The sequence below is a fragment of the Mesorhizobium sp. CA15 genome, assembly GCF_020165215.1.
Classification (GTDB): domain Bacteria; phylum Pseudomonadota; class Alphaproteobacteria; order Rhizobiales; family Rhizobiaceae; genus Mesorhizobium.
The window spans coordinates 57,128-112,937 of record NZ_JAIUHQ010000011.1 but is presented as its reverse complement, the minus strand read 5'-3'; the positions used below and the strand labels follow the sequence as shown (position 1 = coordinate 112,937).

Annotated in this window: 52 protein-coding genes, 1 other RNA gene and 1 pseudogene (1 of these 54 only partly in view); 22 read left to right on the top strand and 32 right to left on the bottom strand. The window is 64.3% G+C overall.

Features of this window, described 5'->3' with window-relative positions:
- Window positions 1-188, bottom strand: the start of a protein-coding gene (locus tag LB515_RS18530; RefSeq protein WP_224708563.1) for a helix-turn-helix domain-containing protein. The gene continues 379 nt to the left of window position 1, outside the view; 188 of the gene's 567 nt are visible here — the first part of the coding sequence; its start codon is at window positions 186-188; its stop codon lies beyond the left edge, outside the window.
- A 152-nt stretch (window positions 189-340) separates the two neighbouring features.
- Between LB515_RS18530 and LB515_RS18525 the strand changes: the two genes are divergently transcribed.
- The gene (locus LB515_RS18525; RefSeq protein WP_140839838.1) at window positions 341-2,173 is read left to right on the top strand and encodes an ATP-binding protein; all 1,833 of its coding nucleotides are present in this window, start codon (window positions 341-343) and stop codon (window positions 2,171-2,173) included.
- A 170-nt stretch (window positions 2,174-2,343) separates the two neighbouring features.
- On the opposite strand, the gene LB515_RS18520 is transcribed toward LB515_RS18525, so the two are convergent.
- Together LB515_RS18520 and miaA are read right to left on the bottom strand one after the other, a co-directional pair.
- The gene (locus LB515_RS18520; protein ID WP_224708562.1) at window positions 2,344-3,135 is read right to left on the bottom strand and encodes a GGDEF domain-containing protein; all 792 of its coding nucleotides are present in this window, start codon (window positions 3,133-3,135) and stop codon (window positions 2,344-2,346) included.
- Window positions 3,136-3,259: 124 nt separating this feature from the next.
- Window positions 3,260-4,204 carry a tRNA (adenosine(37)-N6)-dimethylallyltransferase MiaA gene (gene miaA, locus LB515_RS18515; RefSeq protein ID WP_224708604.1) on the bottom strand — a complete coding sequence of 315 codons (945 nt, stop codon included), beginning with the start codon at window positions 4,202-4,204 and terminating at the stop codon, window positions 3,260-3,262.
- Between miaA and serB the strand changes: the two genes are divergently transcribed.
- On the top strand, window positions 4,194-5,081 hold the full coding sequence (gene serB / locus LB515_RS18510) for a phosphoserine phosphatase SerB (RefSeq protein WP_224708561.1): 888 nt from the start codon (window positions 4,194-4,196) through the stop codon (window positions 5,079-5,081). The two genes, miaA and serB, sit on opposite strands and share 11 nt — an antisense overlap.
- A complete protein-coding gene (locus tag LB515_RS18505) occupies window positions 5,078-5,650 on the top strand; it encodes a GNAT family N-acetyltransferase (protein ID WP_224708560.1) in 573 nt (190 codons plus the stop codon). The genes serB and LB515_RS18505 overlap by 4 nt, the downstream gene beginning before the upstream one ends.
- 45 nt (window positions 5,651-5,695) lie before the next feature.
- Here LB515_RS18505 and LB515_RS18500 read toward each other — a convergent pair whose 3' ends face one another.
- The 6 genes from LB515_RS18500 to LB515_RS18475 form a co-directional block, all read right to left on the bottom strand.
- Entirely contained in the window at window positions 5,696-7,213 is a 1,518-nt protein-coding gene (locus LB515_RS18500; RefSeq protein WP_224626145.1) for a DegQ family serine endoprotease, read from the bottom strand.
- Between the two features lie 147 nt (window positions 7,214-7,360).
- The gene (locus LB515_RS18495; RefSeq protein WP_224708559.1) at window positions 7,361-7,546 is read right to left on the bottom strand and encodes a DUF2065 domain-containing protein; all 186 of its coding nucleotides are present in this window, start codon (window positions 7,544-7,546) and stop codon (window positions 7,361-7,363) included.
- A 5-nt stretch (window positions 7,547-7,551) separates the two neighbouring features.
- On the bottom strand, window positions 7,552-8,502 hold the full coding sequence (gene hflC, locus LB515_RS18490; protein ID WP_224708558.1) for a protease modulator HflC: 951 nt from the start codon (window positions 8,500-8,502) through the stop codon (window positions 7,552-7,554).
- The gene (gene hflK / locus LB515_RS18485) at window positions 8,502-9,617 is read right to left on the bottom strand and encodes an FtsH protease activity modulator HflK (RefSeq protein ID WP_224602030.1); all 1,116 of its coding nucleotides are present in this window, start codon (window positions 9,615-9,617) and stop codon (window positions 8,502-8,504) included. The genes hflC and hflK overlap by 1 nt, the downstream gene beginning before the upstream one ends.
- Before the next feature lie 247 nt (window positions 9,618-9,864).
- Window positions 9,865-10,383 carry a dihydrofolate reductase gene (locus tag LB515_RS18480; RefSeq protein ID WP_224522816.1) on the bottom strand — a complete coding sequence of 173 codons (519 nt, stop codon included), beginning with the start codon at window positions 10,381-10,383 and terminating at the stop codon, window positions 9,865-9,867.
- Window positions 10,383-11,396: a DUF4424 domain-containing protein gene (locus LB515_RS18475; protein ID WP_224708557.1), complete on the bottom strand. Its 1,014-nt coding sequence runs from the start codon at window positions 11,394-11,396 to the stop codon at window positions 10,383-10,385. Before LB515_RS18475 ends, LB515_RS18480 begins: the two co-directional genes overlap by 1 nt.
- 143 nt (window positions 11,397-11,539) lie before the next feature.
- Here LB515_RS18475 and cobF point away from each other — a divergent pair, with 143 nt between their 5' ends.
- Window positions 11,540-12,304, top strand: coding sequence for a precorrin-6A synthase (deacetylating) (gene cobF, locus LB515_RS18470; RefSeq protein ID WP_224708556.1), 765 nt, complete (start codon window positions 11,540-11,542; stop codon window positions 12,302-12,304).
- A 99-nt stretch (window positions 12,305-12,403) separates the two neighbouring features.
- Here cobF and LB515_RS18465 read toward each other — a convergent pair whose 3' ends face one another.
- The 6 genes from LB515_RS18465 to LB515_RS18440 all read right to left on the bottom strand — a co-directional run bounded on the left by LB515_RS18465 (window position 12,404) and on the right by LB515_RS18440 (window position 17,188).
- On the bottom strand, window positions 12,404-12,745 hold the full coding sequence (locus LB515_RS18465) for a winged helix-turn-helix domain-containing protein (RefSeq protein WP_140839820.1): 342 nt from the start codon (window positions 12,743-12,745) through the stop codon (window positions 12,404-12,406).
- An 88-nt stretch (window positions 12,746-12,833) separates the two neighbouring features.
- The gene (gene modC, locus LB515_RS18460) at window positions 12,834-13,946 is read right to left on the bottom strand and encodes a molybdenum ABC transporter ATP-binding protein (protein WP_224708555.1); all 1,113 of its coding nucleotides are present in this window, start codon (window positions 13,944-13,946) and stop codon (window positions 12,834-12,836) included.
- Window positions 13,943-14,647, bottom strand: coding sequence for a molybdate ABC transporter permease subunit (gene modB / locus LB515_RS18455; RefSeq protein WP_224602039.1), 705 nt, complete (start codon window positions 14,645-14,647; stop codon window positions 13,943-13,945). The genes modC and modB overlap by 4 nt, the downstream gene beginning before the upstream one ends.
- Window positions 14,648-14,669: 22 nt before the next feature.
- Window positions 14,670-15,464: a molybdate ABC transporter substrate-binding protein gene (gene modA / locus LB515_RS18450; protein WP_224602041.1), complete on the bottom strand. Its 795-nt coding sequence runs from the start codon at window positions 15,462-15,464 to the stop codon at window positions 14,670-14,672.
- A gap of 386 nt (window positions 15,465-15,850) precedes the next feature.
- Window positions 15,851-16,645: a thymidylate synthase gene (locus tag LB515_RS18445; RefSeq protein WP_224708554.1), complete on the bottom strand. Its 795-nt coding sequence runs from the start codon at window positions 16,643-16,645 to the stop codon at window positions 15,851-15,853.
- Between the two features lie 231 nt (window positions 16,646-16,876).
- Window positions 16,877-17,188, bottom strand: coding sequence for a DUF2853 family protein (locus tag LB515_RS18440; protein ID WP_042644091.1), 312 nt, complete (start codon window positions 17,186-17,188; stop codon window positions 16,877-16,879).
- Between the two features lie 167 nt (window positions 17,189-17,355).
- Here LB515_RS18440 and ssrA point away from each other — a divergent pair.
- Both ssrA and LB515_RS18430 read left to right on the top strand, forming a co-directional pair.
- Window positions 17,356-17,716: a transfer-messenger RNA gene (gene ssrA / locus LB515_RS18435) on the top strand.
- 100 nt (window positions 17,717-17,816) lie between these two features.
- Window positions 17,817-18,374: pseudogene (locus tag LB515_RS18430) on the top strand (AAA family ATPase).
- A 46-nt stretch (window positions 18,375-18,420) separates the two neighbouring features.
- Here LB515_RS18430 and LB515_RS18425 read toward each other — a convergent pair.
- On the bottom strand, window positions 18,421-19,626 hold the full coding sequence (locus LB515_RS18425; protein WP_224708553.1) for a multidrug effflux MFS transporter: 1,206 nt from the start codon (window positions 19,624-19,626) through the stop codon (window positions 18,421-18,423).
- A 187-nt stretch (window positions 19,627-19,813) separates the two neighbouring features.
- Here LB515_RS18425 and LB515_RS18420 point away from each other — a divergent pair, with 187 nt between their 5' ends.
- The 4 genes from LB515_RS18420 to LB515_RS18405 all read left to right on the top strand — a co-directional run bounded on the left by LB515_RS18420 (window position 19,814) and on the right by LB515_RS18405 (window position 21,587).
- A complete protein-coding gene (locus LB515_RS18420; RefSeq protein WP_224708552.1) occupies window positions 19,814-20,497 on the top strand; it encodes a TetR/AcrR family transcriptional regulator in 684 nt (227 codons plus the stop codon).
- Between the two features lie 116 nt (window positions 20,498-20,613).
- Window positions 20,614-21,144, top strand: coding sequence for an SspB family protein (locus LB515_RS18415; RefSeq protein WP_095765528.1), 531 nt, complete (start codon window positions 20,614-20,616; stop codon window positions 21,142-21,144).
- A 9-nt stretch (window positions 21,145-21,153) separates the two neighbouring features.
- On the top strand, window positions 21,154-21,351 hold the full coding sequence (locus LB515_RS18410; protein ID WP_224708551.1) for a DUF4169 family protein: 198 nt from the start codon (window positions 21,154-21,156) through the stop codon (window positions 21,349-21,351).
- Window positions 21,352-21,359: 8 nt separating this feature from the next.
- Window positions 21,360-21,587, top strand: a complete 228-nt coding sequence (locus LB515_RS18405) for a ribbon-helix-helix domain-containing protein (protein ID WP_140727872.1) — start codon at window positions 21,360-21,362, stop codon at window positions 21,585-21,587.
- On the opposite strand, the gene LB515_RS18400 is transcribed toward LB515_RS18405, so the two are convergent.
- Window positions 21,584-23,389 carry a chloride channel protein gene (locus tag LB515_RS18400; protein WP_224708550.1) on the bottom strand — a complete coding sequence of 602 codons (1,806 nt, stop codon included), beginning with the start codon at window positions 23,387-23,389 and terminating at the stop codon, window positions 21,584-21,586. The two genes, LB515_RS18405 and LB515_RS18400, sit on opposite strands and share 4 nt — an antisense overlap.
- 169 nt (window positions 23,390-23,558) lie before the next feature.
- Between LB515_RS18400 and LB515_RS18395 the strand changes: the two genes are divergently transcribed.
- On the top strand, window positions 23,559-23,987 hold the full coding sequence (locus LB515_RS18395; protein ID WP_224522827.1) for a MarR family winged helix-turn-helix transcriptional regulator: 429 nt from the start codon (window positions 23,559-23,561) through the stop codon (window positions 23,985-23,987).
- A 36-nt stretch (window positions 23,988-24,023) separates the two neighbouring features.
- Here the strand turns inward: LB515_RS18395 and LB515_RS18390 are convergent, their stop codons facing one another.
- Window positions 24,024-27,947 carry an AsmA family protein gene (locus tag LB515_RS18390; protein WP_224708549.1) on the bottom strand — a complete coding sequence of 1,308 codons (3,924 nt, stop codon included), beginning with the start codon at window positions 27,945-27,947 and terminating at the stop codon, window positions 24,024-24,026.
- A gap of 196 nt (window positions 27,948-28,143) precedes the next feature.
- On the opposite strand from LB515_RS18390, the gene LB515_RS18385 reads away from it, so the two are divergent.
- Window positions 28,144-29,112, top strand: a complete 969-nt coding sequence (locus LB515_RS18385; RefSeq protein ID WP_224708548.1) for a Dyp-type peroxidase — start codon at window positions 28,144-28,146, stop codon at window positions 29,110-29,112.
- A 28-nt stretch (window positions 29,113-29,140) separates the two neighbouring features.
- Here LB515_RS18385 and LB515_RS18380 read toward each other — a convergent pair whose 3' ends face one another.
- On the bottom strand, window positions 29,141-29,638 hold the full coding sequence (locus LB515_RS18380) for a hypothetical protein (RefSeq protein WP_140839793.1): 498 nt from the start codon (window positions 29,636-29,638) through the stop codon (window positions 29,141-29,143).
- A 2-nt stretch (window positions 29,639-29,640) separates the two neighbouring features.
- Window positions 29,641-31,059, bottom strand: coding sequence for an FAD-binding oxidoreductase (locus LB515_RS18375; RefSeq protein ID WP_140839791.1), 1,419 nt, complete (start codon window positions 31,057-31,059; stop codon window positions 29,641-29,643).
- Window positions 31,060-31,210: 151 nt separating this feature from the next.
- Here LB515_RS18375 and LB515_RS18370 point away from each other — a divergent pair, with 151 nt between their 5' ends.
- Together LB515_RS18370 and LB515_RS18365 are read left to right on the top strand one after the other, a co-directional pair.
- Entirely contained in the window at window positions 31,211-31,696 is a 486-nt protein-coding gene (locus tag LB515_RS18370) for a thioesterase family protein (RefSeq protein ID WP_140839789.1), read from the top strand.
- A 145-nt stretch (window positions 31,697-31,841) separates the two neighbouring features.
- Window positions 31,842-32,039 carry a hypothetical protein gene (locus tag LB515_RS18365; protein ID WP_140839787.1) on the top strand — a complete coding sequence of 66 codons (198 nt, stop codon included), beginning with the start codon at window positions 31,842-31,844 and terminating at the stop codon, window positions 32,037-32,039.
- Between the two features lie 60 nt (window positions 32,040-32,099).
- Here LB515_RS18365 and LB515_RS18360 read toward each other — a convergent pair whose 3' ends face one another.
- Window positions 32,100-32,576 (bottom strand): Lrp/AsnC family transcriptional regulator, encoded by a 477-nt coding sequence (locus LB515_RS18360; protein WP_224708547.1) that lies wholly within the window; start codon window positions 32,574-32,576, stop codon window positions 32,100-32,102.
- An 88-nt stretch (window positions 32,577-32,664) separates the two neighbouring features.
- Between LB515_RS18360 and LB515_RS18355 the strand changes: the two genes are divergently transcribed.
- Entirely contained in the window at window positions 32,665-33,588 is a 924-nt protein-coding gene (locus LB515_RS18355; protein WP_411969153.1) for an EamA family transporter, read from the top strand.
- Between the two features lie 60 nt (window positions 33,589-33,648).
- Here LB515_RS18355 and LB515_RS18350 read toward each other — a convergent pair whose 3' ends face one another.
- Window positions 33,649-34,551, bottom strand: coding sequence for a dienelactone hydrolase family protein (locus LB515_RS18350; protein WP_224708546.1), 903 nt, complete (start codon window positions 34,549-34,551; stop codon window positions 33,649-33,651).
- Between the two features lie 240 nt (window positions 34,552-34,791).
- Here LB515_RS18350 and LB515_RS18345 point away from each other — a divergent pair, with 240 nt between their 5' ends.
- Window positions 34,792-35,229 (top strand): hypothetical protein, encoded by a 438-nt coding sequence (locus LB515_RS18345; RefSeq protein ID WP_224708545.1) that lies wholly within the window; start codon window positions 34,792-34,794, stop codon window positions 35,227-35,229.
- Between the two features lie 1,117 nt (window positions 35,230-36,346).
- On the opposite strand, the gene LB515_RS18340 is transcribed toward LB515_RS18345, so the two are convergent.
- The gene (locus LB515_RS18340; protein WP_224708544.1) at window positions 36,347-38,659 is read right to left on the bottom strand and encodes a glucose/quinate/shikimate family membrane-bound PQQ-dependent dehydrogenase; all 2,313 of its coding nucleotides are present in this window, start codon (window positions 38,657-38,659) and stop codon (window positions 36,347-36,349) included.
- Between the two features lie 182 nt (window positions 38,660-38,841).
- Here LB515_RS18340 and LB515_RS18335 point away from each other — a divergent pair, with 182 nt between their 5' ends.
- Window positions 38,842-41,481, top strand: a complete 2,640-nt coding sequence (locus LB515_RS18335) for an ATP-dependent helicase (protein ID WP_224708543.1) — start codon at window positions 38,842-38,844, stop codon at window positions 41,479-41,481.
- A 9-nt stretch (window positions 41,482-41,490) separates the two neighbouring features.
- On the opposite strand, the gene LB515_RS18330 is transcribed toward LB515_RS18335, so the two are convergent.
- The 5 genes from LB515_RS18330 to LB515_RS18310 form a co-directional block, all read right to left on the bottom strand.
- Window positions 41,491-42,549, bottom strand: coding sequence for an ABC transporter permease (locus LB515_RS18330; protein WP_224708542.1), 1,059 nt, complete (start codon window positions 42,547-42,549; stop codon window positions 41,491-41,493).
- Window positions 42,546-43,337: an ATP-binding cassette domain-containing protein gene (locus LB515_RS18325; protein WP_140839769.1), complete on the bottom strand. Its 792-nt coding sequence runs from the start codon at window positions 43,335-43,337 to the stop codon at window positions 42,546-42,548. The genes LB515_RS18330 and LB515_RS18325 overlap by 4 nt, the downstream gene beginning before the upstream one ends.
- Before the next feature lie 76 nt (window positions 43,338-43,413).
- The gene (locus tag LB515_RS18320; RefSeq protein WP_224708541.1) at window positions 43,414-44,427 is read right to left on the bottom strand and encodes a substrate-binding domain-containing protein; all 1,014 of its coding nucleotides are present in this window, start codon (window positions 44,425-44,427) and stop codon (window positions 43,414-43,416) included.
- Window positions 44,428-44,537: 110 nt separating this feature from the next.
- Window positions 44,538-45,446, bottom strand: coding sequence for a sugar phosphate isomerase/epimerase family protein (locus LB515_RS18315; RefSeq protein ID WP_224708540.1), 909 nt, complete (start codon window positions 45,444-45,446; stop codon window positions 44,538-44,540).
- A complete protein-coding gene (locus LB515_RS18310; RefSeq protein WP_224708539.1) occupies window positions 45,443-46,474 on the bottom strand; it encodes a Gfo/Idh/MocA family protein in 1,032 nt (343 codons plus the stop codon). Before LB515_RS18310 ends, LB515_RS18315 begins: the two co-directional genes overlap by 4 nt.
- A gap of 196 nt (window positions 46,475-46,670) precedes the next feature.
- Between LB515_RS18310 and LB515_RS18305 the strand changes: the two genes are divergently transcribed.
- From LB515_RS18305 to LB515_RS18295, 3 genes are all read left to right on the top strand, one after another.
- Entirely contained in the window at window positions 46,671-47,696 is a 1,026-nt protein-coding gene (locus LB515_RS18305; RefSeq protein ID WP_224549640.1) for a LacI family DNA-binding transcriptional regulator, read from the top strand.
- A 275-nt stretch (window positions 47,697-47,971) separates the two neighbouring features.
- Window positions 47,972-49,444, top strand: a complete 1,473-nt coding sequence (locus LB515_RS18300) for an esterase-like activity of phytase family protein (protein WP_224708538.1) — start codon at window positions 47,972-47,974, stop codon at window positions 49,442-49,444.
- A 118-nt stretch (window positions 49,445-49,562) separates the two neighbouring features.
- Window positions 49,563-51,035 carry an MATE family efflux transporter gene (locus LB515_RS18295; protein WP_224708537.1) on the top strand — a complete coding sequence of 491 codons (1,473 nt, stop codon included), beginning with the start codon at window positions 49,563-49,565 and terminating at the stop codon, window positions 51,033-51,035.
- A 31-nt stretch (window positions 51,036-51,066) separates the two neighbouring features.
- Here the strand turns inward: LB515_RS18295 and LB515_RS18290 are convergent, their stop codons facing one another.
- Window positions 51,067-52,275 carry an MFS transporter gene (locus tag LB515_RS18290; RefSeq protein ID WP_224708536.1) on the bottom strand — a complete coding sequence of 403 codons (1,209 nt, stop codon included), beginning with the start codon at window positions 52,273-52,275 and terminating at the stop codon, window positions 51,067-51,069.
- A 137-nt stretch (window positions 52,276-52,412) separates the two neighbouring features.
- On the opposite strand from LB515_RS18290, the gene LB515_RS18285 reads away from it, so the two are divergent.
- A complete protein-coding gene (locus LB515_RS18285; RefSeq protein ID WP_140839754.1) occupies window positions 52,413-52,988 on the top strand; it encodes a TMEM175 family protein in 576 nt (191 codons plus the stop codon).
- Window positions 52,989-52,991: 3 nt separating this feature from the next.
- Here the strand turns inward: LB515_RS18285 and LB515_RS18280 are convergent, their stop codons facing one another.
- Window positions 52,992-53,273, bottom strand: a complete 282-nt coding sequence (locus LB515_RS18280; protein ID WP_140626825.1) for a hypothetical protein — start codon at window positions 53,271-53,273, stop codon at window positions 52,992-52,994.
- 171 nt (window positions 53,274-53,444) lie between these two features.
- Here LB515_RS18280 and LB515_RS18275 point away from each other — a divergent pair, with 171 nt between their 5' ends.
- Window positions 53,445-54,311 (top strand): SDR family NAD(P)-dependent oxidoreductase, encoded by an 867-nt coding sequence (locus LB515_RS18275; protein ID WP_224708535.1) that lies wholly within the window; start codon window positions 53,445-53,447, stop codon window positions 54,309-54,311.
- An 8-nt stretch (window positions 54,312-54,319) separates the two neighbouring features.
- Here the strand turns inward: LB515_RS18275 and LB515_RS18270 are convergent, their stop codons facing one another.
- Together LB515_RS18270 and LB515_RS18265 are read right to left on the bottom strand one after the other, a co-directional pair.
- On the bottom strand, window positions 54,320-54,814 hold the full coding sequence (locus LB515_RS18270) for a low affinity iron permease family protein (protein WP_224708602.1): 495 nt from the start codon (window positions 54,812-54,814) through the stop codon (window positions 54,320-54,322).
- Window positions 54,815-55,111: 297 nt separating this feature from the next.
- Window positions 55,112-55,780 carry a DapH/DapD/GlmU-related protein gene (locus LB515_RS18265; protein WP_224708534.1) on the bottom strand — a complete coding sequence of 223 codons (669 nt, stop codon included), beginning with the start codon at window positions 55,778-55,780 and terminating at the stop codon, window positions 55,112-55,114.
- Between the last annotated feature and the right edge of the window lie 30 nt (window positions 55,781-55,810).

The following is a 55,810-nucleotide window of genomic DNA, read 5'->3' as shown; positions in this document are numbered from 1 at the left end:
AAGGCCGCCGCGATGCGCACCAGAAGCGCTGCGGTCGGACTGGTCGTACCGCGTTCGATGGCGCTCAGCATCGCCTTCGAAACGTCCGAGCGCTCAGCCAATTCGGCAAGCGACCAGCCCCTCAGCGTTCTTTCGGAGCGTATCCGCCGGCCGATCGTGGCGGTAATGCTATTCGATATATCACCCATCCGTCCAATATATCGGATTTTCTCGGCCTGGAAAGAGGCCAGTCGATCGAATTGTCGCGCTAGGCTTAACGCCGCCTACACCATCCGACCTCACCTGACTTTAACCCCGATTGGGTAGGGTCGAGGCTCCATGGAATGGGATCAGGTCAGCCATGTTTGTCGAACGCGAAGCCTCCGTTGGCGAACCGACTTCGCAGGAGCGCCGCAACATCCAGCAGAACGACAAGCGGATTCTGGGCAATGTCGTGCAATGCGACGGCGCGCGTGCAACCATCAGTGCCCATGCCGAAGACACCGAAGGCGCGATCAGCGGCCTTTGGACCGTCGGTAAGATGATCTCCATCAATCTCGGTTCGACACGAACGGTCGGCCTTGTCTATGCCATCGGCAAATCGGATCGCGCCTGGAACCACGAAGGGCAGAATCCGATCGAAGTCAGCGTCGAACTGGTCGGCGAGGTTCGCGACGGCGTCGAGCCCGGCGCCAAGCCGGTGTTCGACCGTGGCATCACCACCTACCCGCATATCGGCGCCATTGCTCACCGCATCCGAACCCGCGACCTGCAGGCGGTCTACGATCTGGCCGGGCGCCATTCAGTGACGATCGGTACCCTGTCGCAGGATGAATCGATCGATGCCAACATCGCCATCGACGACACGCTGGCGCGTCATTTCGCCATCGTGGGCACCACCGGTGTCGGCAAGTCGACAGCTGTCTCGCTGCTGTTGCGCAAGACGATCGAAGCGCGTCCGGATCTGCGCGTGCTCATCCTCGACCCGCATAACGAGTTCGCCGCCTCGCTGCCGGAATATTGCGTGAAGGTCGATTCCAAGACGCTCGACCTGCCGTTCTGGATGTTCAGGCTGGAGGAGTTCGCCGAAGTGCTGTTTCGCGGCCGCGAGACGGTGCCCGAGGAAGTGGATGTCCTGCGCGACCTAATCCCCGCCGCCAAGAACCTTTATCGCAACCCGAATTCCGGCACCTATGTCAGGCGCGGCAGCGACGCGCTGACGGCGGACACGCCAGTGCCCTACCGTGTCGCTGATCTCATCAAGCAGATCGACGAGCGCATGGGCATGCTCGAAAGCAAGAACGACCGCCCGACCTTGAAGTCGCTGAAAACGCGCATCGAATCGGCGGCAGCCGATCCGCGCTACCGCTTCATGTTCAACTCGCGGCTGATCGAGGACACCATCCACGAAACGATCGGCAACATTTTCCGCGTCCCCAACCATGGACGCCCGGTCACCTGCTTCGAGATGGCGGGCATGCCTTCGGAAGTCGTCAATTCGGTCTGCTCGGTGCTGGCACGCCTGGCCTTCGACCTGGCGCTGTGGAGCGAGGGCCGGCTGAAGCTGCTGCTGCTTTGCGAGGAAGCCCATCGCTACATGCCGGCCGATCCGCGTCTCGGCTTCGCGCCGACAAGGCACGCGCTGTCGCGCATCGCCAAGGAAGGCCGCAAATATGGCTGCTATCTCGGCGTCGTCACCCAGCGCCCGGGCGAGCTCGACCCGACCATCCTGTCGCAATGCTCGACCTTCTTCGCCATGCGGCTTGCCAACGAGCAGGACCAGGCCATCATCCGCTCGGCGATCGCCGATTCCTCGGCCTCGACCCTGGCGTTCCTCTCCTCGATGGGGCAGCGCGAAGCCATCGCCTTCGGCGAAGGCGTGGCGACCACCATGCGGCTGAAGTTCGAGAAGCTGCCGCAGGAGTTCATCCCGGGCACCGCTAAGGGCGAGAAGATCGAGTCTTCCGTGGATGGCAACGACGTCGATCTCGCCATGATCGTCGAGCGGCTGCGCAACGTGCCGAAACCGCAGCAGGCCATGGCCTTCGCTGAGGCTGTGGATTCCTCCCGCCAGGCCGGCGACCCGGACTACAAGAAGCCGGCCACCGCCGCGCGCGTGCAGCCGGACGACGATTTCGACACTCGCTACGGCCTGAAGCCCTCGACCTTCGGCATGCGCCAGCTCAACGATTGAGCCTGCGATCAGCTTCGCAAGCACAGCCAAATTCCGAACAGGAATTCATCAGGCCGGATCGAATGACGTGGCTTTCGAGAAGCCGGAGCGAAGCGGACATGTAGTCCGTGAGCACCGGAAGTCGAGAAAGGCGCGTCAGTTGACCGGCCTCATGAATTCATGTCGGAATTTTAGGCGCAGACGCGGTTGCGGCCCTGCTTCTTCGCCTCATAGAGCTGGCGGTCGGCACGGCGGTAGAAGTCCTCCGCGCTCTCCTTGTGATCCCAGACGGCAAGGCCGACGCTGGTGGTGACCTTCAGCCGCACATTGCCCGACATGATCGACATGTTGGCGACCGCCTTGCGGATGCGCTCGGCGAACCTGGCGAGCAATTCGACATCCATGTTGGGGGTGACGACGGCAAACTCCTCGCCGCCCAGCCGCGCCACCACGTCGTGATAGCGCGTCATGCCCCGCAGGCAGGTGGCGACGGCCCTCAGCACCTCGTCGCCGACGTCATGGCCATGCGTATCGTTGACCTGCTTGAAATGGTCGAGATCGAGGATCATCAGCCCGACCGGCCTGTCGATGCGGCGAAACTCGTGGAGATATTCGCGCAGCGCATCATCGAAATAGCGGCGGTTCTGCATTCCGGTGAGACTGTCGGTGAGCGCCGCCTGCTCGAGCGTCTGCGAGCGGGCACTGAGCGAAACCGTCATGGCCCTGAGCTTGCCCTCTTCCCGCACCTGGCCGCGGATCAGCGGGTAGATGAAGAAGGTGCCGAAGAACAGCGCGGTTGCCAGCAGCGCCCCGGTGACGAACAGAAGTTTGTTGAGATAGACGATTCTGTCGACGCGCGATCCGGCATCGAGGTCGGCGGCGATGTCCTGCAACTGGCCATAGGCATGGAAGGTCACCAGGCCCGCGGCCAGGATCACAAAAATAAAGACGAAAAATGCGGATTCCGCCTTATGGAAACGCATCAACTCCCCGCGGCACTGTAGCCCCAAAGGTTATGGCATGGCCGACCTTACGGACCGTTAATCCGAACAACCTTGGCGAGAATTGGAGCCCGCGATTTTAAGGCGCTGATTGAAAAAGCTTTAGTCAGTCCTGAACAGCCGGTTCGTCGCCCGGCCGCAGCCTGCGCCACTCCGCGCCCAGCTGATGCCTGAACCATGTCGACTGACGCTTGGCATATTGCCGGGTCGCGATCTTGGCGCGCTCAATGGCTTCGGGAAAATCCGATTGTCCGGCCATTGCCGCCTGCAGCTCCCGCACGCCGATCGCTTTCATCGCCGGCAGGTCCGGATCGAGGCCGAGCGCGGTGAGTCGACGCACTTCGTCGAGAGCGCCCTTGTCGAGCATCTGGTCGAAGCGCGCCTCGATGCGCCGAACCAGTTGCTCGCGGTCCGGCTCGATGACCAGGAAGCGCGCGCTGTCGCGATCGATCAGCGGCCGGCCGCGCACCGCCTGCCATTCGAGGATCGAACGCCCGGAGGCGTCGAGCACTTCGAGCGCCCGCACGATACGCTGGCCGTCGGTCGGCCTGAGTTGCATGGCCATAGCCGAATCCTCGTGCATCAGCAGGCGATGCAGCCTTTCGGCCCCTTGCTCCTTGAGCTCGTAGCGCCAGCGCTCGCGGACGGACGCCGGAATGTCCGGCATATCCGAGATGCCTTCGGCCAGCGCGCGGAAGTAGAGCCCGGTGCCGCCGACGAAAACGACCGGACGGCCCGACAGCACGCCGTCTTCGATCAGCTTTGTCACGTCGCGCAGCCAGGCGCCGGTGGAATAGGCGGTGGAGGGGTGCACATGGCCGTAAAGGAAATGCGGAACGCGTGCCATTTCGGCGGCGCTTGGCCGCGCCGTCAGGACATCGAGCACCGAATAGCCCTGCATGGAATCGGTGTTGACGATGACGCCGCCATTGCGTTCGGCGAGATCGAGCGCCAGCGCCGACTTGCCGCTGGCTGTCGGCCCGGCTATCAGGGTCGCGTTCTTGATGCGGCCTTCGCCCGCCTGCCTGCCGGAATTTTCGATGCCGCTGATAGCCACTTTAGTGTCCCGTCCAGAAGCCCGCGCCGTGCCGGCCTCGCTTGCGAATATGGCCTTGCGGGCCGCCGGCGCAAGCGCCGTTCATTGGCTGGCTGAGGACGTCGCCTGCGATCTCGTTTTGCCGCAGACGCCGGATATCGGCGAAATGACCGCCAATCTGCGCGCGGCGCTGGCTTCCGAGCCGGTCGACGTCATCGTCCAACCGGCCGAAGGCAGGCGCAAGAAGATCCTGCTCGCCGATATGGATTCGACCATGATCGACCAGGAATGTATCGACGAGCTTGCCGACGAGATCGGCGTCAAGGATCATGTGGCGGCGATCACCGCGCGCTCGATGAATGGCGAGATCGCCTTCGAGCCCGCCTTGCGCGAGCGCGTCGCCTTGCTGAAAGGCCTCGACACAGCCGTGGTCGACCGCATCGTCGCCAACCGGCTGACGCTCGCCTCCGGCGGTCGTGCGCTGGTGCAAACGATGCGCGCCCATGGCGCCTGGACGGCGCTGGTCTCCGGCGGCTTCGACGTCTTCACCAGCCGCATTGCCGCCATGCTGGGCTTCCAGGAAAACCGCGCCAACCGCCTGATCGAGAAAGACGGCACGTTCACCGGCATGGTGGCCGAGCCGATCCTCGGCCGCGCCGCCAAGGCCGAAGCGCTGCTCGATATCGCGAAGAGGCTCGGACTGACCACCGAGGACGCGATTGCGGTTGGGGACGGCGCCAACGACCTCGATATGATCCGTCTTGCCGGCACTGGCATCGCGCTTCACGCCAAGCCGGTTGTGGCCGAGCAGGCCCGCATCCGCATCGATCACGGCGATCTGACCGCGCTGCTCTATCTCCAGGGCTATCGCCGGGATGAGTTTTCAGAATGAAGCCGATCCGCACCGAGCGCCTGATCCTGCGCAACTGGGAAGAGCGCGACCGCGCGCTTTTCCACCGCATCAACTCCGACGAGCGCGTGATGGAATTCTTCCCGTTCCGCCGCGACCGTGCGACCGCCGACGCCATGATGGACGAATTCCGCGGCTGGATCGAGGAGGATGGCTACGGCTTCGCCGCCGCCGAGATAGCGGCCACCGGCGAATGCATCGGCTTCGTCGGTCTCCTGGATACGGATGATGTGCCATCGCTACCGGACGGCACGATCGAGATCGGCTGGCGGCTGGCGCCGGAATTCTGGGGCAAGGGCTATGTCACCGAAGCGGCTGAAGCCTGGCTCGCCTATGGCTTCGAAACGCTGAGGCTGGAGGAGATCGTCTCCTTCGCCGTCGCCAAAAACTGTCGCTCCATCGCCGTGATGAAGCGCCTCGGCATGCGAGCCGATCCTGGTGCCGATTTCGACCACCCCGCCGTGCCGGACACCCACCCGCATCTCAAGCGGCATGTCCTCTACAGGCTGTCGCGCCAGGATTGGCAGGCACGAAAAAGGGCGGCTCGCTAGCCGCCCTGTTCATTGAACATCAATCGGTTACCGGACGTTCCGGACTCAATCCATCCGGATCGTTACAAAGCGCAGTTCGCCGGTCTTCGACGCCAGCATCAAGAGCGCATTCTTGCGGCCCTGCTCCTTCAGCGCGCCGATCCGGTCCATCACGTCCTTCGGCGTGCCGACCGATTCCTGCGCGATCTCGGTGATCACCTCGCCGGGCTGGATGCCGCGCTCGGCCGCCGCCGAATTCTTGGCGACGTCGGTGATGACCACGCCGGACACATCGGCCGCGATGCCGAACTTCTGCCGTGTCTGGTCGTTGAGCTCGCCGACCGTCATGCCGAGCACCGAGGCCGTCGACACCGGAGGCGTCGCCTTGTCGCCCTTGTCCTGGTCGGTGTTGCCGTTCTCGCCGCTGGCCAGCTTCTCGCCGTCCTCCAGCCGTCCGAGCGTCACCTTGACGGTCTGCTCGACGCCCTTGCGCACGATGACGACGTCGACCGCCTTGCCGACCGGGCTTTCGGCGACGACACGCGGCAGGTCGCGCATTTCATGGATATCCTTGCCGTCGAACTTGATGATGACGTCGCCGGCCTGCACCGACCCGTTGTCGACCGGCCCGCCCTTGATGACGCCGGCCACCAGCGCGCCCTTGGCGGTCGCCATGCCGAGGCTTTCGGCGATGTCCGCCGTCACCGGCTGGATGCGCACGCCAAGCCAGCCGCGCCGCGTCTCGCCATATTGGCGAAGCTGATCGACCACGCCGGCGGCAAGCTGCGAAGGGATGGAAAAACCGATGCCGATCGAGCCACCCGACGGCGAGATGATTGCCGTATTGATGCCGATGACCTCGCCCTCGGCATTGAACAGCGGGCCGCCGGAATTGCCGCGGTTGATGGCGGCGTCGGTCTGGATGAAGTCGTCATAGGGGCCGGAATTGATGTCGCGGTTGCGCGCCGAGACGATGCCGACCGTCACCGTGCCGCCCAGGCCGAACGGATTGCCGATCGCCATCACCCAGTCGCCGACGCGCATCTTGGTGGAATCGCCGAATTTCACCGCCGTCAGCTTGTGACCCTTGGGGTCGACCTTCAGCACCGCGACATCGGTCTTGGTGTCGGTGCCGACGAGCGTCGCCTTCAGCGTGACGCCGTCGGAGAAATTGACCTCGATATCGTCGGCATCGGCGATGACGTGGTTGTTGGTCACCACAATACCCTGCTCGGCGTCGACGACGAAGCCGGAGCCGAGCGACTGCACCTTCTGCCCGGCGCCGCCCTTGTCGCCGCCACGGTTCTTGAAGAAATCGTCGAAGAAGTCCTGGAACGGCGAGCCCTCGGGCAGCTGCGGCATCGGCACCGCGCCCGGCCCTTCCGTGCCTTTCACCGTCTGTGAGGTCGAGATGTTGACCACCGCGCCAAGTAGGCGCTCGGCGAGATCGGCGACCGAGGGCGGCCCGTCGGAGGCGATCGTCGGTGTGACGAAGGACGGGACGGCAACAATGCCGACCGCGAATGCGGTGGCGCCGGCGAAGACCATGCGCCGCGCCGCGCGCAACAGGGTGTCGGATATCATCGTGGCCTCCCGGTGTGTCTGAAAAGGACAGGCGTTTTCCGCAAATACGCCCTGTCCGGTTCATGTTGGCAAGAAATACGGCACGTTTGCGGCTATGCCCGTCTTCTCAGGATAAATCGTCCGTCGCCGCGGCACCAATGAATTTCATCAGCCGCGAGCCAGCCACACAATGGCGACGCCAACCGCGATTGCCGCCAATCCTCCGAACCGCAGCGCGTTCTCGGGCATCGACTGCATTTCGCTCGCCAGTTTCAGGGCAAGGCCCGGAAACCCGCCATAGACCAAGCCCTCTATCACCAGGACCAGCCCGATCGCCGCGACAAAGTCCTGCACCGCCGCTACTGGGCGGTGCTGGGTTGCGCGGCCGGCGCGGCAGGCGTCGCGGGCGCGGCCGGCTGCCCGGGCTGAGGCTTGCTGCCCGGATCGCGGAAGTAGCGGAAGAACTCGGATTCGGGCGAGAGCACCATCGTCGTTCCGGTGCTGTCCAGCGCCGTGCCGTAGGCATTCATCGAGCGATAGAAATCGAAGAAGGACGGGTCGCGCTTATAGGCGTCCGCGAAGGTCGCGCTGCGCTGCGCCTCGCCTTCACCGCGCAGGATTTCCGATTCCTTCTGCGCCTCGGCGACGATCTCGACGACCTCGCGGTCGGCCCTTGCCCTGATGCGCTGTGCGGCCTCGTTGCCGCGCGCCCTCAGACGCTCGGCTTCCGCCAGGCGCTCGGCCTTCATGCGGTCATAGGTCTGCTGCGAGACCTCCGCCGTCAGGTCGGTCCGGCGGATGCGCACATCCTCGATGTCGAGGCCGAGCGAGGTCGCATCGGGGCGAAGCTGATCGCGCACCTCGCGCATCATGACGCCGCGTTCCTCCGAAAGCGCGGCCTCGAAATCGCGCAGGCCGTAGACACGGCGAAGCGCCGCATCGAGACGTGTCCGCAGCCGTGCCTCGGCCAGTTCAACCTGACCGGACACCGCCGCGCGGAACGTGCGCGGATCCGAGATGCGATAGGCGATGAAGGCGTCGACCTCGTAGAACTTGCCGCCCGAGACCTGGACGCGGATGTTGTCGAGATCGAAGCGCATCACCCGCTTCTCGACCATCTGCACGCTGTCTGCATCGAAGAAGGCGAACGGCGCCTTGAAGTAGATGCCGGGCTCGTTCTTGACGTCGATGATCTCGCCGAACCTGAGCACGATCGCCTGCTGGCCGGCATTGACCACGAACACCGCGGAGTAGAGCAGGAACAGAAGGACAGCCGCGATGACGGCGATGATGGGAAGACGGTTGGCCATCACTGGTTGCCTCCCGTCGTGACGCCGCCCAGCGGAGCCGGCGCCGGCTGCGCTTTCGGCTGCAAAGCCGGCAGCGGCAGGTAAGGCAGCACGCCCTGACCGTTGCCCTGCTCGACGACGACCTTGTTGGAGTCCTTCAGGATCTTCTCCATGGTTTCGAGGTAGAGGCGCTTGCGCGTAACGTCGGGCGCCTTGGCATATTCGTTGTAGACGGAGATGAAGCGCTGCGCCTCGCCTTCCGCCTCCTGCACCACGCGGTTCTTGTAGGCGGCGGCGTCCTCGCGGACCTGAGCCGCCTGGCCGCGCGCCTGGCCGAGCTTCTGGTTGGAATACTGGTTGGCCTGCTCGACGAACTTGTCCTCGTCCTGCTCGGCGCGCTGCACCTCGTCGAAGGCGTCGGCCACCTCGCGCGGGGGCGCTGCGTCCTCGATCGAGACTGCGTTGACCTGGAGACCGGTCTTGTAGCCGTCGAGCGTGCCCTGGATGATCTCGCGCACCCCGGTTGCGATACCCTGGCGGTCGTCGCGGAAGATGTCCTGCGCCGGCCGCCGGCCGACGACTTCGCGCATGGCGCTCTCGGCGACCTGGGTCAGCATGCCGTCGGGATCTGAAACATCGAACAGATAGGCTTTGGGATCGGAGACCTGGTAGGCGACCGAGAACTGCACGTTGACGATGTTCTGGTCGCCGGAGAGCATCAGCCCGGAGCCGCTGCTCGACCCGCCGCCGATGCTGACGAGCTGCTCGGAGATCTTGGCGGTCTCGACCGTTTCGATCGGCCACCAGTGGAAATGCAGGCCCGGCTGCGAAAGCTCGGACTTCGGCTGGCCGAAGCGCAGTTCGACCGCAACCTCGTCGGGCTGCACGGTGTAGATCGCCTTGAAGGCCCACAGCACGATGAGCGCCACCGCGATCAGCCCGAGCACGGCGGGGCTCGCGCCGCCGCCGCCCGGAAGCGCGCGCCGCAGCCTGTCCTGGCCGCGGCGGATGATGTCCTCAAGATCGGGGGGCGAACCCTGCGGGCCGCTTGGCCCTTTCGGTCCCTGCCCCCAGGGCCCCTGATTGCCGCCGCCGCCCCATGGGCCGCCGCCACCGCTCTTGTCGTTCCAGGGCATGAATGTCCTTTCGCTTCGGTTCCCTCGGGCCTTGCGGCGCAATCCTAGCGCATGACCACGAAAACCCATATCGGTTTTCGAAAAGGAATCATGCCCCAAAATCAAAGTATTACGGCGGCCTGTTGCGCGTCCGGTTGGACGCGCGCCGCTGCAACACCGTTCTTCTATAGGGACGCCTTGACCCGCTTTCAACGCGATGTGCCATCGTCCCCGTGCGATTTGGACGGGTAGCGACCCTTTGTCGTCGTCAACGATCGTCGCGCCGGCGCTCGTAAACCGTGTAACGTGTGGCGTGGCTGTCTTTCTCTCCGGCAGGAAAATCCTCGGCGCTGACGACTTGCCAGATGCTTGGATCGATCGGCGGGAAATGCGCATCGCCATCGACGCTGGCCAGCACATGGGTCACATGCAGCCGGTCGGCAAGCGGCAAGGCTTGGGCATAGATCTCGCCGCCACCGACCACGCAGACCTCCTCAACTCCCGCCATGCAGCGTCCGCGCACCCTGGCCAGCGCGATCGCGTCATCCAGCGAGTGGGCCACCTCGATGCCCTCGGCGCGCCAGGCCTTGTCGCGCGTCACCACGATATTGAGCCGGCCGGGCAGCGGCCGGCCGATGCCTTCATAAGTCTTGCGGCCCATGATGATGGGCTTGCCCATCGTGTCGGCCTTGAAGCGCTTGAGATCGGTGGAAAGCCGCCACGGCAGGCCGCCTTCGCGGCCGATCACGCCGTTTTCGGCGATGGCGACATAGATCGCGATATCCATCAGCCGCCGTTCCCGCCATTGTCCGACGGCTCGAGCAGAAGGATGTCGATATCGTGCTCGGGATAAAAATCCTTCGCGGTGACCTCGAACGTCGTCGGCCCGACCTTTTTGACATTGTCGCCGCAAAAGGAGACGAGGTTTTTGGGGCTGCCCTTGTCGATGGTGAGCTTGAAATTGCCAATCGTCCCGGCCGCCCAGTTGCCGCCGGTGGTCAGGATATAGGCGATGCGGCTCTCGTAATATTTCGGATAACCGTCCGGATTTGCCTTGGCCGCCTTGCGCACCGCGTTCTCGAACGTCTGATCCATGCAATAGCGCGTCTTGTAGGCCGCATACTGGCCCTGGAACTGCCCATCATAGAAAAAGCTGACCGAGGAGGTGCCGCCGACGCTGGGCTTATAGCGGTGCGAAACATGGACTTCCTTGTTGGCCGGGAAGGTCGAGCGCCACCAATAGGTCGAGCGCAATTGCCAGAAGGGCACGTAAGCGGTCTGCATGCCCGAGCCGTCATCGGCAGTATCTTCGATGATGATGCCGCGGTCTTCCCAGTCCTTGGCGACATCCTTGGGCAGCTTCGCCAGCGCCGCCTTGGCAGCGTCGCCGAATGGATAGAGCGGCACGTTCTGCGCCTTGAGATCGGCGGTAATATCGATGCCGAGCGCCAGCGCCTTTTGCTCCAGCTGCGGCTTCGCGTCGACGCCGTCGATCGTCACCTCGAAGCCGAGGAAATTGTCGCTCTGCGCCTCCGGGATGGCCGGCATCTCGTTGGGATCGCCCTCGATGTCGGGCATCGGGAACGCGACGATGGAGCTGACATCCTTGTCGGTGTTGTTGCGGAAGACATAGTCGACCGTCACCTTCTCCGGCGAGATGAAAAGGTCCTCGCTCTGCATGGCGACGGCGTCGCTGCGCGACAGGATCAGCCCGCCTGTGCCGAGCTCGGCGACGGAATCATTGGCGAAGGCCGGAGCGGCCGTTATTACAAGCGCTGCGGTCGTTACGGTGCGTAACATGGACCCCCTCCTCTGTGCCGCGATACCCGGATCAGCCGGATGCGCTCTTCCATCTACCCGTTTCAAGATAGCGTTTCAAAGCCCTTCGTCACCGGATACGGGTACTTCTGGACACCGCGTCGCCGATCGGGCAGGAGATCGCCATGCGCAAGCTTCTCGTCATCGGCATCGGCGCCGGCAATCCCGACCACATGACGGTCCAGGCCATCGACGGCCTGAACCGCGCCGACGCGCTGTTCATTCCCGACAAGGGAGCGAAGAAGAACGATCTTGCCGATCTGCGCCGGCAGATCTGCGACCGCTTCGTCACCAATCCGAAATCGCGCCGGGTCGAGTTCGATGTGCCGGTTCGGGCCGAACCGACATTGTCCTATCGTGTGACAGTCGACGACTGGCACGAGGCGATCGCCGAGATCTATGAGGCGCTGATCCGCGACGAGCTTGCCGAAGACGGTTGCGGCGCGTTCCTGATCTGGGGCGATCCGTCGCTCTATGACAGCGCGCTGCGCATCCTCGAGCGCGTGCGCCTGAGAGGCAATGTCGGTTTCGAGCTCGAGGTCATCCCCGGCATCACCGCGATCCAGGCGCTGGCCGCCGCCCACGCGACCGCGCTCAACCGCATCGGCGATTCGATCCTGGTGACGACCGGTCGCCGGCTAACCGAAGAAGGACTGCCAGCCAATGCCGGCTCCACTGTCGTCATGCTCGACGGCAAATGCGCCTTCAACACGCTTGCCGACAAGGACGTCCTTATCCGGTGGGGCGCCTATCTCGGCACGCCCGACGAGATCGTCATCTCCGGACGCCTGGGCGACGTCGGTGCCGAAATCGAAAGGGTTCGTGAAGATGCCAGACGAAAGAAGGGCTGGATCATGGACATTTATCTGCTGAGGAAATTAGGGAATTAGGCAGTAGGCAGTAGGGAATAGGCAGTGGAATAATGGGCATCCAGGACATCTTGCCCTACTGCCTACTGCCTACTGCCTACTGCCCTACTGCCCACTGCCTCATCCAGCATCGATCTCCGCCTGCAGAGCCTGCATATGGACGGCGGCGGCCGATGAAGCGGCGCGCTCTATGGCGCGAAACCGGCTGACGACCGCCAAACCCGCCGATGTCAATTGCGCGCCGCCGCCCTTGCGGCCGCCGGTCTGCGCCGCGACCAGCGGCTTGCCGAACACGCGGTTCATGTCCTCGACCAGATCCCAGGCATGCTTATAGGACATCTCCATGCCGCGCGCCGCGGCCGAGATCGAGCCGAAGGCGGCGATCTGCTCCAGCAACTCGATCTTGCCCGGGCCGATCCGGCCATCGGGGTCGAGATTTATCCGCAGGCTGAGCGACGGCATTTCATATCCTCGGATTCCACGGCACGACAATAGTCCCTATGGGAAGGAAGCGCTATTCCAAATATACATAGCGACATGATCGAGATCCTCAAACGTCGGCTTCGGCCGGCAGGCCGGCGCCGGTGTTTGCGCGATCGAAGCTCACCGTCTTGATGACCGCGAAGACCTGGCTTCCCAGCTTGAGGCCAAGCGCCTGCCGCGATTGCTCGGTAATCCGCGCGATCACAACCGCGCCATGGCAATCGATGCCGATTTCGACCTCGGGCCCCTCGCCCGGCTTCATGCCGACGATCGTTCCCGACAGGATATTGAGCGCGCTGAGGCCGGCGGGTTTCTCGGTAGCGACCATCACGTCGCGGGCCCGGATGCGAATGCGCACCGGAGCGCCCGCCGCCCGCGCCAGTTTCGGCACGCGGATTTCGCCGGCCTGCGAGGCAAGCACCGTCATGCCAAAGACCTCGTCCTGACGCAGCACCTTGGTATCGAGCACCGCACCGCCCTCGCCGCGCTCCTCCGCCGGCAACAGGTCGAGCCGCCGCATGATCGCCTCGGTCGGCCCCGCGGCCGCGACCTTGCCCTGCGAAAGCACAACCACGTCGCTCGCCAGCCGCGCCACCTCGGCGACGGAATGGCTGACATAGACGATCGGGATCTTCGTCTCGTCCCGCAGCCGTTCGATGTAAGGCTGGATCTCGGCCTTGCGCGCTTCGTCGAGCGAGGCGAGCGGTTCGTCCATCAGAAGCAGTTTCGGGCTGGCAAGCAGCGCGCGGCCGATCGCGACGCGCTGCCTTTCGCCGCCCGACAGTTTCGCCGGCCGCCGATCGAGCAGGTGACCGATGCCGAGCAGGTCGACCACCGCATCCATCTTGGCGTAGCGCTCGGAAGACGGCGTGAACCAGCGGCCGTAGCGCAGATTGCCGGCGACGCTCATATGCGGGAACAGCCGCGCATCCTGGAACACCATGCCGATGCGCCGCTTGTGCATGGGCACGAAGATGCGCGCGGCGGTGTCGACCAGCACATTGCCGTCGACCGAGATACGCCCCTTGTCCGGACGGATCAGGCCGGCGATCAGGTTGATCAGCGTCGATTTGCCCGAGCCGGAGGGCCCGAACAGCGCCGTCAGCCGGCCGGAGCTCTCGAAACGGGCTTCCACGGCGAAATCGCCGAGGCGATGGCTGATGTCGGCCGAGAGCGTCATTCGATGTCCATCCGCCGGCCGACGCGGCGCGCCAGCACCTCCGAGGCGATGAGCGCGACCATTGAGATGACGATCGAGATCAGCGTCAGCCTGAGCGCGCCTTCATCGCCACCCGGCACCTGCGTGAAGGTGTAGATCGCCGAGGGCAGCGTCTGCGTTTCGTTAGGGATGTTGGAGACGAAGGTGATGGTGGCGCCGAATTCGCCCATCGCCTTGGCGAAGGAAAGGATCGCTCCCGCGATCAGGCCAGGCAGGATCAGCGGCAACGTGATGGTGGCGAACACCCAGAGCGGATTGGCGCCAAGCGTGCCGGCCGCCGCTTCGATTCTGCGGTCGACAGCCTCGATCGAGAGCCGGATAGCCCGCACCATCAGCGGAAAGCCCATGACCCCGCAGGCCAGTGCCGCGCCTGTCCAGCGGAACGAGAAGACGATTCCGAAATGCTCGGCAAGGAAGGCGCCGGCCGGGCCGCGCCGGCCGAAGGTGAGCAAGAGCAGATAGCCGGTCACCACCGGCGGCAGGATTAGAGGCAGATGCACCAGCCCGTTGAGCAGCGTCTTGCCCCAGAAACGCCCCCGCGCGAGCAGGAGCGCGATCATGATGCCCGGCGGCAGGCTGGCGATCATCGCCACCGTCGCCACCTTGATCGACAGCCGCACCGCATTCCATTCGTCGGGAGTGAGGTCCAGCAGCCAGTTCATGATTGTGTTTGCGCGGCCTTTCTCAGTTGCTCGGTGCGAGCACCGTGAAGCCCTGCTCCTTGAACAGGTCGGCGGCCTTGGCCGACTCGACGCATTTCAGGAAGGCCGCCGCATCCTTGTCCTTCGAATCGGCGGTCTGGGCAATCGGGTAGATGATCGGCGGATGCGAATCTTCCGGGAAGGTGCCGACGACCTTGACGCCCTTTTCGGCATGCGCGTCGGTGGCGTAGACGATGCCCAGAGCCGCCTCGCCCGTCGACACCAGCTTGAGAGCTGCACGCACATTCTCGGCCTGCGCGATCTTGCCCTCGACCGACGACCAGACGCCCAGCGATTCCAACGCCGCCTTGCCGTATTTGCCGGCCGGCACGGCCTTGAAATCGCCCATGGCAAGCCTGCCGTCGCCGATCAGCCTGGCGAGGTCGAAGCCCTTCTCGACCCTGGTCTCGACCGCGGAATCCTTCGGCGCCACCAGCACGATCTGGTTGCCGAGCAGCTTCACTTCGGTATCAGGCTTGGTCAGCTTCTTGTCGGAGAGATATTTCATCCAGTCGAGGTCGGCCGAGACGAAGATGTCGGCCGGCGCGCCGCCTTCGATCTGCTTGGCGAGCGCCGAGCTCGCCGCGTAGGAAATGGTCGCTGCTTCGCCGACTTCCGGCTCGCAGGCCTTGTTGACCGCGTCGAGCGCTTCCTTGAGGCTGGCCGCGGCAAACACGACGACCTTGTCGTCGGCATGGGCCGCCGGCACCGCCGTCATCAGCATTGCCGCCAGACCGCCAATGGCGATCGTCTTCAACCCGAAACCCTTGCCCGTCATGAAGTCTCTCCCTGGTTTCAAATCCGTACCGCCAAAAGCCTTGGATCGATATATCCGTATGAACATAACAAGGAAAGGCTTTTCACCCGTCGCGGCATTGTGCGCCGGCGCGATCTCAGCCTACGGTGAATGCAAAACGGAAGGGTCGAAGCTCAAAGAGAGACGCATGAAGATCAGCGCCTGCAACACCTCAAGGGTAAGGTGACCGAGATCGGCAAGGGAAGCCACCGCTTCGCATGTCAGATCGACATCGGCGGCGACGCGTTAGTCACCGTGTCAATCACCAAGCGGTCGCCGACCTCGCGCTCGAGAAGGGCAAGCAGGGGGTTATGTGGTGATCAAGGCCTCGGACGTCATGGTCGGCATCGACTAGGCCGAAAACTGGCTCATACCGCGATAGGCGCCTTGATATTCGCGTCCGCGAAATAGTTCTCGAGGCGGAAATCCTCGAAGCGGAAGGCGAAGAGGTCCTTCACTTCCGGATTGATCCACATCGTCGGCAAGGCCTTGGGCGTGCGCCGCAGTTGCTCCCGCGCCTGCTCGAAATGGTTCGAATAAAGATGCGCATCGCCCAGCGTGTGAACGAAGTCGCCGGGCTTCAGCCCGGTGACCTGCGCCACCATGAGGGTGAGCAAGGCATAGGAGGCGATGTTGAACGGCACGCCGAGGAAAATATCGCCCGAGCGCTGGTAAAGCTGGCACGAGAGCCGGCCTTCCGAAACATAGAACTGGAACAGGCAGTGGCAGGGCGGCAGCGCCATCGCCTCGACTTCGGCCGGGTTCCAGGCCGATAAGATCAGCCGGCGCGAGTTGGGATTCCGGCGTATCTCCTTCAAAAGGCCCGCAATCTGGTCGATTTCGCCGCCACGCCCGTCCGGCCATGAGCGCCATTGCTTGCCATAGACCGGTCCGAGATCGCCGTTCTCGTCGGCCCATTCGTCCCAGATGGTGACCCCATGATCGTTGAGATATTTGATGTTGGTGTCGCCGGCCAGAAACCACAAAAGCTCGTGGATGATCGACTTCAGATGCAGCTTCTTGGTGGTCGTAACCGGAAAGCCGCGCGAAAGGTCGAAGCGCATCTGGTAGCCGAACACCGAGCGCGTGCCTGTCCCGGTACGGTCGCCACGGTCGGCACCGGTCTCCAGCACATGCTTCAACAGGTCGAGATATTGGCGCATCGGCTCCGCCTCGATTCGGGTGACATATAATCATAGCGAATGTGCGCGCCGACGCCACGTCTGTCTGAAATCCTCCCCTACGCGAGGCGGCAGGACCTTTTCAGAATTCGCTCTGGCGAGTCGAATAGCGTGGTTTTCGAGAACCGGAGCGGAGCGTACTTAAAGTACGTGAGCACCGGAAGCGCAGAAAACCGCGCTAGTCGGCCGCCAGAGTAGAATTATCAAAAGGTCCTACAGAGAGCCGAGTTTGCCGAGATCCTTCGCAACCAGATAATAGAAGGTCACGCGGCTCTTGGTGTTGTCGGCCTGCATCGCCTTGCAGGTCTTCTCGATCGAGGCATTCGCCTTTGCGGCATCGGCGATGCCGAGCTTCTTGCCGATCCAGTTCTCCCGAACGCGATCGAGTTCCTTCGGGTCGGTGCAGGACACCAGCGAGGAATCGCGGTTCCTGAGCGCAATGCCCAGATGCTTGACGATCTTATCGACCGCGTCGGCGCTGGCGCCGGCGTCATATTTCTTCACATCCGCAAGATAGTCGGCCATCAAACTTCCCCTCGTCGGCGCCACGGATCCGGTCGATGAGGGTTGTGGCGCGCCGCGCAACCTGTGCGCTAGGTCAGAGACTCCTCACCGGCAGCGAGATTTGATTGAGTAGGCGCGCAAGTCAACCCTTGGCTGCCGTTTGGCACAACCGGTTAAGCGCCGGTTTTGGCCTTTATTTTTCCCTCGCCGCTCCCTATATACGGTTCGTCGGCTTGACCGACTATGGCGATAAACAGGCGATGAAATAAGCCGTTCGGACCCGGGGGCGGTACCCGGCGCCTCCACCAAAAACCGCTCTGGCTGACGGAGCGGCTTTTGCTGGGGGCGAAATAGGATCGACGAAGGTGTAAAGATCGTACTTTTGCCCGGCATTGTACCACCGTTATCGGGCTAAACTTATAGTTGCCAACGACAACTATGCGGAAGCTCGTCTCGCTGCTTAATGCGGCGCGAACGCTTCAAATCAAGCCCTAGGGGTTCGCACTTCTAGGCGGGGTTCGGAGGTACCTGGCAACAGAAACCTCCACCTTCCCCCTCCTTGCTTCTCCCCAATCAACCGAACGGCCAAGGCTGGTCCGGCGCCTGATGCGCGGGCACAGCCTTGCCGCCCATCATCCATGGACAGGCGATGCAAGACGATACCGATCGATTTTTCGTGCTGACCGGCGGCCCCGGCTCCGGCAAGACCACGCTGATCGAGGCGCTGCGGGCCCAAGGCTTCGCGACCGCGCCCGAAGCCGGGCGCGGCATCATCCGCGACCAGATGGCCATCGGCGGCCCTGCCCTTCCCTGGCAGGACCGCGCGTTCTTTGCCGAACTGATGCTGTCTTGGGAGCTGCGCTCCTAGCACGCCGTGCATACCGAACCCGGCCGGGTGTTCTTCGACCGCGGCGCGCCCGACACGATCGGCTACCTCAGGCTCTGCGGCCTGCCGGTGCCGGACCACATCACGAGCGCGGCTGAAAAATTCCGCTACGCGCGCCGCGTCTTCGTCGCCCCGCCATGGCCGGAGATTTTCACTCAGGACGAGGAGCGCCGGCAAACGCTCGACGAAGCCGAGCGCACATTCCGTTCGTTGACGGGCGTCTATGCGGAGCTCGGCTACGACCTGGTGCCGTTGCCTCTCGCTCCGGTCGATGAACGGGTGCGCTTCGTCCTCGATCAAACAGCTTCGCCAGGAACATGAAAAAGGCCGGTATCGACCCGGCCTTTCTATCTTCTCAACGGCTGTCCTACTCCGCCGGCGCTTCGACCGCTTCGCGCGCGCGGCCGAGCGTCAGCTTGGCCAGAGTGAAGGAGATCACGGCGCACAGCGCGATGCCGGCCACCATCGGCAACGGTGTGCCGTCGAAAAAGATGCCGGCGACGCCCATCGCCAGCGCGCCGATGGCGAAGTGCAACGTGCCCATCAGCGCCGAGGCCGTGCCGGCGATCTCGCCATGCTCTTCCATCGCCAGCACCGAGGTGGTGGGGATGACGAGGCCAAGGAAACCGTAGCCGACAAAAAGCAGCGCCGCCATCATGTCGAGCCGGTCGACGCCCGACGCCATGATCGCGAACAGCGCCACCATTACCGTGGCATAGCCGGTGACCGCCACCCAGACGACGCGCTTCAACCCGAAGCGGTCGGCCAGCAACCCGGTCAGCTGCGACATGCCGATGAACGCGACCGCGTTGATCGAGAAGAACACGCTGTAGACCGACGGCGACAGGCCGTAATGGTCGATCAGGATGAAGGACGAGCTCGACAGATAGACGAAGAAGCTCGCAATGCCGAAGCCGGCGATCGCCACCAGGCCGAGGAAGTTGCGGTCGCCCATCAGGTAGCGGTAGCCGGCAAGCGCCGTGCCGAAGGATGAGCCGGCGCGCTCTTCGACGGGCCGCGTCTCCTTGAGCGAGGTGGCAAGCAGGATGGTGGCCAAAGCGGCCGCGCCCGTCACCGTCCAGAACACGGCGCGCCAGCCGAAGCTCTCGATGATCTGGCTGCCGGTCAGCGGCGCCAGGATCGGCGACACCGAGAAGACCAGCATCAAGAGCGACATCAGCTTGGCGGCCTGGTTGCCGGTGTGCAGGTCGCGCACGATGGCGCGCGGCACCGCCATACCGGCGCTGGCGCCAAGCCCTTGCAGAAAGCGGAAGGCGATCAGCCACTCGATGCTCGGCGCCATCGCCGAGCCGACGCCGCCGACCATGAACAGCGCCAGGCCGGCGTAAAGCGGCGCCTTGCGGCCGACCATGTCGGAGATCGGGCCGACGACGATCTGCCCAAAACCCATCGACAGGAAAAAGATCAGAAGGCTCATCTGCACGGCGGCGGTGCCGGCACGCAGGTCCTGGCCGATCGAAGGCAGCGCAGGAAGATACATATCGATCGCAAATGGGCCAATCGCGGACAACAAGCCGAGCACGACCGCGATGCGGAGGAATTTGGGACTCATGATAAGGCTCTTTCGGATCTGGTTGCCGCCGCAAAATGCCGGCGTCTAAACCCAGGACGTTCCATCCCGCGGAAATCCTACGCCCAAGGGCGAATTTCTTCGCTCCTTCCGTGCGGGCTTCCTTTATTGTGTCCACAAATTTAGACAGGCTTGTCCAATTCGTCAATCACCGCTATATAGATTTTTCATGAAGCACGGCGTTTCTCCTGACACTTTCCCGCCACGCAGCCACGAGGCCAAGCGCGTGTCGGTGGTCGACGCCGCCGCTTCCGTTTTCTGCCGCGAAGGCTATGCCGGCGCCAATATCGACCTGATCGCGGCCGAGGCCGGCGTTTCACGGCAGACCGTCTACAACCACCATGGCGACAAGGAAAAGCTGTTCGTCGCGGTCGTACGCGACCTGACGGAGCGCTGCAATGCCGGCATCTTCGCCACCATCGCCAGCTTTCCCGATCAGCCCACGGACCTGGAAGCCGACCTGGTCGCCTTCGCCGTGCGCATGAACCGCAACTGCATCTGCAACCGCGACGGCCGTTTCCTGCGCAAGCTGATCCAGGCCGAAGGCGAGCGTTATCCGGAACTGTTTGCCGAATGGCGCGAGCAAGGCCCGGGCCGTACCTGGTCGGCGCTTGCCGCGCGCTTTGCCCGGCTTGCCTTCGCCGGCCACCTGTCGATCGGCGACCCCGACGTCGCGGCGCGCCAGTTCTTCGCCCTCGTCAACGCCGAGCTTCAGATCACTTTCATGCTGGGCGGCGTGCCCACCGAGGAAGAGGTGCTGCGCTCGGCCACGAACGGCGTGCGGACCTTTCTCGGCGCCTTCGCCAGAAGGAAATCGCCAGCCGCCAAACAGGCTGCGCTCGCTCACGCCTGAGCCATCAAATCGCCGCCACCCCTCTTGGCCTCACGGCTTTGCGCCTATATGCGGTTTACGCCGCGCTCAAGCTTGATTACAGCTATGCGGACGATTCAACGGAACCCGACCATCAGATGGCCGACGACCACATCCGCTACGACATTCTGGCCCAGGAGGCTCTGCGCGGTGTCATGCGCAAGGTCCTGGCCGAGGTCGCGCGCACCGGCCTTCCGGGAAATCATCATTTCTTCATCACCTTCCTGACCGGCGCGCCGGGCGTGCGCATTTCGTCCAGGCTGCGCGAGCGCTATCCGGAGCAGATGACCATTGTCATTCAGTTCCAGTACTGGGACCTCAAGGTGACGGATGCCGGCTTCGAGGTCGGGCTTTCCTTCTCCGACGTGCCGGAAAAGCTCGAAATCCCCTTCTCCGCCGTGCGCGGCTTCTACGATCCGTCGGTCAATTTCGAGCTCGAATTCGACGTCAAGACGGAAAGCGCCGAAGACGAGGCCGCGGCTCCGGCCCCCGAACCGGTCGCCGTCGTTCCCGAGAAGAAGGCGGAAAACAAGAAGAAGGCCGCCGAGGCCGAAAAGAAGCAGGCGGTCGCCGAGACCGGCGCCAAGGGCGCCGACGTCGTTTCGCTCGACGCCTTCCGCAAGAAGTAGCCCGGCGCCATGGGCGAGGTCATCAATCTCCGCCAGGCCCGCAAGCAGAAAGCGCGCAACGAGAAGGAACGCCGAGCCGGCGAGAACCGGGCGCTGCACGGCCGCTCGAAGACAGAGCGCGAGCGTGACAGGCTGACATCGCAGAAGGCCGAGAAATTCGTGGCCGGCCATCGCCGGGAAAAACCCGACGACCCTGGCGAGCGCTGAGTCCTGCAATGGCCGCGGTCGAGAAACGTTCGGTAACGATCCGCGGTCACCGCACCAGCTTTTCCCTGGAACAGCCCTTCTATGACGACCTCATCGCCATCGCCGCCGAGCGCTCGCTGTCGCTCGCGGCCTTGGTCGCGGAGATCGACGAGACTCGGACCCGCGACGCGAACCTGTCATCGGCGCTGAGGCTCTACGTGCTGGCCTGGGCAAAACGCGGCGGCGCCGCGTCCTAGACCGCGCTATCGCCGACGTTTTGTTGCGCCTTGCGCTTCGCGCCGAAGCTCAGCAATGCAGTGCGGTCGCGCTCCTCCGCCTGCTTTTTCGACCTTACCCGCATCATGTCTTTCCAGCCGATATAGCCGACGAGCCGTTCATCCTCGCGTGAGACGACCGGCAGATGCGAGACATTGGCGAGCAAAAGCTTGTCGGAAAGCGCTTCCAGATATTCGTCCGGATAGGCCAGCGTGATCTTGCTGCCGGCCAGCAATTCGCCCAGCGTCGCCTTGCGATGCTTGCCGTTACGGCGCCAGCGCAGGATCGCCGGCGGATCGATGACGCCGAGCACATGCCCCGCTTCATCGATGACCGGGAAGCTCGGATGCCGCGTGTCCGGAGCGGTCAGGAAGGTTGCCGCGCCATGCAGCGTCATCGTTCCCGGCACGCTCTCGACCTTGGTGGTCATCACTTCCTTGACCCTGGTCAGGGCGAAAGGATCGACACGATATTCGCGCACGAGATGGTGCCCACGCCGCGCCACTTTCTCGGTCAGGATCGAGCGCTTCATCAACAGCACGGTGACCGCATGCGCTGTGGCGGAGGCCGCGATCAGCGGCACCAGCACATGCGTGTTGCCGGTAAGCTCGGTGGCAAAGAAGGTCGCGGTCAGCGGCGCGCGCATAGTGCCGCCCATCGTCGCGGCCATCGCCAGCAGCGGCCAGAAGCCGGGGCTCGCCGCGGGCAGGATGCCCGAGAGCACCGCGCCCATCGCGCCGCCCATGATGAGCAGCGGCGCCAGCACGCCTCCCGAGGTCCCGGATCCCAGCGCAACCGACCAGATGACGGCCTTCACCACCAGAAGCATCAGCGCAGCGGTGGCGACGGTGCGGCCGTCGAGCATGTTGGCGATGTTGTCGTAGCCGACGCCGAGCGCATGCGGCTCGATCAAGCCGCCGATACCGACCACCAGGCCGCCGATCATCGGCCACCACATCCAGTGGATCGGCAGCTTCAGGAAAGCGTCCTCGCAGGCATAGACCAATTGCGTCAGCAGTCCCGAAAGCAGCCCGGCGGCGATGCCGACCAACACCCAGCCGCCCAGCCCGGCGATCGATGAATCCATGCTGCCCGAGAACGGAAAGATCGGGCTCGGCAGGTGAAGCAGGCTGCGCTCGACTTCCGCGACGATTGCCGCGACGGCGACGGGGATGAAGCTGCGCGGCGTCCATTCGAACAGGAGCAGTTCGACCGCAAGCATGATGGCGGCGATCGGCGTGCCGAACACGGTCGTCATGCCGGCCGCTGCACCCGCCACCAGCAGCGTCTTGCGCTCATTGTCGCTGACCGGCAGCATCTGCGCGATCAGCGAGCCGATGGCGCCGCCGGTCATGATGATCGGGCCTTCGGCGCCGAACGGTCCGCCCGAGCCGATCGAGATCGCCGACGATAGCGGCTTCAGCACCGCGACCTTGGCGTCGAGCCGCGAGCGTCCGAGAAGGATTGCCTCGATGGCTTCGGGAATGCCGTGGCCGCGGATTTTCTCGCTGCCGAAACGCGCCATCAGTCCGATGATCAGCGCGCCGATCACCGGCACGATCACCGCGGCGAGCCCAAGCGGCGTGTCCTCGAGCCTTAGCTCGGCCAGCGAGAACTGGCCGAAATAGGCGATGTTGGTGGCAAGCCGGATGAGCTGCAGGAGCACGATGCCGGCAAAAAGCCCGGCGGTCGCCACCACCACGGCGATGGCTGCAATAAACAGCACGCGCGGATCGGTCGTGAAGTCGCGAAGATGGCCGTTGCCGGCGTGAGCGGATTTCATTTGGGAGCCTGAACTTTCTGGCGGCGCGAAGACCGTCCGGTTTCAGGCGGCCTCATATCGTAACACGATATAAATCTTCAAGTGGTTTTCGATTCCGGCTCCGCGTCATTTTGGACAAGGAACGCGACGGCCTGTTGAGCTTTTACGGGAAAGGACCATAAGTCGGAGAATGACGCCGCCAAAACCACGTCCCGCCATCAGCCAGGCCGACTACCAGCGGCTGTCGCAGTTCCGTTATCTGATCCGCCGCTTTCTCGAATTCAGCCAGGTCCAGGCCAACGAGGCGGGCCTCACGCCGCGCCAGCACCAGGCGCTGCTGGCGATCAAGGGATTTCCAGGCGGCGGACCGGTGGCGGTGGGCGACCTTGCCGAGCGGCTGCGCATTCGCCACCACAGCGCGGTGGAACTGGTGAACCGCCTCGCCGAGGCCGGCCTGGTCATACGCGATCAGGACAAGAGCGATCACCGCCGCGTGCTGCTGCAGCTCACCCCTTTGGCCGACGATCGCCTGGCCGACTTGTCGGCCGCGCATCTCGACGAGCTTTCGCGCATCGAGCCGATGCTGCGGCGTCTGCTCTCCCGCCAGGAAGAGTCCTAGGCGCGGTGGCTGATTTCGCTACGCGCGGCGTGAAGCTCAGCCGCCGTCGAGCGATTTCAACAGATTGTCAATCGTGAACGGGTTGGCCTTCGGCTTTGCCGGCGCCGGCGCCGAACCGTCATTGACACCGGGCAGCGACCGATCGGTCTTCGGCTCGGCCGCCTTGCGCTCCGCCTCCAGCTTCTCCTGCTCCGCCTTCTTGCGATCGGCTTCGGCCTGCGCCTTGGCCGCCTCATCCACGACCCGCTGCTCGGTCTCGGCCTTCGCCTGTGCGTCGGCCTTCGCCTTGGCGTCGGCTTCGGCCTGAGCCCTGGCGTCGGCTTCCGCCTTGGCCCTGGCCTCTTCATCCGCCTTGGCTTTTGCCTCGGCCTCCGCTTGTGCCTGCGCTTCAGCCTCGGCTTTTGCCCTGGCTTCCGCCTCGGCCTTCTGTCGCGCCTCCTCCTCTTGCCGGCGCAACTCCTCGGCCGCCTTGTCGCGCTCCGTCTGCAGCGCCGCGTAGTAGCGTACCTCGCGCCGCAGCCGCTGCTTCTCCAGCAGCGCCGCCTGCATCGCCTCGACCCGCTGCTGCTCCTTCTCCAGCGCGCGCTGCGTCAGGAACTGCGCGAGCGGACCGCTGTCGAATTGGGGCGCGGTCGCCCCAAGCGGGCCGGCCAGGCTCAAATTGACGGCCGGCTCGGAACCGACCAGTGCCTCCTCGCCGGGACGATAGGTCAGCGTCCCCTTTGCCGTGACGGTGCTTGTGTTGAGATCGGCGGTCACATCGGCAGACAAGATCGCGCCGGGATTGTCGAGGCTGATCGGCGGCACGCGCAACGTGCCGTTGGCGACGGTGAAGGCCACATCGGTGTCACCGGCGGCAAAGCTGCCGTCGCTTGCGATCTGCGGCGCGAACTCCGCGGTCTTGGCCGTGTCGATATCGCGTCCGATCGCATCGGCCTTGGCGATGATGGCGCCGAAGCCGTCCGGATTGATGCCGTCCACCTTCAATCCCTTCAGCGCCGCGGTGCCAGAACCGGACAGGGCCGCAATCATGGCATCGACCGATTTGCCGCTGGTCGACAAGGCCGCCGAGAGATCGCCGCTGCCGCCGATGCCGGCGCCGGGCAGGACCGCGGAAAGGTCGCTGCCGGCCAGCCTCATCTGGCCGGAGAACAGGCCGGTGCCCTCCGTGTTCTTCAGGTCGAACAGGCCGGTCAGCTCGCCGCCGTAAAGCTTCGCCTTGAGTTCCGAGACGTGGATGCCTTCGCGATCGAGCTTCAGCGAGAATGAAGCGTCATGCGCCGTCGCGAAGGGCCCGATGGCGAGCGCCGATGTGTTGAGATCGAGGTCTGCGTTGAACGGCAAGGCCGACTTCTGGCTGAACGGCGTCGTCGGCCATCCGCCCTTGGCGGGCGCGAAGGACTGGTCGCCGAACAGCGAGACCGCCAGCGGATCGAGGTCGAGTTCGTCGAGCGCCAGCGCTCCCGCAAGATGCGGCAGCCCGTCCTTGGCGTCAATGTTGACGTCGCCGGACACCGCCGCCTTGTTAATCGAACCGGTGAGGCCGCTCAGCACCAGCAGCCCATTGCCGAAATCGGCATCGGCCGCCAGCGACGTCGATGTTCCCGTTCCCATGCCGGGCAGGCCTACCCCCGTCGTCATCAGCCACGGCTCGATATCGGCGGCACTAAGATTGACCTTGCCTTTGGCGGTGGCGCCTTGCGCCGTCTCGGCGACGGTTCCGTCGAAGCTTGCCCTGAAGTCGTCGGCCGTCAGGTTGAAGCTGGTCGCGAGACCGCCGGCGACCGAGCCCTTCGCCGAGACCTCGGTGTTGGCATGGCCGAGCATCCCGAGCGGCAGCGCCGGCAGGCCGTAAAGCGCAAGCAACGTGGCGGCATTGTCGTTGCGGGCGTTGAAGGTGATCGATACCGGCGCCTCGGAGAGCTTGTCCGCGGTTCCCTTGCCGGAAAGCGAAGCCGAAAAGGCCGAACCGCCGGCCTTGCCCTGGGCCGAGAGCGCCAGGCCCGTGGTGCCGTCGCCATTGTCGGCGGCGCTGGTCAAGAGATCGATGCGCGCGTCCTGGAACAGTTCGGGATAGGCCGCCGCACGGCTGGCCAGGCCTTTGAGCATGGGATTGTCGGGATAATGCTGGGCCGCGACATCGATCAGCGGCTTGAGGTCCACCGCCACCACGGAAGCGTTGAGCTTGCCCGTCGGGCTCTGCGGAAAATCCTTGATCCGGCCCGTGGCGCTGATCGAGGCGCCGGCCAGGCCGCCGATCGAGAGCCGGTCGATCTCGAGCAGGCCCTCGCGCAGCCGCAGCGCCGTATCGACACTGTCGGCGCTGAACCCGCCGGCGCTGACCGGACCCGCCTTGATCTGGAAATCGAGATCGCGATCCGAAAAGCGGTTGGCGCCCTTGTCGCTGATGAAGATCGAGGCGAACGCCGCGAGCCCGTCCAGATCCATCTCGCCGCCCGTCAGCCGCATCAGCACCGATGGCCTGGCGCCGTCCGGCTGGCTGGAATCGATGCTGCCCGAAAATTTCGCCTTGCCGAGGATGAGTTCGAGATCGCTGAACGACTGCCGGTTCTCGCTGAGATCGACCTTGGCCTTGAAGCCTGCCGCCGGGAGCCGGCGGATCGCCTCGTCGACATCCTTCGACAGCCAGGCGGCAAAGCCGGAAGGCTGTCCGACGGCCAGCAGCAACGAGCCGGTGAAGCCGAAATGATCTTCGACGCTCAACATGCCGTCGGCTTCGAGCGTTGTGCGGCCCGGCAGCGTCGCGGCAAGCGACTTGACCGACCACCCCCCTTCGGCCGGCTCTGCCGACAGCCGCACGTCGCGCACCGTCGTGTCGCCCGCCACCACCGCCGGCAGCCTGACCTCGACCTTGCCCGGTATGGTCGGCTTCGGCATGTGCTGCAGCGTCCGCTCGAACGCCGCAATGCGCTGGTCGAGCGTGAAGCCGGCGCCGGCGGCCCCGCCGACGGCCTCGTCGAACTGCACCTGCGCCCCGCTGGCCTCGACCAAGAAATGCGGCTTCAGGCCGAGATCGACCGATGCCTTGCCGTCGGCGGTATAGGGATTGTCGAGCGGCCCGGTCTCGAAGCGGAACTCGTCGACATCGAGCTTCTGGTGGTCGAGCGCGAACTTGCCGTTCAGCCGGAAGCCCGGGTCGGGTTTGCCGGTGCTGACCTTGACCGGCTCGCCCTCGTTGCCGCGCAGCTCGGCCGAATTCCTGTCGTCGCCCGAAATCTTGAACTGGCCAGAATAGACCGCGGCGCCCTTGACGATGCCGGCATTGCCGTCGGCTTCGATGATCAGCGGATAGGCATCGGGATTCGCTTTCAGCCGGAGCCGCATCTGGCCGTCCGGCTCCACCTTGCCGGTGGAAGCCGAGACGTCGGCCCGCAGGCCGTCGAAGCGCAGCGTTCCGTCCATCCGCCACGGGCCGGTGAGCGCCTTGGCCGAAATCGTCGAGTTGATCTCCGAGATCAGGTGGCTGCGCCCGCCGGCGGCATGGCGCAGTTCGATTTGCCCTTCGCTCACCGACAGCTTCTCGATCGCGATCTGGCCCGGATCGAAGGGAGCCGAGGGCCGGAGCGTCCAGTCGACGGTGCCGTCACCGGCGATATTGATGACGGCTTTCGGGTGCACCAGCCGCATGTCGAAGATCAGCACCTCGCCGCGCAGGAACGGCGCCAGCTCCGCATCCATGGAGAAGGTCTCGACCGTCATCGCCGGCTGGCCTTCCGGCCCGCCCGCGACCTCGACATTCGAGAAGGTCACCGACGGAAACGGCAACAGCCGCGCTGTCGCGTCGCCCTTCACAGTCACCTTGCGGCCGAGGACGGCGCTCGCCTCCCGCTCGAAATCGCCCCGGTAACCCGTCCAGTCGATGAAATACGGCACCACCAGCGCCGCGCACAGCACCAGCACGAACAGGCCACCGAAGATCACGAACAGGCGGGCGAGCATCTGTTTCCCGGGTTGAAAGTCAGCCGCACTCTACCCGCATCCGCGTGTCGATAAAGAGGCAATTCAACGCGCGGCAACGGCCAACGTCTCCAGTTGCGCGAAGGCTCGCGCTCGCGATATCTCTTTTGCAAATCCCCTGCCCTTCCGGTCACGTTCGTGACCACCCAAAATCCGAACCCAATACGGAGCGTTCCCGATGTCAGGCAAGAACTGGGACAGAGTGCCGATCGACGCGCAGAGCGTTGACGCCCCGCTCTCGACGGCTGCGATTTTCCTTGTTGTGACCGTCGGCAGCGACGAGGCCGCGCTTTCGAATGTCGCTTCGGTGCTGGGCGAGCTCGACGATCTCGTCAAGAATGTCGGCTTCCGCGACTTGTCGGGCCGCCTGTCCTGCATCGCCGGCATCGGCGCCGCGCTCTGGAATCGTCTGTCGCCCGGCCGCCGGCCGCGCGAGCTGAAACCCTTCGCGCCGATCGAGGGCTCGGCGCATTTGGCGCCCTCGACGCCGGGCGATCTGCTCTTCCACATCCGCGCCGAGCGGCCCGACATGTGCTTCGAGCTCGAGCGCATCCTGTTGGACCGCCTGGCCGGCAGCGTGACCGTCGCCGACGAGGTGTCCGGCTTCCGCTATTTCGACGCGCGCGACCTCCTGGGCTTTGTCGACGGCACCGCAAATCCGACCGGCCTCGACCTGCCCGCCTCTGCTTTGATCGGCGACGAGGACGGCGACTTTGCCGGCGGCAGCTATGTCGTCGTGCAGAAATACCTGCACAACATGGCAGCCTGGAAAGAGACGCCGACGCATGTCCAGGAAGAGATCATCGGCCGCACCAAGATCGACAACATCGAGATCGATGACGACGACAAGCCGCGAAAGTCGCACAAGTCGCTGGCCACCATCGAGGACGACGCCGGCAATGAATACGACATCCTGCGCGACAACATGCCGTTCGGCCGCCCGGGTCAGAATGAGTTCGGCACCTATTTCATCGGCTACACCCGCTATCTCTGGGTGATCGAGAAGATGCTGCAGCGCATGTATGTCGGCGAGCCCCCCGGCGCCTATGACCGGCTGCTCGATTTCTCGACCCCGCATACAGGTACGACCTTCTTCGCGCCGACACGGCCGATGCTGCAGAAGCTGGCCGAAGGGGCACAGGAATAAGCGACCGCAAGGCGCCGCGGCGGGTCGATCAGTCGTTCATCGCTTCGATCATAGCCTTCAACACCGCTCCCTTTCGCAGGCCTACCCGGAAATCTCGCGCGATGAATTCCAGGGTCGAATCGTGGAACGTGAGAATGAAGTGCCGGCGACCGGAAAACAGCTCCGGCACATGGCGCGGGTGAACCCGGTTCGCTTTTTCCAGAGAAGCAATCCAAGACGAATTGAGGACCTCGAACGCGGAATATGGCTGCAGGCCGAGCGCGTAGAGCCGATGCCCGCTGAGCGCCTCGTCGTTTGGCGGGCCGAATTGGAATGCGACATAAGGGTCCATCGTTAGGATTGCGACGGCCTCCCCCTCCGCAACTGCTGAAACCGAACGCGGACTGGTGACGTCGAAGGACGGGTCGGGACCATTGGCGATGTAGGCGACCAGCAGCCGCTGTTCATCTGCGAAAACATGCGGCAACGGAGCGCCCGCCGATACTGACGGCAGGTCGATCGGCAGCAAAGCTTCTGCCGCGGCCATGACTAGTGTCCTGCGCCCGGCAGGATCTTGCCCGGGTTCATGATGTTCAGCGGATCGAGCGCCTGCTTGATCGTGCGCATGACATCGACGCCATGGCCGAGCTCGTGGCGGAGGAAGCCGACCTTGCCCTGGCCGATGCCGTGCTCGCCGGTGCAGGTGCCTTCCATGGCGATCGCGCGCATGTTGAGCCGGGCGACGAATTTCTCGGCGAGCGCGATCTCGGCCGGGTTGTCGACATCCATCAGCACCAGCACATGGAAATTGCCGTCGCCGGCGTGGCCGACGATCGGCGCGATAAGTCCCATCTCGGCAATGTCGGCCTCGGTCTCGGTGACGCATTCGGCAAGCCGCGAGATCGGCACGCAGACGTCGGTCGACAGCCCCTTGGCGCCGGGGCGCAGCGTCAGTGACGACCAATAGGCGTCGTGCCGCGCCTTCCAGAGCTTTGTCCGCTCTTCCGCGACGCTGGTCCATAGGAACGGCCCGCCACCCTGCTCCTCGGCAATCATGCCGAACATCTCGGCCTGCTCGGCGACGCCCGCGTCGCTGCCGTGGAACTCGACGAACAGGCACGGGCTCTCCGGATAGTCGAGCTTGGAATAGTTCTTCATCGCCCGCATCTGCAGCGCGTTGACCAGTTCGATGCGCGCCACCGGGATGCCCATCTGGATGGTCGCGATCACCGTGTTGCAGGCGGCCTCGAGGCTCGGAAACGGGCAGACGCCGCCGGAGATCGCCTGCGGAATGCCCTGCAGCCTCAGCGTCAGCGACGTGATGACGCCGAGCGTGCCTTCCGAACCGACCAGAAGCCGCGTCAGGTCGTAACCGGCCGAGCTTTTCTTCGCCCGCTTGCCGGTCGTCACCGTCTCGCCGTCGGCCATGACGGCGGTCAGCGACAGCACGTTTTCACGCATCGTGCCGTAGCGCACCGCGTTCGTGCCGGACGCCCTGGTCGCCGCCATGCCGCCCAGCGACGCATTGGCGCCAGGATCGATCGGGAAGAACAGACCGGTGTCGCGCAGGTGCCGGTTGAGGTCCTCGCGCGTCACGCCGGGCTCGACCGTGCAGTCAAGGTCCTGCGGGTTGACGGCGAGGATCCGGTTCATGCGCGACGTGTCGATGGAAATGCCGCCGCCCGGCGCATTGGTGTGGCCCTCGAGCGACGAGCCGACGCCGAAGGCGATCACCGGCACGCGGTGGGCGGCGCAGGTGCGCACGATCTCCTGCACGTCCGCGCTCCTCTCGACGAACGCGACGCCGTCTGGCGCCTGGGTCGGAATATAGGTGGTGGTGTGCGCGTGCTGGCCGCGTATCGCCTCGCCGGTCTGGAAGCGCTCGCCGAAGCGCTGCTTGAGGATGCCGAGTACCGCGGCGATGCCTTCCTCATTGCGTTCGACGGGGTTGAGGTCGCTCAAAGCCATGATTTCCTCCGCGAATGGACCAGCGGCCGCGCTTGTAGTGCAGCTATGAATGATGCCTAAAGCAATCCTAGGAAAAGTGCCAAGCGATTAGCTCGGCGACTTCACCGTAGCCGTCCGTCCGCCCTGTGCAGCGACCATCGAGGAAACCAAAATGACGATCCCCGCACCGATCATTTCCAGCCCAATGGCGATCGAGAAGGAATGGATCGACTATAACGGCCATCTCAACATGGCCTACTACAACGTGCTGTTCGACCGCTGCTCGGACCAGGCGTTCGAGCTGATGGGCATGGGGCCGAACTACGCCAAGGAGCGACGCCTCACCATCTACACGGCCGAAGTTCACGTCTGCTACGTGCAGGAGTTGCACCTCGACCACAAGGTCAACGTCTCGTTCCAGCTGATCGATCATGACGAGAAGCGGCTGCGTGCCTATCAGGAAATCCGCCACGTCGACGGCTGGCTGGCGGCGACGTCCGAATCGCTGTCGCTGCATGTCGACATGGAAGGACCGAAGGTCGCTCCCTTCCCCGCCGACGTGATGGCCCAGGTCGAGGCCATGCGCACCGCCCATGCCGGACTGCCGATGCCGGAGCGCGCCGGCCGCTCGATCGGCATCAAGCGCAAGGGCGCTTGAAAACTCGGACGCCCGCGTTAACCTTACCAAGGCTTTAACGTGAACAAGTCGGTTGAGTCCGTTGAACGACTCACTGGCGCGTTCGAAAACCGCCGTACCGGGTTTGCGCGGGGGCGGCTGGCGGAATGCGGTGCGAGGACAGTGCATGAAAACCGACATCAAGGTCGAAGTGGAACGGTTGGCGGCCGATCCACGCATCACCGACTATGATTTCTGGCGATCGCTGAAGAACGTCAACAATGAGATCTTCCACATCGCCAACAACAACGAACCCATCCCGTTCGACATGATCCGCTGGCGCATGATTCTGAAGCAGGCGCGCATGAAGCGCGGCCACGCTTGATCCATCGTCGCTGCCTCATCCTCCCTGACCAGCCATAGCTGCCGAGTCATAACCGCCGAATCATGGCTGCTTGAACCCGCCCAGCGGCGAGCGCGGCTTGACCGGTGACGACTGGATGATAGCGGTGTTGGTCATCGCATAGGGAATAATTCGGTCGATCACCCGCTCGAGCTCGCTGACCGAGCCGACATGGGCGAGCGCGATGAAGCAGTCCTCGCCGGTTACCCGATCGCATTGCGCGATTTCCGGCAGCTCGCGGATGATGTCCGCCACAACGGAAAGCTGTCCCGGCACCGGCCGGATTCTGAGCCATGCCGACAGCTTCATGCCGAGAGCGGCGGGATTGATCCTGACCGTATAGGCTTCGATCACGCCGTTATCCTGCAGCTTGCGGATGCGCTCCGCCACGCTCGGCGCCGACAGCCCGACCGCGCGCGCCAGTTCCGCCGTGCTGATGCGCGCATCCTTTTCCAGGAACCGCAGGAGCTTCAGATCGATCGCGTCCAGATCGACATTTTCACTTCGAAGGTTTCTCAAGCCAAACCTCTTCCATCAGAAAGCAAACCGTCAATCAGGCCATTCATCACACATGTAATCCGCGAGTTTCGCCTGCGATAATGCTCGCATGAAAACGCAAACGCAAATTCCAGCTGCAAACCGGGCCGCCGCCGATGCGCACCCCGCCCTCGCCGGCCCCGCCATGCTTGCTGGAATGGCCAACGCGTTGCCGCCGCATGTCTGGTTCTGCGTCAGCGCAGTGTTCCATTATCTCGGGCCGGCCTTCGCCGTGCTGCTTTTCGCTCAGGTCGGCGTGCTCGGCATGGCCTGGCTGCGCATCGCCACCGCCGCTCTCATCTTCGCCCCATTGACCAGGCCTTGGCGCGTTTTCGCCGGCGCCGATCGCGCTCAACGACTTCTGCTGCTCGCATTCGGCATCTGCCTGGCGGTGATGAACTGCTCGTTCTATCTGGCGCTCGATCGGTTGCCGATCTCGCTGGTGGCGGCGATCGAATTCGTCGGCACGATCGCGGTCGCGCTGGTCGGCATGCGCAGCCGGCGCAACTTTGCCGCGCTCGCTGTTGCCGTGGTCGGCACCTTGCTTCTCATCGACGTGAAATGGTCCAGCGATCCGGTCGGCTTGTCCTGGGCCTTTTTGAACGGCGCCCTCTTCGTCGGCTACATCGTGATCGGTCACCGCGTCGCCCAGGCAGGCATCGGCATCGCCGGCCTCGGCGCCGCCATGGCGGTCGCTTTCCTCGCCGTGTTGCCCATCGGCTTTCGCGAGGCGCTGCCCGCCTTCGCGTCGCCGCAGCTGCTCGGCGCCGCGATCGGCGTCGGCATCTGCTCTTCGGTCATCCCCTACATCTGCGACCAACTCGCCATGGCGAGGTTGCCGCGCGCGAGCTTCGCATTGATGCTCTCGCTCCTGCCGCTCACCGCAACGCTGATCGGCGTCATCGTGCTGCGCCAGGTACCGAGCGTCACCGACTGCATCGGCGTTGCGCTGGTCATCGCCGGGGTCGCCTTCCACAAGCCGGTGCAGGAATGATCTGCCGACGGCTGTGGTGGGGCCGTTTGCAGGCCGGGCTCACCTGAATATCAATACGCCTTAGGCCAGTTTCTCCTTCAGGAAAGCAATTGTCCGGCCCCAGGCGAGATCGGCGGCTTTCTTGTCATAGCGCGCGGCCGAGGTGTCGTTGTTGAAGGCGTGGTTGGCACCCTCATAGACATAGACCTTGTATTCGACATGGGCGGCGTCGAGCGCCTTCTTGTAGGCATCGATGCCGGCGTTGGTGCGTTCGTCCAACCCGGCATAGTGGAGCAGCAGCGACGCCCTGATTTTTTGAGCGTCCTCGGCCTTGGGCTGCATGCCGTAATAGGCGACACCGGCGCTGAGGTCGGGCCCATGGACGGCGAGTTGGTTCACCGCGCCGCCGCCCCAGCAGAAGCCGACCGCCCCGACCTTGCCGTTGCCGTCCTTGAGGCCCTTGAGATAGGCGATCGTCGCCACGCCGTCGGCGGCGACTCTGGCCACGTCGAGCTTGGTGAACATGTCGCGCGCCTTGTCCTCGTCGGAGGGCGTTCCGCCAAGCGGCGACAGGAAGTCCGGCGCTAACGCGATGAACCCCTCCAGCGCCACGCGCCGGGTGACATCGCGGATATGCGGGTTCAGCCCCCTGTTCTCGTGGATGACGATGACGCAGCCGAGCTTGCCTGACTGGTTCGCGGGCTTGACCAGATAGCCCTTCATCTCGCCGCTTGAGCCGGGATAGGTGATGTCCTCGCCCTTAACGCGACTGTCGTCTTCGGCGACGATCGCCGCTTGAGCGGAATTGGCCGCCAGCATCGGCGCGATCGCGGCCGCCGCGGCACCCGAGCCCGCCAGCTTCGTCAACTGCTCCATGAAGCGGCGGCGGTCGAGCGTCAGATGCGTGTATTCGTCATAGGCATCGATCATCGCCTGCGTGATGACAGGCTGCGTGACGACGGGCTTGGCAACGGGGCTGGTCATGATTTTCCTCGACGGTTGGCGGTGGACCGCAAGATAGGGTCGAGTATCGCATGGTCCAGTCACGCCCCGGTGACGACCCATATAGGCGGAACCCTGGTGGAGCCAACCCGCCGTCGCGCCGACAAGCCAGCGCGATTCATCACATTTTGGTCATTTCCGAAAGGCTTGATGGTGCTGTCACATTAGGACGTGAAGTTGCCTGAGCGCCCTACCGAAACGAATGACGAAAAGGGGAATGCCATGAACATCCAGGATATCATCAACACCGTTTCCTCGAAGGCCGGCCTCGACGAGCCGACCACCGAGAAGGTTGTCGGCACCATTTTTTCCGTGCTCGAGCATGAGGCTGAAGGCACCAGCATTTCGTCCTTCTTCGACCAGATCCCCGGCGCCGGTGAGTTGGCCCAGAAATATGACGTGATGGCCGCCGGCGCGACGGCCAATTCGGGCGGCGGACTTCTGTCGTCACTGCAGGGCGCGCTTGGCGGCGTTCTGGGCGAAAAGGCCGGCGCGCTGATCAACGGCATCGCCGCGCTCAAGGAGTCCGGCCTCGACATGGCGCAGATCCGTCAGGCCGGCGAGACCTTGATCAAGCAGGCCGAGGTTGCCGCCGGCCCTGATCTGACCAACCAGGTGCTGGATCAGGTGCCCAGCTTGCGGGGTCATCTCGGGCTTTGAAGCATTCCGAACCGGTTTTGAACGGCTCGGCCTTTCGACGGCAAAGCTGATCCGCTTTCTGGCGACCGAAGGCCTCCCACCGGCGAAATCGATTAGTCCACCTTATGGGGAACAAGATAGTTCGTAGTTTTTGTGCCTCGGGTGACTGTTAGGGCGGAATATCCAGGCGGCGGCGAATTGGTAACCGTGGCGTCAACCTCCCCGCATCGGCCAATAACTTCGCCGACAGGGGACTTAGCCAAACGATCCGCCAAGGCCGCTCTGCATTCATCGGCGGAGTAGATTTGAGGCGCGATTTCGAGTGGCCGACAAGCCCACCCCGGACTGCACGAAAGCAAAACCAATATCGCTGACGCCTCCGGTCCCATTTCGTATTTTCCTTAACGCTCATCCGACGTGACAAAGGACAGTGCGATCAGGTCATCAACGTCGATGCCGCCGCGACCATTGTCCAAAATGTCGGCGAGAGCTCCCGACCTACGCCGACTGGCAGTGCCTTTGGAAAGGGCCAGCTTAGCCGAGTAGCCAAGGCGCAATTTGGTCTTGCAGTCATCGTATCTGAAGATGCTTACCGCCTTGAACCATGAACCGGTTTTGATGGATCGGCGAGTGGCAGTTACGGCACTCGTAACGGATGCTGACGTCCCGCAACTCATTGGAAATCGACACCGTCCACCTCCTGCCCGCCCCTAACGGATGCCCGCCATCCTGGGGGTGACGGGCATCCATAAACTGGCGATGAAGGGACTCATGTCCGCCAGTCGGGGACACAATGAGATAGTGGGCTATATGTTTCGTCCTTGGGACCAATGCTTGTGATGTGCGACTTCAGTCGGAACCGATAGCCCGACTGGGGACTTGCGCCAGGAACGAACCAACCGACCCTCCGTTGACCCACTGCCGGAAGCTCCCGCTACAGCGGTTGAGCACAAAGCAGAGGCTCCAGCGCTGGCGGGTTACGCGCTGGAGCCGTCTTAAAAGGTTGGAGCGAGAAAATGAAAGACTATCGGAACAGTGTCCTGGAGGCTCGTTGGCTTCTCGCCGTACCCGCGTCGCTTCTCCTGACCGTCCTGCTGGCCGGCTTCTTGCTTTCGTAGCAGGCCGGCCTCGCCTTGTCCTATTTCGGCAGCGTGTAGGCCATCACGTAATCGCCTGGCTTGGTGCCGACCGAGCCGTGGCCGCCGGCGACGATGACGACGAACTGGCGGCCGTCGGCCACCGTATAGGTCATCGGCGTCGACTGGCCGCCCGCCGGCAGCCTCGCCCGCCACAGCTGCCTGCCGGTGGTGAGGTCGTAGGCGCGCAGATAGTCGTCCACCGCGGCGCCTAGGAAAGCGACGCCGCCCGCCGTGATCATCGGCCCGCCGATGCCGGGAACGCCGACCTTGAGCGGCAAAGGCAGCGGCGTCATGTCGTAGACAGTGCCGTTGCGGTGCTTGTAGGCGATGTTTCCCGTCTTGAGGTCGACGCCGGCGACATAGCCCCAGGGCGGCGCCTGGCAGGGAATGCCGAGCGGCGACAGGAACGGTCCCATCACCACCGCGTAAGGCGCGCCTTCATTGCGGTTCAGCCCCTGCTCGCTGCCCTTGGTATCGCCCGGCGGCGGCACCTCCGTGCGCGGGATGAGCTTCGAGGTGAAGGCGAGGTAGGTCGGCATGCCGAACATCACCTGCCGCACCGGATCGACCGCGACGCCGCCCCAGTTGAAGACGCCGAAATTGCCGGGATAGATCAGCGAGCCCTGCAGCGAGGGCGGTGTGTAGCGTCCCTCATAGCGCAGCTTCTTCAATTCGATCCGGCACGCCAGCTGGTCGAACATGGTGATGCCCCACATGTCGGCGCCGGTCAGCGGCTTGGGATTGAAGGACAGGTCCGAGGCCGGCTGCGTCGGCGAGGCATGATCGCCCTCGATCGCGCCGCCGGGCGCCGGCACGTCTTTCACCGGAATGATCGGCTCGCCGGTGCGCCGGTCGAGCACGTAGAGATCGCCCTGCTTGGTCGGCCCGACCAGCGCCGGCACGACGCCGTTCCCGGTGGTGATGTCGACCAGCGACGGCTGCGCCGGCACGTCCATGTCCCACAGATCGTGATGCACGGTCTGCCGGACCCAGCGCAATTGCCCAGTGTTGAGATCGAGCGCGGTGATCGAGGAGGAGAATTTCTCGACATTGGCGCTGCGGTCCATGCCGAGCTGGTCCGGCGTCTGGTTGCCGAGCGGAACGTAGAGCAGTCCCAGCTTCTCGTCGGCGCTCGCCGTCGACCACATGTTGGGCGAGTTGTGGGTGTAGGTTTGCCCGGCGGGCAGCGGCGTCGTCACGTCCGGATTGCCGGAATCCCAATTCCATAGGAGCGCGCCGGTGCCGGCGTCGAAGGCGCGGATGACGCCGGACGGTTCCTCGGTCGAATAATTGTCATTGACAGCGCCGCCGACGATGATCTTGCCGGCGACGATCAGTGGCGCCGACGTCGAATAGTAATAGCCCGACTTCGGATAGGGCATGTTGGCCATCAGGTTCAGCGTGCCGGCCTCGGCGAAGGACGGACACACCTGCCCGTTCGCGGCATCGAGCGCGATCAGCCGGGCGTCGGAGGTCGGCAGATAGATGCGCGCGGCGCAAGGCTGGCCGGCGGCGATCTTGGCATCGGCATAATAGGACACGCCGCGGCAGGTCTGGTGCTGGCGGTTGGGGTCGAGCTTGATCTTCGGATCGTAGCGCCACTTCTCCTTGCCGCTCGCGGCATCGATGGCGATGGCGAAATTATGCGGCGTGCAAATGAACAGCACATCGCCGATCTTCAGCGGCGTCACCTGATAGGTCGTCTCGCCGATATCATCGGGGCCTTTCACGTCGCCGGTGCGATAGGTCCAGGCCGGCTGCAGCTTGGCGACGTTGTCCGGCGTGATCTGGTCGAGCGGCGAATAGCGCTGGCCGAAGGGCGTGCGGCCGTAGAACTGCCACTCGCCGGCCGGGATGTCGCCGCCGAGATTGGCGGCCGTCGCCGCCTTTTCGGTGCCCAGCGTGCCGCCGATATCCATGGGATCGGCGGTCATCGAATAACCGGCGACCGCGAGCGAGGCGAGCACGGCCAGGATCAGCGGCGCGCGTCCGTCCGGCCCCCGCAGCCCCCGCCTTGCCCACGGCGTCAAAAGCCACAAGGCGATGAGCACGATGACGCCGCCGCGCGGGCCGAGCTGCCACCAGTCGAAGCCGATTTCCCACACTGCCCAGCATAAAGTGGCAAGCACGAACAGCGCGTAGAGCCAGAGCGAAGTCGACCGGCGCCTGAAAAGCAGCCAGGCGGTGATCAGGAAGATCAGGCCGGCGATCAGGTAGTACCAACTGCCGCCCAGCGCGATGAGCCAGATGCCGCCGCCGCCGAGAATGAGACCGATGAGGAAGAGGACGAGGGAGGTGATGGTGACAGCCAAGACGGTGCTCCTTCGACTGTTGCGCCTTTGCGGCCGCTCTGAGGCGACGGCGCGCCGTCCCTGCCCTGCCGGCAGCTTTCCCTCGCTCGCTCCGGCTGTCAAGTTGGGGGCAGACACGCGAAACTAGAACAAAACGTAGACAGTTCTGGTCTTTCGCTGCCGAATCACTACATTCGGGGGCGATGTCGGGCTTTTCCGAGGACATGCCTTTTTTCGATGAACCGAATGCGCGGCCGGCAGCGGCTCCATCCGGCATAGCCGCGCGCGCCATGGCCGCCCGCAGCGGCCAGAACGGCGTGCCCGATTATCTGAAGGGCCTGAACCCGGAGCAGCGGCTCGCGGTCGAGACGACCGAAGGCCCGGTTCTGGTGCTGGCCGGCGCGGGCACCGGCAAGACGCGGGTGCTCACCACGCGCATCGCTCACATCCTTGCCACCGGCAGGGCCTTCCCCTCGCAGATCCTGGCCGTAACCTTCACCAACAAGGCCGCGCGCGAGATGAAGCAGCGCATCGGCATCCTGATCGGCGAAGGCAATGTCGAGGGCATGCCTTGGCTCGGCACCTTTCACTCGATCGGCGTGAAGCTGCTTCGCAGACATGCCGAGCTCGCCGGGCTGAAATCGGATTTCACCATTCTCGACACCGACGACGTGGTGCGGCTGATCAAGCAACTGATCCAGGCCGAAGGGCTGGACGACAAGCGCTGGCCGGCCAAGACCTTCGCCCAGATGCTCGACAACTGGAAGAACAAGGGCCTCGGCCCGGACGAAATAGCGGAAGGCGATGCGCGCAGCTTCGGCAACGGCAAGGGCCGCCAGCTCTACAAGGCCTACCAGGAACGGCTGCAGACGCTGAATTCCTGCGACTTCGGCGACCTGCTCTATCACCCGATCCGCATCTTTCGCGCCTATCCGGACGTGCTGAAGGATTACCACCGCAAGTTCAAATACATCCTCGTCGACGAGTATCAAGACACCAACACCGCGCAATACATGTGGCTGCGGCTCCTGGCGCAGAGGCCGCATTCTGGGCGCAGCCCATCGGCCGAAGGCCGCAAGCCCGACCGGGCGTCGGCCGGCCAGGCCGCCCCCGCGGAGGCCAGCGAGCGAAGCGAGCGCGCGGCCGTGAGCGAGAACAAAGTCAACATCTGCTGCGTCGGCGACGACGATCAGTCGATCTATGGCTGGCGCGGCGCCGAGGTCGACAACATCCTGCGCTTCGACAAGGATTTTCCGGGCGCCACCATCATCCGGCTGGAGCGCAACTACCGGTCCACCGCACATATTCTGGGCGCGGCCTCGCACCTCATCGCCCACAATGAGGGCCGCTTCGGCAAGACGCTGTTCACCGACCGCGACGACCCCGAGGACGACAAGGTTCACGTCCACGCCGCCTGGGACTCGGAGGAAGAGGCCCGCGCCATCGGCGACGCCATCGAGGCCTACCAGCGCCAGAAGCATAATCTCAACGACATGGCGATCCTGGTGCGCGCCTCCTTCCAGATGCGCGCCTTCGAAGACCGCTTCATCACGCTTGGCTTGAACTACCGCGTCATCGGCGGCCCGCGCTTCTACGAGCGCCTGGAAATCCGCGATGCATTGGCCTTCTTCCGCGTCGTCGCCAATGGCGGCGACGACCTCGCCTTCGAGCGCATCGTCAACGTGCCGAAGCGCGGGTTGGGCGAAGCCACCATCCGCCAGATCCATGACACGGCGCGCGCCATGCGCATCCCCATGCTGGAGGCCGCCGCAACGCTCGCCGAAAGCGACGAGCTGAAGCCGAAGCCGCGCGCGGCGCTGCGCGAGGTCGCAGCCAATTTCGAGCGCTGGCAGAAGGCGCTGGAAACCACCCCGCACATCGAGCTTGCCGAGACCATTTTGGAGGAGAGCGGCTACACCGACATGTGGAAGAACGACCGTTCGGCGGAGGCGCCCGGGCGGCTGGAAAACCTCAAGGAGCTGATCCGCTCCATGGAGGAGTATGAATCGCTCCGTTCCTTCCTCGAGCATGTCGCGCTGGTGATGGAGGCCGAGCAGGGCGAGTCGCAAGATGCGGTCTCGATCATGACCCTGCATTCGGCCAAGGGCCTCGAATTCGAGACCGTCTTCCTGCCCGGCTGGGAGGAAGGCCTGTTCCCGCATCAGCGCGCGCTGGATGAAGGCGGACGCTCCGGCCTCGAGGAAGAGCGCCGGCTCGCCTATGTCGGCCTGACGCGGGCGAAAAAGAACCTGCACATCTGGTTCGTCTCCAACCGCCAGATTCACGGCCTGTGGCAATCGACGATCCCGTCGCGCTTCGTCGACGAATTGCCCGAAACCCACATCGATATCGCCGACAGCGGCAACAGCTACGGCGGCTACGGCAACCCCTATGGCGGCGGCTCGTTTGCTTCCGGCCGCGGCGGCGGCCGGCAGAACCCCTACGGCGCCTCGCGCTTCGACAATATCGGCGCCAAGGACCAGGGCAGCTTCTCCAACACCTATGCCACGCCCGGCTGGCAACGCGCGCAGGCCAACCGCACCGAGGCGACCGACCGCAACTGGGGCACGCGCTCCGGCCATCAGGTCGAGCGTATCGGCTATGGCGAGACTGATTCAGGCTACGGCGCCGGCCGCACCAGCGTGAAGGGCCGCACCATCGAGGGCGAGCTGGTGGCCAAATCCGTCGCCGACACGCCGTCCGCCTTCAATGTCGGCGACCGCGTCTTCCACCAGAAATTCGGCAACGGCAACATCGCGGCCATCGACGGCAACAAGCTCACCATCGACTTCGACAAGGCCGGCCAGAAACGCGTGCTGGACGGTTTTGTCGCGCCGGTGTGACCGGCCTCCTCACCGATACCGTGCCTGGTTCCACTTGTGACCGAGCAGCGACAGGATGATGATCAGCCCGTTGAAGAACTGCACGTAGAAGCCGCTGAGGCCCGCCGCGACAACCCCGGTCTGGATGAACGACACCGTGACCGCGCCGATCGCGCCGCCGACCACCGTGCCGATGCCGCCCCAGGTGGGCGTGCCGCCGACGAACACCGAAGCCAGCACGGGCAGCAGATAGCCGTCGCCCGCCGTCGGCCACCAGGTGAAATTGATCATCACCGAGAAGGTGCCGGCGATCGCCGCGCCAATGCCGACGAAGACGAACACCTTCACCCGGACCCATTTGACGTCGATGCCCATCTGCCTCGCGCTGTCGGGATTGTCCCCGACCACTTTCACCTGCGCGCCGAAACGATGCCGGTTGTAGAGCAGCGCCGAGAACACCACGAAGGCGATAGCCCAGAATATCTGCACCGGGATGCCCCAGACCTGGCTGGAGAAGATCTTGTAGGCCGAGCTGTCGGCAAGGCCGGTCAGCGCCGTCGACTTGCCTTCGTTGATGATCTGGATCAGCCCGCGCAGCAGGAAGTTCATGCCGAGCGTGGCGATCAGCGAGGACAGCCCGCCATAGACGACCAGCGAACCGACCAGGAAGCCGAGCAGCGTGCCGGTGACGAGCGCCGCCGCGATGCCGATAAACGGATCGTAGCCGGCCTGCACGACCAGCGCGAAGACCCAGGAGGCAAATCCCATTGTCGCCGGAAATGACAGGTCGATCTCGCCGCAGGTGACGACGAAGACCAGCGGCACGACCACGAACAGCGCCACGGGAAGCGTCGTCAGCACGGAGCTGTAGAGATACCAGGTTGTGAAGACGGTGGGGTTGGCGATCATGAACACCGCCATCATGACGATGAACACGGCGAGCGTGCCGAGCGAGGCGCGGTTGTCGAGGACGAAGCCGCGCAGCCAGTGATTGGACGGATGGCTCCATTCCTTGGCCGGTCCCTTGGCTACCTTGCCGCTTGCCGTTCCCAAAGGCGTTTGCAGATCGGGTTCCATCGCCTTGCTCATTGCGCTCCCTGCTCCGCGCCCTCGTGCAGTCCCGGCAATCCGCCGGGGTGTGCTACGTCTTCCATGAAGTTGATGAGGTCTTCTGCCGACTTGACCTCGTTGCGGTCGGCCGCGAGCGCCACCTTGCCGCGGTCGAGCACGACGAAGCGGTCGGCAATGTCGAAGACATGGTGGATGTTGTGCCCGATGAACAGGATCGAGCGGCCGCTCGCCCGCACCTGGCGCACGAAATGGAAGACCTTGGCGGTCTCGGTCAGCGACAGCGCCGTCGTCGGCTCGTCGAGGATGATCAGTTCCGCCTGCTTGTAGATGGCGCGTGCGATCGCCACGCCCTGGCGTTCGCCGCCGGAAAGCTGGCCGACGATCGAGTGCGGCGTGAACACTTTCGAGGTGAAGCCGATCTCGCGCATTAGCCGGCTCGCCTCCTCGATCTCCTTGTCGACCTTCAGCCAGCCCATGAAGCTGGTCAGTTCGCGGCCCATGAAGATGTTGCGCACGATCGTCTGCTGCACGGCCAGCGCGCGGTCCTGGAACACCGTCTCGATGCCGGCGTCGCGCGAGCGCGCCGCGCTCCACCCGGTGACCGGCTTGTCGCGCACCAGGATCTCGCCGCTGGTCGGCTTGACCACGCCGGATAGGATCTTGATCAGCGTCGATTTGCCGGCGCCGTTGTCACCAATCAGGCCGACCACCTCGCCGCGGTCGACGCTGAGGTTGACCCCGCCCAGCGCATAGACCTGGCCGTAGGATTTCTTGATGTCGCGCAGTTCGATGATACGTTCGCCCATGCGATCCTCGCTGGAATTGTCTGTCTGCCGGTCATCTCGCCGGCCGGGCAATAATCCCGGCCGGCGGCTTGGGAGGTCAACGCAATGCCTGCTTGGCGAGCTCTGAGACGATCTCGTAGTTCTGCGGCGTGACGAAGCCGGCGCCGGTGTCGACATTCATCGGCGCCAGCCCCAGCACCACCTGCTGGCAAAGGCTGAGGATTGGCAGATAGCCCTGGAGGAACGGTTGCTGGTCGGCGGTCAGTTGCACCCAGCCGCCCTTGAAGCCTTCGACGATCTGCGGACTGGTGTCGAAGCCGAAATTGAAGATGTCGCCCGGCTTCCTGCCCGCCGCCTGCATGTAGGTGGCGACATTGCCGAGCATCTGGCCGCCGGGATAGCCGACCGCCTTGACGTCGGGGTGGTTGAGCAGTGCCGCCGTGATCACCGGAATGGCGAGGTTCGGATCGGACGCCCATTCGCCGCTCGGTGGCGAGGACAACTGGATCACCTCGACGCCCGCCTCCTTTAGGGCCGCGACAGTGCCGCGCTCGCGCGCGCCGCGGTTCTCGTTCTCGAACGGACCGATCATGATCGCCTTGTCGCCGGACTTGAGCTTGCCGAGCTTGAACGCCTCGACACCGAGCGCGCGGCCCTGCTGCTCCTGCTGCGCGCCGACATAGCCGCCGCCGAACGCCGCCACCACTTTCGGCACCGGAACGTTCTGGTACATCATCTTGATGCCGTCCTTATGCGCCTGTTCGGCCAAAGGCATGATCGCGGCATCGCCCGGATGGCCCATCATTGCGATGCCCTGCGGCTTGACCGCGACCGCCTCGCGCAATTGCTGCACCATCTTTTCGACGTCCCACTGCGAGAAGATGTAGTCGACCTTCGGCCCGAGATCGGCCGCCGCCTGTTTGGCGCCATTATAGACGATGGTGCCGAAGGCGTCGCCCTCGGCGCCGCCGACGAAGAAGCGGATGTGTACGTCCTTGCACCATTGCGCGTCGAGCGCGTGCGCCGGCAAGGCAGAGATCGAGGCGCAGAGCGCCGTGGCAGCCGCCACGACGGTCGAGCGCAGAACAGTCCTTCTGGTCGTCATGCTCATGCACGTTCCTCCCTTTTGATCCCTCGCATCGGAGGGTTTTCGACAATGGTTCGGCGCGGCGCGCCGCAGTGCTGGCCGGCTCCTCCCGCCGGCCAATCCTCAATTTGGCCTCAAGCCGGATTTGGCAGGTAGCTGGACCCTCCCCGGCATTGTTTCAGATAGTCGAGCGCGCGCGCCTGTCCGGTGATCTCGAGGTCGCCGCGATAGACCGGATCGTGCCAGCCCTCGATGTCGATGGCGCCCTTGTAGCCGGCCAGCCGCAACTCGCTGATCACCCGAGTCCAGTCGCTGTCGCCGAAGCCTGGCGTGCGCATCTGCACGAAAGGCAGTCGGCCGAACACGCCATGCTCTCGGATGACGTCCCAGCGCACGGTCGCGTCCTTGCCATGGACATGGAAGATGCGCGGCGCCCATTTGCGGATCTGCGGGATCGGATCGATCAGGTAGACAAGCTGATGGCAGGGCTCCCATTCCAGCCCGAGATTGTCGTTTGGCAATTCGTTGAACATCAGCTCCCAGGCATCGGGATTGTGGGCGATGTTCCAGTCGCCGCTCGCCCAGTTGCCGTCCATCGCGCAATTCTCGAAAGCGATGCGCACGCCCTTGTCGGCGGCGCGCCTGGCCAGCGGCCCCCACACCTCGCGGAAGCGCGGCAGGCTGTCGGTCAGCTTCTTGCCGCGGATGCGGCCGGTGAAGCCGCTCACCGTCTCGGCGCCGAACAGATGCGCATTATCGATCACCGTCTCCCAGGCCGCCAGCACACCGCGATCGACCTCTCCATTCTCGAGCGGGTTGCCGAACACCCCGATCGAGGACACGGTCACATCGGCATCGCCGATCGCCTCGCGGATCTCGCCCGCCAGGCGCTTCAGGTCCTTGCCGCCCAGCGTCTGCCAGAAGAAGGGCTGGATGCTCTCGAAGCCGAGCGGCAGGATCTGTCTGATATAGGCCGCCGGATCGTCGAGATTGGCCCGCACCATGGTGCCGATCCTGATATCGAGAAGCGGGTTTGCCATCATTGTGCTTCCTTGGCGATTGTCACGCGCCGCCCGCTCTCCGCGCTCTCGATGGCGCCGAAGACCATGGCCAGGCTCTTGATGTTGTCGGCGCCGCGCGTCTCCGGCTCGGCGCCGGTCTCGATCGCGTGCATGAAATCCCGGATGATGCCGAGATGGCCGTCGACGCGGTCGGCGGGATCGAGCGGCGGCACTTCGATGGGCTGGGTCTTGTCGATAATCCCTTCGCGGCCGGACGCAACCACCTCCGCCTTCAGCCCGTCATGGCCGTCCCACAAGAGGCTGCCGCGCTCGGCAACGATGCGCCAGCTTCCCTCCCAACTCGTGCGGAAACCGTCGGCGCACCAGGAGCCGGCATAGGTGAAGATCTTGCCGCCGCCGAGGTCGAAGACGGCGCTGGCCGACGACCCCTGCCGATACCAAGAATTCACGGGTTCCCATTCCTGGCAATAGACGCTGGCCGGCTCGCCGGCGACCATGTAACGCGCGGCATCGAACGTGTGGATCGCCATGTCGAGCAAGAGCACATGGGCCATCTCCTCGCGAAAACCGCCGAAATGCGGCGCAACGAAAAAGTCCGCATGGATGCTGGTCGGCTTGCCGATGACGCCGGAATCCAGGATGCGCCTGATGCGCCTGACGTTGGCGACATAGCGGCGGTTCTGGACGACTGCATGGATGCGCCTCGCCTTGCGCGCTGCCTCGACGATGGCGCGCGCATTTTCGGGGCTGTCGGCCAGCGGCTTCTCGGTGAGCAGATGGCAGTTGTGCGCGAAGGCCGAAAGCGCGACCGCGCGGCGTGCGGCGGGAACCACGACGTCGAACACGGCATCGGGCTTGGTCTGGTCGAGGACGGCGTCGAGGTTGGTGCCGATGACGGCGCTGGACAGCGCGTATTCGCGCGCCCTCGCCTGTGCCCGCTCGGCATCGAGGTCGACGAGGCCGACAATGGCGAGCCCGTCGATCTGCTTGACGGCATCGAGCCAGTGCTTGCTCATCGCTCCGCATCCGGCCAGGACGACCCTCATCATCCAGCACTCCTCCTCCGCCGGTCCCTCCAGACCGGACGTCACGGCGTCCACGGCGTCACCGTAAACGTTTTTCCGTAAACGTTTACGAGAACACACCCGATGGCGTAGAATGTCAACCGGCTGCCTGCAAAAATCGTCCCGAAGCCTTGGCCTGAGCGGCAGCCGGTGCTAGCCAAGGCAGGGGGAGAATCCGTCCTTGGCGTCAAGCATCCACGATCTCGCGCGTCACCTGAACATCTCGATCGGCACCGTGTCGCGCGCGCTGAACGGCCGTGCCGACGTCAACGCCGACACACGCCAGCGTGTGCTCGAAGCAGCCAGGAAGCTGAACTATTCGCCCAATCAGTCAGGCCGCAGTCTCAGGCAAGGCGCCACCCGTTCGATCGCCTTCATGCTGCAGCCGCATCCCGGCGACCAGCAATATGGCGAGCCGTTCTTCATCCCGTTCCTGACGGGCCTGCAGGCGCGGCTCGCCGAGCATGACCTGGATCTGATGGTCGTCATGGGTGAGCCGGGCCAATATCAGCAGGAGCGGTTGCGCCGCGTGGTCGAGACGCGCCGGGCCGACGCGGTCGTGTTGGCCAATACGCGAAGGGAGGACGATCGGATCGATTATCTCAGCAAGGCCGGCTTTCCCTTCGCCACGCTTGGCCGAAGTCAGTCCGGCGGCGACACGTATCCTTCACTCGATATCGATTTCGAGAGGGCGGGTGATGAAGCCGTCGACCGGCTGGTCGCGCGCGGCCACCGCCGCATTGCCGCTATCCGCCCTTCGCTTGATCTCAATTTCGGCTACCTGTTCCTCGACGGCTACCGCAAGGCACTGAAGCGGCACGGTATCGAGGTCGACCCCGACCTGATCGCCGACGGCTTCATCAACGAGACCGGCGGCTACCAGGTGACGCCGCAAGTAATGCGCTCCAGAAACCCGCCGACGGCGATCATCTTCAACAATGACGCGATGGCGCTCGGCGGCTGCAAGGCGCTGGCCGAGATGGGTATCAAGCCGGGCCATGACATGGCCGTGATCGTCATCGTCGACACGCCGCTCTGCCGCTACTTTTCGCCGACGCTGACCGCCTTCCGTCCGTCGCTGGAGCCCATGGGCCGGCGGCTGGCCGAGATGCTGCTCGCTTCGCTTCCCGCATTCGCCGGCCCTGAGGGCACACGCATCATTCGCGAAGTCTGGCCGCTGGAGCTGATTGCAAGAGAGAGCGATTGAGCGGAGGCTTTCCCTTCTCCCCTTGTGGGAGAAGGTGGCCGAGCGAAGCTCGGTCGGATGAGGGGTGTTCCAGGGAAAGCCGGCGTCTCACTCCGCTGGAGCACCCCTCATCCGTCTCGGCGCTACGCGCCGATCCACCTTCTCCCACAAGGGGAGAAGGAAACTGTCATGCAACCATCACGTTCACGTCCTAGACCGCTCGACGGGAACCGGCTCGCCGCATCGCCGATGCGCGTTCCTTCCAGGCCGCTCTGCTCGTCAAGAAGGGGATATCGATGAAACATCTCAACCGAACCGTCGCGCTCGGCGTGGCACTTGCCTTGTTCACTTTCCTGACCCCGGCGCTCGCCGACGGCGTCGCCTACGTCAACAAGGGGCTCGTCGGCATCGGCCGCATCCCGGCCAACCAGAGGGACAAGTTCGGCGAGACCTTCGGTTCAGGTTCCGGCATGGCGATCGATACCAAATCCTGGACGCGTGAAGGGGCCACCTACAAGGGCTCGCTCTGGCTGCTGCCGGACCGCGGCTACAATGTCGTCGGAACCACCGATTATCGCCCCCGCCTCAACACCATCTCGGTCGAGCTGGCCCCGACCGCTCCTGGCGCGGCGCCCGCCGCCGGACAGGAACAGTCGGGCGTTAAGGCGACGCTCGCCGACACGATGCTTCTGACCGACGACAAGGGCGCCGACGCCACCGGCCTCGATCCGTTGAACGGCGTGCGCGCCGCCGCCGGCGACATGCCGATGCTGCCTGAGGCCAATGGCAAGCTGGCGCTCGATGACGAAGCGATCGTGCGGCTGCCGGACGGCACGATGTTCATCTCCGACGAATATGGTCCCAACATCTACCGCTTCTCGGCCGAAGGCCGTCTGATGTCGGCGACCCAACCGCCCGCGGCGCTGGTGCCGATGCGCCACGGCAAGCCGAACTTCGCGTCCGACAACCCGGGCCCGGGCGCTGCCGAGCCCGATCCGAAGGATCCCGAAACCGGCCGCCAGAACAACCAGGGGCTCGAAGGCATGTCGATGACGCCAGACGGCAGGTTCCTGATCGCCGTGCTGCAGTCGGCGCCCCGCCAGGACGGCGGCGATTCCGGCTCGACCCGCCAGAACACCCGCGCGCTGGTTTACGACGCTTCCGATCTCACCCACCTCAAGCTGGCGCATGAATATGTCGTGCCGCTGCCGGTGTTCACGGATGCCAAGGGCAAGACCAAGGTGGCCGCTCAGAGCGAGATCGTCGCGCTCTCCGACAAGAGCTTTCTGATGCTGGCGCGCGACTCAGGCAACGGCCAGGGCGTCAAGGGCGACGAGTCGCTCTACCGCAAGATCGAGATCGTCGACCTCTCGGCCGCCACCGATATCGCCAACGGCCCGTTCGACGCCGCCGACAAGCCGGTCGCGCCGAAGGGCATGCTCGACCCGTCGGTGGCGCCGGCCAAGCTGACGCCGTTCATCGACATCAACGACAAGGGCGAGCTCGGCCGCTTCGGCCTGCACAACGGCGCGCCGAACGACAAGAACAACCTCTCGGAGAAGTGGGAGGCGATGTCGCTGGCGCCGGTGCTCGATCCGAAGCTGCCCGACGACTATTTCCTGTTCGTCGCCAACGACAACGACTTTCTCACCCAGGACGGCTTCCAGGTCGGCGCTGCGTACAAAGCCGAGGACGGCGCCGATGTCGACACCACCTTCCTGGTCTATCAGGTCACACTCCCCGGCCTTTCTGGAAACACCACTCAGTAACGGGATGCGGTCGGCGGCCGCGGCAGCCGACCCTTTTCTGAAGGGATGCATGAGCACCAGGCCTGCGATAGCATCGCGGGCCTGATTCAGTTTCGGCCCCACCACCATGGGTAACAACATGGATGACAAACAGCCCACCCGCCGGCGGACCGGCGACCTGACTAGCGGCCCCATTTCGCGCACGCTGCTGTTGTTCGCGCTGCCGGTGCTGGGCTCCAACGTGCTGCAGTCGCTCAACGGCTCGATCAACGCGGTCTGGGTCGGCCGCTTCCTCGGCGAGGCGGCGCTGACGGCGACCTCCAACGCCAATCTGGTGCTGTTCCTCATCCTCGGCACCGTCTTCGGCATCGGCATGGCGGCAACCATCCTGGTGGCGCAATCGGTCGGCGCCCGCGACCTCCCCGAGGCAAAGCGCATCGTCGGCACCAGCGCCACCTTCTTCTTCCTCGTCTCGGTCGTGTTCGCCGTCTGCGGCTGGATCTGGGTCGATGTCATCCTGACCGGGCTCGGCACGCCGGCCGATGCCTTGCCTTTGGCGCGCGCCTATTTGCGCATCATCTTCGTCGCGGTGCCGATGATGAACCTTTTATCCTTCGTCATGACCGTGCTGCGCGGCGCCGGCGACTCGCGAACCCCGTTCGTCTTCATGGCGCTGGCGGTCGTGCTCGACGTCGTGCTCAATCCGCTGCTGATCCGCGGCATCGGCCCCTTTCCCGAGCTCGGCATTGCCGGCTCGGCAATGTCGACGCTCATAGGCCAGACGGTGAGCGTGATTGCCATCCTGATCGTGCTTTATGTGCGCAAACACCCGCTGCGGCTGGCGGGCAGCGATCTCTCGCTGCTGCGGCCCGATCCGAAATTGCTGCGCATCGTCGTCTTCAAGGGCATTCCGATGGGGCTGCAGATGATCGTCATCTCGGCAGCGGCATTGACCGTGATGGGCATCGTCAATTCCTACGGCTCCCAGGTAGCCGCCGCTTACGGCATCGCCGCGCAGCTCTGGACCTACATCCAGATGCCGGCTCTGGCGATCGGCGCCGCCGTCTCCTCGATGGCGGCGCAGAATGTCGGCGCCGGGCGCTGGGACCGCATCGGCAGGGTCGCGGCGTCGGGCGTCGGCTTCAACCTGGTGCTGACCGGCGCGCTGGTAGCGCTGCTTTTCGTCTTCGACCGCGCAGTGCTCAGCCTCTTTCTCAGCACCGACAGCGCCGCGATCGACATCGCCGCCCACATCAACAAGGTGGCGTCCTGGTCGTTCATCCTGTTCGGCGTCACGATCGTGCTGTTCGCCACGGTGCGGGCCACCGGCGCTGTCATGCCGCCGCTGATCATCCTGATCATCTCGGTGTTGATCATTCGCACCGGCTTTGCCTATTCCATGCGCAGCGTCATCGGCCAGGAGGCTCTGTGGTGGAGCTTTCCGGCAGGTTCGATCGCCTCGCTGGCGCTCGCCGCCGCCTATTATCGCTTCGGCCGCTGGCGCACGATGCACATGATCGAGGACCGGCCGGCGGCCGGCGAGCCGCCCGACACGGGCCTCGGCGTGCCGCGCCAGCGCGCGCAGCTCCTGCCGGAGACGCCGAACGGCTAAAATCCGCGACGACAGGAAACGTGAAAACCCGCTACCGCGCGTATTTGGCGCCGAAGCCAAGCGCCACCAGCGAGAAGACGACGATCATACCGGCAAAGGCCAGGCTTGCGATGGTTGCGTTCGCCAGGCTCGACAGGATGCCGATGCCGATCACCGGCAGCGCGTTGCCGCAGAAGCAACAGATGAAGAAGGCCGAGACCACCTCGGCGCGGCGGTCGGCGGGCGCGATCTGATTCACCACTTGCAGGCCGCCGCGATAGCCGAGCGCCGCCGCCACGCCGCAGACCGCCGTCGCAATGATCATCAGGACCATCGAGGCATAGACCTGCGCCGCCACGATCAGCGCCACGGTCGGGATCATCAGCACCAGCGCGGCAAGCATGGTGGAGCGGCTGGAGAGCCATGTGGTGGCGACGATGGTGATGGCCGCCACAATCGACAGCTCGAAGAAAAGCCCGCCGGCTTCGGCATGATTGGTCACATGCAGCTGCTGCGCCAGGATGCTGGGCGCCAGCGCCGCGTAGAAGCCGACCAGCGCCATGGCGCCGAAGCCGGTCACCGCCGGCGCCACGAATTGCGCGCGGATGTTGTCCGGCACCGAAAGCCGCGGCCTCAGCGAGACGTCGGAGAACCGTCCGGGCCTGGAGACGGTTTCCTGCGTGCGCCAGATCAGCAGGGTGACCAAGGCAAGCAGGACGAGATAGACGGCGAATGTCAGCCTGAGCGGCCAGGGGGCATATTGGGCGAGCAGCCCCGACATGAGCGCGCCGGCCCCGAGACCGACAAAGTTGGTGCTGGTGGCGATGACGGCGGCGCGTGACTTGTCCTTGCCCTCGATCAGTTCGGCCAGCCAGGCGGTGCCCGCCCCCGCGCCGACACCGATGCCGAGCCCGCTGAGGATACGGGCGATGTCGAGCCAGGCGAGGTTTTCGGCGAAGAGGAAAAACAACGCGCTGACCACGGCAACGCCCATCGCCGCTAGCGCGGCGGGGCGGCGGCCGACGACATCCGACAGGCGGCCGAAAAACAGCAACGCCGCCAGATTGCCGACCACATAGACGGCGTAAACCAGCGTCAGCGTGACCTGCGAGAAGCCGAAGGCCTGCTTGTAGATCACGTAAAGCGGCGTCAGCGCGGTGCTGCCGGCAAAAAGCGCGGCGATCATGGCGGCGACGACGGCCATTGCGGCGCCGCCGCCAAGCTCATTGTCACGCGTCATGGTTTGAGCGTAGCTGGTCATGGCAACCTCCGGGGGTTGCAAGCCCAACGCCTATATAATGGCGCTGTTCCAGCCACCGAATGTCCTCCTGACAATCCTGACAGGATGGTCTTGTGCGAAATCCTCGCGTAGCTTTTGCCGGCCAACGAGGAGGAACCATGGGCAAGGGACGGGTCGAGGCATTCACCGATGGCGTCGTCGCCATCATCATCACCATCATGGTGCTGGAGCTGAAAGTGCCGCATGGCGAAGATTTCTCAGCGCTTCTGCCGCTGTGGCCGGTCTTCTTCTGCTATGTGCTGTCCTTCATCAATGTCGGCATCTACTGGAACAACCTGCACAACATGTTCCACACCGTGCAGCGGGTCGATGGACGCGTGCTGTGGGCCAACCTGAACCTTTTGTTCTGGCTGTCGCTGATGCCGGTGACCACCGCGTTCATGGGGGAGAACCACTTCGCGCCCGTACCGGTCGCCGTCTATGGCATCGACCTCGCGCTTTGCGCCGTCGCCTACACCATCCTGGTCCTCAAGTTGCGCCATCTGCACGGCGCCGACACGACTTTCGCCAAGGCCGTCGGCCGTGACAACAAAGGCAAGATCTCGCTGGCGCTCTATATCGCCGCAGTCCTGCTCAGCTTCCTCAACCAGTGGATCAGCGTGGCGATCTATGTGCTTGTAGCGACCATCTGGTTTGTGCCGGACAAGCGCTTCGAACGGTTGGTCGAGAAATAACGCTTACTTCCGCATGGTTTTCAGCTTTTCCGCCGCCGAGGCGGCAAGGTCGGCATAGCGCTCCTCCAGCCTCTCGGCCGCCTTGATGATCGGAAAGTCATGGCCGAATTTCTCCAGCGCCAGCCTTAGCTTCTCGGCGAAATCCGCCTGCTTCTCCAGCGCCGCAAACAGCGTCTTCACCTGCGTCTCGCTGATGTCGGGATTGGCGAGCATCTTCGGCACCTCGCGGCTCATCTGGTCGCCGTTGACGGTTTGCTCCTTCAGGATTCCGATCCAGTCGGTCAAATGCCGAACTCCTTTTTGGGACAACATGCGCGGCGTGCGCTGCGATGGTCAACCCGTTGCGGCTTTCGCCGTCAACCCGTTGCGGCTTTCGCCGTAATCACCGGACGAACCGGCCTTGCCTCGGCGGCGCCTGGCGTTAAGTTCGGCCCGACCCGAACAAGGATGGAACTCATGACTAGCGACGCCCAGATCCAGACCGCCCTGCCCGCCTTCGCCTCCGGCAATGTCGCCGTCATCACCGGCGGCGCCAGCGGCATCGGCCTTGCCGCCGCAAAACGGTTCGTGGCAATGGGCATGAAGGTGGTGCTTGCCGACATCGGCGGCATGCGCCTCGACCAGGCGAAGCAGGCGGTCGCCGCGATCGGTGGCGAGGATGCCGTCCTCCCAATCCCGACCGATGTCTCCAGGGCGGAAGAGGTCGACCGGCTCGCGGACCTCGCTTACGGCGCCTTCGGTGCGGTGTCGGTGCTGATGAACAATGCCGGCGTCGGCAACAATCCGGGCAAACCGTGGGAGAACCGCGACGCCTGGAAGCGGCTGCTGGACATCAATTTCTGGGGCGTCGTGCATGGCGTCGAAGCCTTCGCGCCGCGCATGCTCGCCGCCGGAAAGCCGGGCCTGATCATCAACACCGGGTCCAAGCAGGGCATCACCACGCCGCCCGGTAACCTCGCCTACAACGTCTCCAAGGCCGGCGTGAAGACTTTTACCGAAGGGCTGGCGCATGCGCTGCGCAACGAACCGGGAGCCAAGGTGTCGGCGCATCTGCTGATCCCAGGCTTCACCTATACCGGCCTGACCGAAGGCGCGACGGAAAAGCCCGCCGGCGCCTGGACCGGCGAGCAGGTGATCGACTTCATGCTGACATCGCTGATGGACGACGACTTCTACATACTCTGTCCGGACAACGAAGTGACGCGGCCGATCGACGAAAAGCGAATGGCCTGGGCGATGGGAGACATCATCGAGAACCGCCCTGCCCTGTCGCGCTGGCATCCCGATCACAAGGATGCCTTCGCGGCCTTCATGAACCGCTGACGGCCCTGTCAAGCCGCGGCTTTCTTCTTGGATGCGTTCTTCCCGGCCGCGGTCTTCTTTGTGGCCGCGCCGGCGGTCTTCGGCGCATGCCTGGTACCGTTCTTTCCGGCGACGGCCTTCCTGGCCGCCTTTTCGGCGATCTCGCTGTCATGCCGTTTTGCCGCCGCCTCGCATTTCGAGCGGATCTCCTCCACCTCTGACTCCGTCAGGTGTTCGATTCCGATGAAATGGTTATGGGCGCGGCTGACCCTGATCAGTTCGTCCAGCTTGGCCTGGATCGCCGCGCCGTCGCGATTTTGCGTGTTCTGGATCAGGAACACCATCAGAAAGGTGATGATGGTGGTGCCGGTGTTGATGACCAATTGCCAGGTGTCCGAGAACCCGAAGAGCGGTCCACTCAACGCCCATACAACCACGATCGCCACACAGATGGCGAAGGTGGGCGGCAGCCCCGCCAGATGTGCCACCTGGTTGGCTATCCGCGTAAAAACCTTCTCGATCATGCAAGTCCCTCGAACCGTGGATGTGCTGGCATTTGCGAAGAAACAAGCTGCCGCCCGCTCCGGTTCCGCGGGATCGAATTTTGTGCCGACACGTGTACGCAATCGGCTACACGCAGAAAGCGCAGTTTCGCGAAAAAACACCTTATCCGTTTATTTGCAATAGTGCCGGTGCAGGCCGAAAGCCTGTTCCTTCCGCTTCACGGCGGTTTACCTCCAGCCCCTTCCGCCGCGCCACCCCCGCATGGCGGAAGGGGCATCTAGTTCCGAGAGTGGAAGGCACCGGTCAGTCAGCGCCGGTCATGTGCCCGACTGCGTTCTGCCCGTGTCGGTGAGCGTTTCTTCCCAACGATCGAGAAAGGCTTCGATCGGCATGGCCTGCATGTCGGGGATTGCGCTCGCCAGTTTCTCGGGCGGCCAGTCCCACCAGGCGAGGGCTTCGATGCGCGCCGCGACAGTGGCCGAGAACCGCCGGCGCAGCGGCTTTGCCGGAACGCCTGCGACGATCGTGTAGGGCGCGACGTCATGTGTCACCACCGCATTGGCACCGATGACCGCGCCGTTGCCGATCGCGACACCCGGCATGATCACCGCGCCGTGTCCGATCCAGACATCATGGCCGATGCTGACCGATTTCGCTTGCCGTCGCGCGCGAAAAGCCGTGTCGACGCCCAGCCAGCGAAAATACTCGTTCGGCCGGTAGCTGACCTTGTGCTGTGTCAGCCGCTCGATCGGATGCTCGAGCGCGTTGATGCGGCTGTTCGCGGCGATCGAGCAGAACTTGCCGATCGTCGTGTAGATCGCCTCGCAATGGCGTTCGAAATAGGAAAAGTCGCCGACGCTCACCTCGCGCAGGATCACCCGCTCGCCGATCGAGGCATAGCGGCCGAGCTTGCATGCCTTCAGCTCCGCGGTCGGATGGATGCGCGGCTCGGGATCCTTGAGGACGAGGGTTTCAGGACGATCCATGAGAGGCCTTTACGCCGGCGGTGACGGCCC

What these genes read in the sequence shown, in the direction of transcription:
- LB515_RS18475 (WP_224708557.1), bottom strand. Translation starts at nt 11,396, where the DNA reads ATGTTACGCACCGTAACGACCGCAGCGCTTGTAATAACGGCCGCTCCG.
- LB515_RS18465 (WP_140839820.1), bottom strand. Translation starts at nt 12,745, where the DNA reads ATGCCGTCGCTCAGCCTGCGGATAAATCTCGACCCCGATGGCCGGATC.
- LB515_RS18355 (WP_411969153.1), top strand. Translation starts at nt 32,665, where the DNA reads ATGAAAACGCAAACGCAAATTCCAGCTGCAAACCGGGCCGCCGCCGAT.
- hflC (WP_224708558.1), bottom strand. Translation starts at nt 8,502, where the DNA reads ATGGCCAACCGTCTTCCCATCATCGCCGTCATCGCGGCTGTCCTTCTG.
- LB515_RS18365 (WP_140839787.1), top strand. Translation starts at nt 31,842, where the DNA reads ATGAAAACCGACATCAAGGTCGAAGTGGAACGGTTGGCGGCCGATCCA.
- LB515_RS18265 (WP_224708534.1), bottom strand. Translation starts at nt 55,780, where the DNA reads ATGGATCGTCCTGAAACCCTCGTCCTCAAGGATCCCGAGCCGCGCATC.
- LB515_RS18270 (WP_224708602.1), bottom strand. Translation starts at nt 54,814, where the DNA reads ATGATCGAGAAGGTTTTTACGCGGATAGCCAACCAGGTGGCACATCTG.
- modA (WP_224602041.1), bottom strand. Translation starts at nt 15,464, where the DNA reads ATGACGGGCAAGGGTTTCGGGTTGAAGACGATCGCCATTGGCGGTCTG.
- LB515_RS18420 (WP_224708552.1), top strand. Translation starts at nt 19,814, where the DNA reads ATGAAGCACGGCGTTTCTCCTGACACTTTCCCGCCACGCAGCCACGAG.
- hflK (WP_224602030.1), bottom strand. Translation starts at nt 9,617, where the DNA reads ATGCCCTGGAACGACAAGAGCGGTGGCGGCGGCCCATGGGGCGGCGGC.
- LB515_RS18335 (WP_224708543.1), top strand. Translation starts at nt 38,842, where the DNA reads ATGTCGGGCTTTTCCGAGGACATGCCTTTTTTCGATGAACCGAATGCG.
- LB515_RS18350 (WP_224708546.1), bottom strand. Translation starts at nt 34,551, where the DNA reads ATGACCAGCCCCGTTGCCAAGCCCGTCGTCACGCAGCCTGTCATCACG.
- modC (WP_224708555.1), bottom strand. Translation starts at nt 13,946, where the DNA reads ATGACGCTCTCGGCCGACATCAGCCATCGCCTCGGCGATTTCGCCGTG.
- LB515_RS18300 (WP_224708538.1), top strand. Translation starts at nt 47,972, where the DNA reads ATGAAACATCTCAACCGAACCGTCGCGCTCGGCGTGGCACTTGCCTTG.
- LB515_RS18425 (WP_224708553.1), bottom strand. Translation starts at nt 19,626, where the DNA reads ATGAGTCCCAAATTCCTCCGCATCGCGGTCGTGCTCGGCTTGTTGTCC.
- LB515_RS18415 (WP_095765528.1), top strand. Translation starts at nt 20,614, where the DNA reads ATGGCCGACGACCACATCCGCTACGACATTCTGGCCCAGGAGGCTCTG.
- LB515_RS18315 (WP_224708540.1), bottom strand. Translation starts at nt 45,446, where the DNA reads ATGATGGCAAACCCGCTTCTCGATATCAGGATCGGCACCATGGTGCGG.
- LB515_RS18345 (WP_224708545.1), top strand. Translation starts at nt 34,792, where the DNA reads ATGAACATCCAGGATATCATCAACACCGTTTCCTCGAAGGCCGGCCTC.
- LB515_RS18525 (WP_140839838.1), top strand. Translation starts at nt 341, where the DNA reads ATGTTTGTCGAACGCGAAGCCTCCGTTGGCGAACCGACTTCGCAGGAG.
- modB (WP_224602039.1), bottom strand. Translation starts at nt 14,647, where the DNA reads ATGAACTGGCTGCTGGACCTCACTCCCGACGAATGGAATGCGGTGCGG.
- LB515_RS18380 (WP_140839793.1), bottom strand. Translation starts at nt 29,638, where the DNA reads ATGGCCGCGGCAGAAGCTTTGCTGCCGATCGACCTGCCGTCAGTATCG.
- LB515_RS18275 (WP_224708535.1), top strand. Translation starts at nt 53,445, where the DNA reads ATGACTAGCGACGCCCAGATCCAGACCGCCCTGCCCGCCTTCGCCTCC.
- LB515_RS18405 (WP_140727872.1), top strand. Translation starts at nt 21,360, where the DNA reads ATGGCCGCGGTCGAGAAACGTTCGGTAACGATCCGCGGTCACCGCACC.
- LB515_RS18370 (WP_140839789.1), top strand. Translation starts at nt 31,211, where the DNA reads ATGACGATCCCCGCACCGATCATTTCCAGCCCAATGGCGATCGAGAAG.
- LB515_RS18445 (WP_224708554.1), bottom strand. Translation starts at nt 16,645, where the DNA reads ATGCGCCAATATCTCGACCTGTTGAAGCATGTGCTGGAGACCGGTGCC.
- LB515_RS18325 (WP_140839769.1), bottom strand. Translation starts at nt 43,337, where the DNA reads ATGGGCGAACGTATCATCGAACTGCGCGACATCAAGAAATCCTACGGC.
- LB515_RS18505 (WP_224708560.1), top strand. Translation starts at nt 5,078, where the DNA reads ATGAAGCCGATCCGCACCGAGCGCCTGATCCTGCGCAACTGGGAAGAG.
- LB515_RS18480 (WP_224522816.1), bottom strand. Translation starts at nt 10,383, where the DNA reads ATGGATATCGCGATCTATGTCGCCATCGCCGAAAACGGCGTGATCGGC.
- LB515_RS18400 (WP_224708550.1), bottom strand. Translation starts at nt 23,389, where the DNA reads ATGAAATCCGCTCACGCCGGCAACGGCCATCTTCGCGACTTCACGACC.
- LB515_RS18375 (WP_140839791.1), bottom strand. Translation starts at nt 31,059, where the DNA reads ATGGCTTTGAGCGACCTCAACCCCGTCGAACGCAATGAGGAAGGCATC.
- LB515_RS18395 (WP_224522827.1), top strand. Translation starts at nt 23,559, where the DNA reads ATGACGCCGCCAAAACCACGTCCCGCCATCAGCCAGGCCGACTACCAG.
- LB515_RS18440 (WP_042644091.1), bottom strand. Translation starts at nt 17,188, where the DNA reads ATGGCCGACTATCTTGCGGATGTGAAGAAATATGACGCCGGCGCCAGC.
- LB515_RS18410 (WP_224708551.1), top strand. Translation starts at nt 21,154, where the DNA reads ATGGGCGAGGTCATCAATCTCCGCCAGGCCCGCAAGCAGAAAGCGCGC.
- serB (WP_224708561.1), top strand. Translation starts at nt 4,194, where the DNA reads ATGCCGCTGATAGCCACTTTAGTGTCCCGTCCAGAAGCCCGCGCCGTG.
- cobF (WP_224708556.1), top strand. Translation starts at nt 11,540, where the DNA reads ATGCGCAAGCTTCTCGTCATCGGCATCGGCGCCGGCAATCCCGACCAC.
- LB515_RS18385 (WP_224708548.1), top strand. Translation starts at nt 28,144, where the DNA reads ATGTCAGGCAAGAACTGGGACAGAGTGCCGATCGACGCGCAGAGCGTT.
- LB515_RS18310 (WP_224708539.1), bottom strand. Translation starts at nt 46,474, where the DNA reads ATGATGAGGGTCGTCCTGGCCGGATGCGGAGCGATGAGCAAGCACTGG.
- LB515_RS18320 (WP_224708541.1), bottom strand. Translation starts at nt 44,427, where the DNA reads ATGAGCATGACGACCAGAAGGACTGTTCTGCGCTCGACCGTCGTGGCG.
- LB515_RS18285 (WP_140839754.1), top strand. Translation starts at nt 52,413, where the DNA reads ATGGGCAAGGGACGGGTCGAGGCATTCACCGATGGCGTCGTCGCCATC.
- LB515_RS18390 (WP_224708549.1), bottom strand. Translation starts at nt 27,947, where the DNA reads ATGCTCGCCCGCCTGTTCGTGATCTTCGGTGGCCTGTTCGTGCTGGTG.
- LB515_RS18500 (WP_224626145.1), bottom strand. Translation starts at nt 7,213, where the DNA reads ATGATATCCGACACCCTGTTGCGCGCGGCGCGGCGCATGGTCTTCGCC.
- LB515_RS18295 (WP_224708537.1), top strand. Translation starts at nt 49,563, where the DNA reads ATGGATGACAAACAGCCCACCCGCCGGCGGACCGGCGACCTGACTAGC.
- LB515_RS18330 (WP_224708542.1), bottom strand. Translation starts at nt 42,549, where the DNA reads ATGAGCAAGGCGATGGAACCCGATCTGCAAACGCCTTTGGGAACGGCA.
- LB515_RS18290 (WP_224708536.1), bottom strand. Translation starts at nt 52,275, where the DNA reads ATGACCAGCTACGCTCAAACCATGACGCGTGACAATGAGCTTGGCGGC.
- LB515_RS18520 (WP_224708562.1), bottom strand. Translation starts at nt 3,135, where the DNA reads ATGCGTTTCCATAAGGCGGAATCCGCATTTTTCGTCTTTATTTTTGTG.